We start from the raw sequence: 57671 nt of genomic DNA, 5'->3' as shown, positions 1-57671 counted from the left end.
CCCGGCCGCCGCGGTCGAGAAGGTGGTCGAGTACCGCCCGGTCCGCAAGCGCCTGCCCAAGGGCCGTCCGGGCATCACCACCTCCTTCACGGTCGGTGGCGCCGAGGGCTACATGACCGCCAACTCCTACCCGGACGACGGTCTGGGCGAGGTCTTCCTGAAGATGTCCAAGCAGGGCTCGACCCTCGCGGGCATGATGGACGCCTTCTCCATCGCCGTCTCGGTCGGCCTCCAGTACGGCGTGCCGCTGGAGACCTACGTCTCGAAGTTCACCAACATGCGCTTCGAGCCGGCCGGTCTGACCGACGACCCGGACGTGCGGATGGCGCAGTCGATCGTCGACTACATCTTCCGCCGCCTGGCGCTCGACTTCCTGCCGTTCGAGACCCGCTCGGCGCTCGGCATCCACTCCGTCGAGGAGCGCCAGCGCCACCTGGAGACGGGCTCGTACGAGCCGCTGGAGGCCGAGGAGCTCGACACCGAGTCGCTCGCCCAGTCCGCCCCGGTCGCCGCCCGGCCGGCCGTGGTTCCGGCCCCGGCCGTCGAGGCGCCCAAGGCGGCCCCGAAGCAGGCCCACAACTCCACGGAGCTGATGGAGATCCAGCTCGGCCTCAACGCCGACGCCCCGCTCTGCTTCTCCTGCGGCACCAAGATGCGCCGCGCCGGCAGCTGCTACCTCTGCGAGGGCTGCGGCTCCACCAGCGGCTGCAGCTGACCGCGCCCGACCCCGGTGGTCGCCTCCTGAGGTGACCCCCTGAAGCGGGGCGAGGACCTTTCCCGGTCCTCGCCCCGCTTTTTCGTGTGCCCGGGCGTGCCGATGTCACGTTCGGGGGTGGAGTCCGGTCCGTAGGGGGTGAAGGCATGTGACGAGAGGAGCGGGGCGATGGCCGGGACGGTGCTGGTGACCGGGGCGACGGGGACGTTGGGGCGGGAGGTGGTGCGGCTGCTGGTGGCGCGCGGGGTGGCGGTGCGGGGGTTGAGCCGACGGGCGCGGGGCGGGGGCGACGGGGTCGAGTGGGTGGTCGGGGACCTGGTGAGCGGGGCCGGGATGGCGCAGGCACTGGCCGGGGTCGAGGTGGTGGTGGACTGCGCGACCACCCAGAGGAAGGAGGACGTGACCGGGGTCCGGACGCTGGTGGCGCGGGCCAGGGAGGCCGGGGTGCGGCACCTGGTGTACGTGTCGATCGTCGGGATCGACCGGGTGCCGCTCGCGTACTACCGGACGAAGCTCGCCTGTGAGCGGGTGGTGCGGGAGTCGGGCCTGGGCTGGACGGTGCTGCGGGCGACGCAGTTCCACGACCTGGTGCTGAGGTTCTTCGACGCCTCCGTGCGGCTGCCGGTCTTCCCGGTGGTGAGCGGGGCGGCGTTCCAGCCGGTGGACGTGCGCGAGGTGGCCGAGGCGGTCGTGGACCTGGCGGGGCAGGAGCCCACCGGCTTCGCGCCCGAGGTGGGCGGCCCGCGGGTGAGGTCGTACCGGGAGCTGGCCGGGGCCTACCTGCGGGCGGCGGGCAAGCGCCGGCTGCTGCTGCCGCTGCGCCTGCCGGGAGCGGTCGGCCGCGGGCTGCGGGAGGGCGGCAACCTGACGCCGGACCGGGCGGTGGGCCGGGGGACCTTCGAGGAGGCGCTGGAGCGGCGGTTCGGCGGTCGCTGAGGCCCGTTCGCATGTCAACCGGAGTTGACGGCATGAGCGAGAACGGAGAACTCGCGGCTGCGGCGAGCGGCCGCGACCCCGCCGTGGGTGATGGCGGGAGACTGGCCGTCAACTGGCCGCTTGAGGCCTATGTCTGAATCGATATGATCGGCCGAAAGCGTGAACCGATCAGATGCCCGGAGACGTCTCGTCGCGTCGCCGGGCGGTCCGGTATCGCGCCCGACCAGCTGTCGGCGGCCGCGACCGTCGCCGACCCGCTGCCCGCGCCGCCGCCCGCCGACGTTGCCGAGGACCGCACCGATGAGAGAAGCCACCAGCCCCGACGGCCGATCGCGCCGACGGCCCGCGCCGCGCACCGTCGCCCTGACCGCGGTGGCCGTGCTGCTGGCGCTGGTCGCCGCGCCGGTCGGCGTCACCCGGGCGTTCGGCGCGCACCAGCCGCTCACCGCCCTCGCGGTGGTCGCCGTCACGGTGCTCTGGCTGATCGCCGTCGGACTCGCGGCGACCGGCGTCGAGCGCAACCGCGGGCTGACCGAGGAACTGGCCGCGCAGCACGAGGAGACCCGGGCCGCGCTGGTCGCCGCGGGCAGGGCCCGGCAGGCCGAGACGGCCGCCGCCGACCACGCCGCCGCCGCGCTCGCCGAGCGGGACGCCGCCCGCGCCGAGCAGGCCGGGGCCGAGGCGGACGTCACCGCCGCGCACGCCGAGCTCGCCCGGCTGCGGGCCGAACTCGACGCCGAGCGCGCCGGGGCGGAGGCGGAGCGGACCAGGGCCGAGGCCGAGCGCGCCGAGCTGGCCCGGATCGTCGACGGCGTACTTCCCGAGGTGGTGACGAAGCTGCGGGCCGGCGCGGCCGTGGACAGTGCGCTGGCCGTCCACCGCAAGCACCCCCAGTACGCGCTGCTGCGTGCCGTCGGCGAGGAGATCGGCCGCGGCGAGCGGCTGCGGGCCGCCGCGCTCGCGGTCTGCGCGACCGCCGCCGGGCGGGTCCAGGCGCTGGCCACGAGCATGCACGCCGAGCTGCGTGAGATGCAGCACCGGCACGACGAGGAGGTCCTCGGCGACCTGCTGAGCCTGGACCACTCGACCGCCCAGGCGGGCCGGATGGCCGACAGCATCGCGGTGCTCACCGGTGCCCGATCGGGGCGCCGCTGGGCCAAGCCGATCTCGGTGGAGTCGGTGCTGCGCGGCGCGCTCGGCCGGATCGGCGCCTACCAGCGGGTGCGGCTGCACAACGCCAGCACCGCCGCGGTCGCCGGGTACGCGGCCGAGGGCGTGATGCACGCGCTGGCCGAACTGCTGGACAACGCCACCAACTTCTCCGCCCCGCCGGCCGAGGTGCACGTCTACGTCGAGGAGGTGCCGGCCGGGCTGGCGGTCACCGTCGAGGACAGCGGGCTGGGCCTGAGCGACAGCTGGCTGCGCCGGGCCGAGCGGGCCGTCTCCGCCGAGCCGCTGGACCTCACCACGCTCTCCGCCGGGACCCGGCTGGGGCTGGCGGTGGTCGGCGTGCTGGCGCGCAAGCACGGGCTGCAGATCTCCTTCCGGCCGTCGGCGCGCGGCGGCACCGGGGTGGTGGTGCTGATCCCGCAGCAGCTGGTCACCCACCCGGCACCGACCGCCGCCCCGGCGCCCGTCCCGGCGTCCGTCCCGGCGCAGGCACCGTCCGCGGAGAACGCGCGCCCGGCGCTCACCTCGGCGCGCCCCGCCCCCTCCTCCCTGCCTCCGGCGCCCTCCGCACAGCGGACCCCCGTCGGGGCGCGAACCGCGGCGCAACCGCTGCCCGGGACGCAGACCACGCCCGCGCTGCCGGCCGCGCCCGCCCGGATGACCGACAGCGGCCTGCCGCAGCGCCGTCGCGGGCAGACGCTGGCCACCGCCGCCCCCGCGGCGGACCGCGCCGCGAAGCCCGCGGGCGCCGACGCGGCGGTTGCGGCCGCCCGGTTCGGCGCGTTCCGCCGGGCCGCCGCCCGTCCCGCGGGGGCCGAGCAGCCCCCTGCCGGGGCGCCGACCACGGACCCCGACACCATGCCCGACGCTTCCCCCGTCACCGAGAAGGACACCTGATGAGCAGTGCCAACGACCGCGACCTCGACTGGCTGTTGGAGAACCTGCTGGCGGCGACCCCCGGCACCCGGCACGCCCTGGTTCTCTCCGCCGACGGCCTCAAGCTCTGCCACACCGCAGGACTGAGCACCGACCAGGCCGACCAGTTGGCCGCCATCGCCTCCGGCCTGCAGAGCCTGGCGCACGGCGCCTCGATCGAGTTCGGCGACGGCAGCGGCGGCGTGCGGCAGTCGATGACCGAGTTCCACGGCGGCATCCTGTGCATCGTGGCGGCCGGCGAGGGCGCCCACCTGGCCGTGGTCACGGACGACGAGGCGGACGTCGGCGTGGTCGGCCACAACATGCACGGCCTGATCGAGCAGATCGGGGTCCACCTCAGCGCGCCCGCCCGGGGTACGGAAGGCGAGGCCGTGCGAGAGAGCGCGACGATATGACCGCGGGGCCGGTGCTGCCGGGGCGCGACGACGACCCCGACCGCCTCTACACCATCACCCGGGGACGCAGCCGGGCTCCGGAGAACGCCTTCGACCTGGTGACCCTGATCGTCGCCGAGCGGCAGCCGGCGCCCGGGATGCAGTCGGAGCACGCCCGGATCCTGCGGATGTGCGAGGCCCCGACCGCCGTGGTGGAGGTGGCGGCGGAGCTGGCGCTGCCCGTCTCGGTGGTGAAGATCCTGCTCGGCGACCTGCTGGAGTCCGGGGCCGTCACCGCCCGCCACCCCCGGTTCGCGCCGAACAAGGCCCGGCTGCCCGACCTCGACACGCTGAAGCAGGTGCTGCATGGCCTCCAACAGCTCTGACGGCCGGGCCGCTGATGACGGCCGGGTCGATGCCGACGGCCGGCCCGCTGCCGACGTCCGGGCCGATGCCGAGGACGGCGTGCGGCCCGCCGGCTCGCGCACCCCGCTGCGGGCGACCGCCGACAACGCGCTGAAGATCGTCGTGGTCGGCGGCTTCGGGGTGGGCAAGACCACCCTGGTCGGGTCGGTCAGCGAGATCCGTCCGCTGAACACCGAAGAGGTGATGACCAGGGCGGGCGAGGGCATCGACCCGGCCGGCACCTGGGGCAAGCGCTCCACCACGGTCGCCTTCGACTTCGGCCGGATCACCCTCTCCGAGCGCCAGGTGCTGTACCTGTTCGGGGCGCCCGGGCAGGAGCGCTTCTGGTTCCTCTGGGACCGGCTGTTCAGCGGAGCCCTGGGCGCGGTCGTCCTGGTGGACACCCGGCGGTTGGAGGAGTCCTGGTACGCGATCGACCGGCTGGAGCACCACGGCACGCCGTTCATCGTGGCCCGCAACAACTTCGGCGAGCCGAGCCACACCCTGGAGCAGGTCCGCGAGGCGCTGGACCTGCCGGCCGAGGTGCCGCTGGTGGACTGCGACGCGCGCGACCGCGAGTCCGGCAAACGGGTGCTGATCGCCCTGGTCCACCACCTGGCCGCCCTGGCCGGGGCCGACGCGGCGAGCCTGGCCGACGGGGCTTCCCCGGCCGACGGGGCCGACGGGGCGAACCCGGCCGGCTGGTCCGCCCCGGTCGCCGCCGGAGGGGAAGAGTCCGCCCCGGCAGGGTCCCGCACCGCGATCTACGAGGAGAGCACCCCGTGACCGAGCCCGCCGCCACCCCGCCCCCGGGCTGCCCGGCGCACGCCGGCGCCACGCCGCTGTACGGGCCGCGCTTCCAGACCGACCCGTCCCAGCTCTACCGCGAGCTGCGTGCCGCGCACGGCCCGGTCGCCCCGGTCGAGCTGGCCGGCGGGGTGCCCGCCTGGCTGGTGATCGGCTACCGCGAGCTCCAGCAGGTGACCGGCCAGCCGCAGCTGTTCGGCCGCGACTCCAGCCGCTGGCACGCCTGGGCGACGCTGCCCGCCGACTGGCCGCTGAAGCCGATGATGGCGCCCGTCCCCTCGATCCTCTACGCCGAGGGCGAGGAGCACGTCCGGCGCTCGCGGGCGGTCACCGACGCGCTGGCCGGGATCGACCCGTACGAGCTGCGCAAGCACGCCGAGGAGATCGCCGACCGGCTGATCGACGAGTTCGCCGGGCGCGGCGAGGCCGACCTGGTCGCCGAGTACGCGCACCGGATGCCGCTGCTGGTGCTGTGCCGGGTGCTCGGCCTGGACGAGGAGCAGGCGCCGCAGCTGATCGCGGCGCTGCTGGCCATGCTGGACGGCGGCCCGGACGCGCCGGCCGGCGCCCAGCGGCTGCTGGAGCTGATGCGCGCGCTGGTGGAGGAGAAGGCCGAGTACCCGGGTGCCGACATCGCCTCGCGGATGCTGGCGCACGAGGCCGGGCTGACCCACGACGAGGCGATGCGTGACCTGCGGGTGCTCTTGATCGCCGGCCACCAGCCGAGTTCGTACTGGATCTCCAACGCGCTGCGGCTGATGCTCACCGACGAGCGGTTCGCCGCCTCGCTGGCCGGCGGCCGGCGCAGCATCAGCCAGGCGCTGAACGAGGCGCTCTGGGAGGACACCCCGACCCAGATCTTCGCCGGCCGCTGGGCGGTCCGGGACACCCAGCTGGGCGGCCAGCGGATCGGCGAGGGGGACATGGTCCTGCTCGGCTTCGCCGGGGCCAACGCCGACCCGGCGGTCCGGCAGGCGGACGGCCGTCCGGCGGAGGGGAACCGGGCACACATGAGCTACTCGTACGGCGAGCACGGCTGTCCCTTCCCGGCCCAGGAGGCGGCCGAGGTGATCGCCACCACCGCGATCGAGGTGCTGCTCGACCGGCTGCCGGACCTGCGGCTGGCGGTGGCCGAGCACGCGCTGGTGTGGCGGCCGTCGGCCTGGGTGCGCGGGCTGGTGGCGCTGCCGGTCTCGTTCACCCCGGGCCACCCGGCCTGATCCTTCAACACCCGCCGTTCGAAAGAGAGCTGTCGATGACCGCTGCCCCGGCCCGAATCGTCCTCGACCCGCTGGCCCGCGACAACGCGGCCGAGGGCGCGCTGCTGCGGGCCGCCGGCCCGGCGGTGCCGGTCGAGCTGCCCGGAGGGGTCCGCGCCTGGGCGGTGACGCAGCACGCCGCCGCGCGCGACCTGCTGACGGACGCCCGGCTGGTGAAGGACGCCGCGCACTGGGCGGCCTACCAGCGCGGCGAGGTGCCGAAGACCTGGCCGTTGATCGGCCTGGCGGTGCCCGGCCCGAGCATGGTGACCACCGACGGCGCCGAGCACCGCCGGCTGCGGGCGCTGGTCGCCCAGGCCTTCACCCCGCGCCGGGTGGAGCTGATGCGCCCGCGCGTCGAGGAGGTCACCCACGCGCTGCTGGACGCCCTGGCGGCGGGCGAGCCGGTGGTGGACCTCAAGACGGCCTTCGCCTTCCCGCTGCCGATGACGGTGATCTGCTCGCTGCTGGGTGTGCCGGAGTCGGAGCACGGCCTGCTGCGCGACCTGTACGAGCGGTTCTTCGGCATCAAGCCGAACCCGGAGGGCATCCAGGCGACCGTCGCCGGACTGAACGCCTTCGTCAACGACCTGGTGGCGCAGCGCCGTTCGACTCCCGGCGAGGACCTGGCGAGCGTGCTGCTGGCGGCCGACACCGAGGGCGGGGCGCTGACCGACGCGGAGGCGGCGGCCACCCTGCGGGTGATCATCGCGGCCGGCCACGAGACCACGGTGAACCTGATCGGCAACGCGGTGCGGGCCCTGCTGACCCACCCGGACCAGCTGGAACTGGTCCGCTCGGGCCAAGTGTCCTGGGACGCGGTGGTGGAGGAGTCGCTCCGCTGGACGCCGCCGACCAGCAACTTCCTGTTCCGCTTCGCCGCCGAGCCCATTCCGGTCGGTGACGTGGTGATCCCGGCGGGCGAGCCGGTGCTGGTCTCGTACAACGCGATCGGCCGCGACCCGCTCCAGCACGGGGTGACGGCCGAGGTCTTCGACATCACCCGGGACCCGACCCGCCACCTGTCCTTCGGCCACGGCCCGCACGTCTGCCCCGGCTCCCCGCTGGCCCGGCTGGAGGCGGGGATCGCGCTGCCCGCGCTGTTCGAGCGCTTCCCGGGGCTGTCGCTCGCGGTGCCGGACGCCGAGCTGCGGCCGAGCCCCTCCCTGGTGGTGAACAGCCTGCTGGAGCTGCCGGTCCTGCTGGTCTGACGTCACGTCATGTCGACTGCCCCCGACCGGGTTTCCGGTCGGGGGAAGTCGTGCACCTTGGCGCGGGCCGACGGCTGCGTTAACGTCTTCGATCAGTTCGGCCGCCCGTCCCGCTGCTCCCAGCAGGCCCATCTCCGGTACAGCGCAATGTCGTTCAGTCCACCGTCGGCAGCATGCTCTGGCGAGGAGAACCGCATTGACCCTCAACCCGACCGCACCGCACGTGAGTCACCGCCGTCGCCTGATCGCCGTACCCGCTCTGGTGGCGGCGCTGGCGCTGACCGCGGCCTGCTCCAACAGCTCCGGCGGTTCGGGTGGTGGCGGAGGCGGGTCGGCCGCGTCGCTGTCCGGTGACTGCGCCAAGTACCAGCCGTACGCCGGACACTCGGGCACCACCGTGACCGTGTTCGCCTCGATCCTGAGCCCGGAGTCGGACAACCTGGAGAAGTCCTGGGCCGAGTTCGGCAAGTGCACCGGGATCAAGATCAGCTACGAGGGCTCGAACGACTTCGAGTCCCAGCTGCCGGTCCGGGTCTCCGGCGGCAACGCCCCGGACTTCGCGATCATCCCGCAGCCGGGCCTGCTGGCGCAGATGGTGAAGAGCGGCAAGGTGGTGAAGCCGCCCGCCCAGACCGTCGCCAACCAGGACAAGTGGAGCCCGATCTGGAAGACCTACGGCTCGGTCAACGGCACCTTCTACGCTGCCCCGATGAGCGCCAACATGAAGTCCCTGGTCTGGTACTCGCCGAAGGCCTTCAAGACGGCCGGCTACGAGGTGCCCAAGACCTGGGCCGACCTGATGGCGCTCAGTGGCCGGATCGCCAAGGCGGGCGGCGCCAGGCCGTGGTGCGGCGGCATCGCCTCCGGGACGGCCACCGGCTGGCCGGCCACCGACTGGCTGGAGGAGGTGGTGCTCGGCTCGTACGGCGGCGAGGTGTACGACCAGTGGGTCGGCCACCAGGTGAAGTTCTCCGACCAGAAGATCACCACCGCGATGAAGACCGTGGCCGACTGGATGCAGAACCCGGACTGGGTCAACGCGGGCTTCGGTGACGTGAAGTCGATCGCCACCACCACCTTCCAGGACGCGGGCACGCCGATCCTGAGCGGCAAGTGCCTGATGCTCCAGCAGGCCTCGTTCTACGAGGCGCAGTGGCCCAAGGGCACCAAGGTCGGCCCGGACGGGGACGTCTTCGCCTTCCACCTGCCCGCGGTGAACCCGTCGGTCGCCAACCCGGTCGAGGGCGGCGGAGAGTTCCTGGCGGCGTTCTCCGGCCGGCCCGAGGTGCAGGCGGTGCAGAACTACCTGTCCAGCTCGGACTGGGCGAGCAGCCGGGTGAAGACCGCGAGCGGCTGGGTCTCGGCCAACCAGGGCGTGGACAGGAGCCTCTACACCGACCCGATCGACAAGCTGTCGGCCGAGGCGCTGACCGACCCGTCGGCGACCTTCCGCTTCGACGGCTCCGACCTGATGCCGGCCGCCGTGGGCGCCGGGCAGGAGTGGAAGTCGCTCACCGCCTGGTTCGCGGAGGGGCAGTCGATCCAGAAGACCGCCGCCGACATCGACGCCGCCTGGCCGCAGTAGCCGACGTGCCGGGGCCGCTCCCGGCGCACCCGGGACCACCTGTCGAGGGCGGTGCGGGACCACCCACCCGCACCGCCCGCCCCCTTCCCACCACGCCCGAAGGGACGCGCAGCCATGTCCGTACCCGGATTCCCGTCACCCGGATTCCCTTCGCCCGGATTCCCTTCGCCCGGGTTCCCCACGCTCGGATTCCCCTCGCCCGGGCTCCCTTCGCCCGTCGGCGGATCGGCCGCCGGGGGGCTGGTCGTCGACAGGCTGGCGGCAGGCTCCTGGAACGACGCGGCGATCAAGTTCGGCAACACCTTCGGCGCCGTCGCGGGCTTCCTCGGCATCCTGCTGGTGGTCTTCCTGGTCGCCGGACGGGCCCGGGGCCGGCTGGCCCGGCCGCTGGCGGTCGCGGTGTTCCTCGGTCCGGCGGTGCTGCTGCTGGCCGTCGGCCTGGTGGTGCCGCTGGTCCGCACGGTCTATCTCAGCCTCCAGAACGACGACGGCACCCGGTTCGTCGGCGGCGAGAACTTCGGCTGGGCCTTCACCTCCGACTCGGTGCAGAAGGTGCTGGTCAACACGCTGCTCTGGCTGGTGGCCGTGCCGCTGGTGGCGACCGGGCTGGGGCTGGTGCTGGCGCTGCTGGTGGACCGGATGCGCGGTCAGTCGGTCTACAAGTCGCTGATCTTCATGCCGATGGCGATCTCGCTGGTCGGCGCGTCGATCATCTTCAAGTTCGTCTACGAGTCGCGCGGGCCGGGCCAGCCGCAGATCGGCCTGCTCAGTCGGCTCGCCGTCGCTGTGGGCTGGGACGATCCGCCGAACTGGCTGCTCTCGCAGCCGCTGAACACCTTCCTGCTGATGGCGGTGATGGTCTGGGTGCAGACCGGCTTCGCGATGGTGGTGCTGTCGGCGGCGATCAAGGCGATCCCGGCGGAGGTGGTGGAGGCGGCCCGGCTGGACGGCGCGAGCGGGGCGCGGCTGTTCTGGTACGTCACCGTGCCGATGATCCGCAGCACGGTGCTGGTCGTGCTGACCACCGTCCTGCTCATCACCCTGAAGGCCTTCGACATCGTCCGCACCATGACCGGCGGCAACTTCGGCACCCAGGTGCTGGCCAACGAGATGTACTCGCAGTCCTTCGTGCAGTTCAACTCCGGTCGCGGCAGCGCCCTCGCGGTGCTGCTGTTCGTCGCGGTGCTGCCGCTGGTGGCCTACAACATCGTGCAGCTGCGGAAGGAGCGTGAGGTCCGGTGACCGGGACGGACGGCCGGGAGGGGGCGGCGAGGCGGGCGAGGCGGGCGCGGCCGGTGCGGCCGGTGCGGCCGGTGGAGCGGCCGCGGGGGGTGAGGCCCGTGCAGCCGGTGCGGAAGGCCTTCAGCAGTCCGCTGGCCTCGGTGTTCGTGATCGCGATGACGGTGCTCTGGACGATCCCGACGCTGGGCCTGCTGGTGACCTCGCTGCGGCCCAAGCAGGACGTGACCGACAGCGGCTGGTGGACCGCCCTCGTCCACCCGGACCTCGGCCTCGACAACTACCACTCGGTGCTGTTCGAGGGCGGGCCCGGTGTCTCCACCGGCCTGATGCCCTTCCTGGTCAACTCGCTGGCGATCGCCGTCCCGGCGACGGTCTTCCCGCTGATGCTGGCGGCGATGGCGGCGTACGCGCTGGCCTGGGTGCGGTTCCGGGGGAGCGACGTGGTCTTCTTCACGGTGTTCGCGCTCCAGGTGGTGCCGCTGCAGATGGCGCTGATCCCGCTGCTGCGGCTGTTCTCCGGCGGCGCGCACCTGGGGCCGCTGACGCTGATCCCGGCGGTGGACCTGAAGGGCAGCTACGCGCCGGTCTGGCTGGCGCACACCATGTTCGCGCTGCCGCTGGCGGTGTTCCTGCTGCACAACTTCATCGCCCAGCTGCCGCGCGACCTGATGGAGGCCGCGGTGGTGGACGGGGCCTCGCACTTCAAGATCTTCCGTTCGATCGTGCTGCCGCTGTGCACCCCGGCGCTGGCCTCGTTCGCGATCTTCCAGTTCCTGTGGGTCTGGAACGACCTGCTGGTGGCGCTGACCTTCGCGGGCGGCACCCCGGAGGTGGCGCCGATGACGGTGCGGCTGGCGCAGCTGTCCGGTTCGCTCGGCGGGCGCTGGGAGCTGCTCACGGCCGGGGCGTTCCTGTCGATCATCGTGCCGCTGATCGTCTTCTTCAGCCTCCAGCGGTACTTCGTCCGGGGACTGTTGGCCGGGTCGGTGAAGGGGTAGCCGGGGAGTCCATGGTCGCGAGGCTGTTCTGAACGCGTTCAGAGTCAACTTTTGAACCTGTTCAGAATGGTCTACAGTCGGCAGCGGCCGGGGCGCCGAACGCGCCCGCCGGCGGACCACCCGTGGGGTGGCCTCCGCATGCCCGCCGACCACTGAGGGGGACTCATGTCCGGCCCTTCCACGCCTGTGCCGTCCGATTCGTCCGGCCCTTCCGGCGCTCTCGACTCCTCCGGGCCGCTCGGTTCGGCCGGGTCGCCCGACTCTCCTGGCTCCCCCGGGGCGCCGGGGGCGAGCGGTGCGCCGGGTGCGGCCGACCTGCCGGGAGCGACCGCGTCGCCGGGTGCGACCGCGTCGCCGGGTGCGGCCGAGGCGCCGGGATCGACCGCGTCGCACAACCCGTACGGTGCGTACGACCCGTACGACCCGTACGACCCGTACGGTCCCTACCGCGCGGCCGTCCCCGGGCCGCAGGGCAGGCCGGGCCGGGGACCGGTGCCCGGAACGCCGGCACCCTCGGTCGGCACGTGGCTGCGCGTCAGCGACCCCGAGCGCCGGTCGGGCGCCACGCCCCGGGTCGTCCTGGCCGCCCTGCTCACCGGTCTGCTGACGGCCTGGCTGCTGTTCGACGGCCTGGGCGTCAACCTGCTGGTCTGCGGCGGCGCCACCGCCGTCGGGGCCGGGTTCGCCGCCCGGGTGGCGGGCCGTCGGATCCGGCCCTGGACGGCCGTCTGGAGCCTGCTCGCCCTCGCCCTGCTCGTCGTCCCCGCGTGGTGGGACGCCGGCTGGCCCGCGCTGCTGGCGGCCGGGGGCGCGCTCGCGCTGGCCTCACTGGCCCTGCACGGCGGCCGTCGCTGGGCCGGCGTCCTGTTCGCCCTGCCCGGTCTCCTCTGGCAGCCGGTGCCCGCCGTGCGGTGGGCCTTGACCAGCGTGCGGGGGCGCCAGCTGCCGGGCCGGGGCCGGATCGTCCCGGTGCTCAAGGCGCTCGCGGTCGCCGCCGTCCTGCTGACCGTCTTCGGCCTGCTGTTCGCCAGCGCCGACGCCGCCATGGCGGACCTGCTGGGCAACCTCAGCCCGGACCTCGACCTCGGCCGGCTCCCGGGACGCGCCGTGCTGTTCGTGCTCGGGACGGCGACCGCGCTGGGCTTCGCGCACATGGCCGCCGGCCCGCGCCGCTGGGACCGCACGGTGATCCAGCCGGGCCGCGAGCGGCGCCGGCTGGAGTGGGCGCTGCCGCTGGTCGCGCTCAACCTGATGTTCGGCGTCTTCGCGGTGATCCAGGCCGTGGTGGTGCTCGGCGGCGCGGACGCCGTGCTGAGCAACACCGGGATGAGCCGCTCCGAGTACGCCCGGCAGGGGTTCTGGCAGCTGAGCGTGATCACCGTGCTGACGCTGGTCGTGGTGGCGGTCGCCAAGCGCTGGGCGCCGCGCACCACCGCCGCCGACCATCGGCTGGCGCGGATCCTGCTCGGGCTGCTCTGCCTGCTGGCGCTGGCCGTGGTCGCCTCGGCGCTCGGCCGGATGTGGTTCTACGTGGACGCCTCCGGCCTCACCCGGCTGCGGCTCTGGGTGCTGGTGGTCGAGGTCTGGCTGGGCGTGGTCTTCCTGCTGCTGATCGCCGCCGGGCTGACCCGCCGCGCCGGCTGGCTGCCGCGCGTCGTCGTCCTCAGCGGGATGCTCACCGTCGCGGTCTACGGCCTGATGGGCCCGGACGCGATCGTCGCCGAGCAGAACGTCACCCGGTACGAGCAGGCCCTGCGGACCGACCCGCACGGCGCGGCCATCGACCTGCGCAACGTCCGCCGGCTCTCGGCGGACGCGGTGCCCGCGCTGGAGCGCCTCCCCGAGCCGCAGCGGAGCTGTGCGCTGCAGCTGATCGGACAGGAGCTGGAAGGGGAGTCGAGGCCCTGGTACGCGACCAACCTCGCCGCCGCCCGGGCCCGGGGGATCCTGGCGCAGCGGCCGCCGGTGGACTCCACGGCGGTCGGCCGCACGGCCTGCGACCGGGCGGGGCTGGCGTACGAGGACCTGTAGGCCGACGGGGCGAGGGCCCGCGGACAGCGGCAGGGCCGGCCGGGAGCGTGCTGCTCCCGGCCGGCCCTGGGCGTTGTGGTTGTGGCGGCGTCGCCGCGTCGCGACGGCGCCAGTGCATGCGACGGCGCCAGTGCATGCGACGGTGTCAGTGCATCGCGACGGCGGAGGAGTCGCTCGGCAGGTCGTCGGCCTTGGCCTTGATCGCGAACACCGCGACCAGCAGGGCGACGGCGGCGAGCGCGGCACCCACGATGAAGCCGTGCGAGATGCCCTCGGTGAGCACCGTGTTCGCCGCGTCGGTGCCCTGCGGGAACTCGTGGTGCTGCTGGAGGTAGGCCAGCTGCTCCGGCTTCGCGCTCTCCATGAACTTCGGCAGCTGTACGGCGGCCTCGGCCGTGGCGTAGTGCGCGAAGACCGTGGTCAGGATCGACAGGCCGAGCGAACCGCCGATCTGCTGCATCGAGTTGAGCAGGCCGGAGGCGGCGCCGGTCTCCTCGCCCGGGACGCCCGCGACGGAGATCAGCATCACCGGGACGAAGATCAGGCCCATGCCGAAACCGAACACCACCGTGGGGCCGAGCACTCCGTCCAGGTAGCCGCTCTCCTTGCTCATCTGGGTCAGCCAGGTGAGGCCGACGGTGACCAGCAGCGCGCCGCCGGCCATGAAGGGCTTCGGGCCGTACTTGGCCTGGAGGTTGGAGGCGATCTGCGCGGCGATGATGATCGCGACGCTGATCGGGAGGAAGGAGACGCCGGCCTTCAGCGGGCTGTAGCCGAGCGGACCCTGCACGAACAGCACGACGTAGAAGAAGATGCCGAACATGGCCGCGGCCAGGCAGAGCATCATCACCAGGCTGCCGGTGCGGTTGCGGTCGGCGAACAGGTGCATCGGGGTGATCGGCTGGTCGGTGCGGCTCTCGACCACGAGGAAGGCGGCGACCAGCACCGCGCCGGCCGCGAAGGAGCCGAGCGTGATGCCGTCCGACCAACCGTCGGAGGCGGCCCGGATGAACCCGTAGACCAGGCCGACCAGGCCGAGCGTCGAGGTGAATGCGCCGGGCAGGTCGAAGCGGCCAGGGTGGCGCTCGGACTCCGCGATGTAGCGCGGCGCGGCGATCGCGATCAGGATCGCGATCGGCACGTTGACGAAGAACACCCAGCGCCAGTTCAGGTACTCGGTGAGCAGACCGCCGGCCAGCAGGCCGATCGCGGCGCCGGAACCGGCCACCGCCGAGAACACGCCGAACGCCCGGTTGCGCTCCGGCCCCTCGTCGAAGTTGGTGGCGATCAGGGCGAAGGCGGTCGGGGAACATATCGCGCCGCCGATGCCCTGGAGCGCGCGGGCGGCCAGCAGCAGGCTGCTGTCCTGGGCGAAGCCGCCGAGCAGCGAGGCCAGGCCGAACAGCAGGGTGCCGAAGATGAACACCCGGCGGCGGCCGAGGATGTCACCCGCGCGACCGCCGAGCAGCAGCAGCCCGCCGAAGGTCAGGGTGTAGGCGTTGATGACCCACGACAGGTCGGTGGTCGAGAAGCCCAGGGCGTCCCTGATGTGCGGCAGCGCGATGTTCACGATGGTCGCGTCGAGGACCACCATGAGCTGGGTGGCCGCGATGACGGTCAGGGTGATGCCCTTGCCCCGCCCCTGGGTCGTCCGCGGTGGTGCGTTCTTGCTGAGCGTGTCGGAGATAGCCATGAATGTGCCCCCTGCTGGCTATGTGCTCGGTGGTGCGGGTTCGGCGGAGTCGCCGGTCCGGGTGTGGCGCTGCGCCCTTGCGCAGGCCGGGAAGGAACGGGATCGTTCACTAATCGGGGACGATATCCCGGTCGTGATTGTGAACGCAAGCGTTCCTTAAGGATGGTGGCGGTGGCGATGGAGCGGTTGGTGCGGCGCCTGGTGGCGGACCGGTCCGGTCGGCCGCTCGGTGCTCTGCCCGACGGGGCGCCGGGCGGTGTGGTGGCTGGCGCGGTGGGCGCGGCGGCGGGTGCTGCGGCGGGTGCTGAGGCGGGTGGCGTGGCAGGGCGGGCGTCGTCGGGGCAGGCGGCGGCCGGGGCGGGCGTCGCATCCGATGCCGGGGCGGGCTCGGTGTCGGGGTCGGGAGTCACACCGGCCTTCTGTCCGGTGCGGGCCGCCCACCAGGCGCTGACGCGACCGGCCCGGCGCCGGGGGAAGGAGTTGGAGAACGCGATCTTCGAGGCCGCGCTCGACCAGCTCACCTCCGGCGGATACGCGCGGCTGACCATGGAAGGCGTCGCCGGCGCGGCGCGGACCGGGAAGGCCGCGCTCTACCGGCGCTGGGCGTCCAAGGACGAACTCGTCATCGACGCCCTGGACGCCACTCTCCCACGGCCCTACGACACCCCGGACCTCGGGTCCGCCCGTGACGAACTCCGCGAGCTCATCGCGGGGTTCACACAGGCGATGACCTCCCGGGTGGGCTCCGCGCTCAACGCGCTGATGGGCGAGATCGACCACGAGCGGGCCGAGGTCTTCAAGGCCTTCGTCAACGACCGGGTCATCGAGCCGACGGCGCGGACCATCCTGGAGATCCTGCGCCGCGGGGCCGAGCGCGGCGACGTCCGGCCCGGCGCGGCCACCCCGCTGGTGGCGGACGTCATCCCGGCGATGCTGCTCTACCAGATCAAGATCCGCGGGCTGGAGAGCATGGGGCCGGCGTTCGCCGACCGGCTGGTGGACGAGGTCCTGGAACCGATGATCCGGGCCTGAGGCGGCCGCGGTCGGGCTCGGGGAGGCGGATTCGGCGGTCGCGGGCCGGGCTTAGGCTGGAGGCTGCCCCCGCTGAACGGATCACGCCATGCCCATCGTCCCCCCGACGCACTCCGTCGAACGCTCGCTGCGCCGGGCCGGCGCCAAGATCGTCGTCGGTCTCGACGAAGTCGGGCGCGGCGCCTGGGCCGGGCCGGTCACGGTGGGCGCGGCCGTCACCGGCCTGCGCAAGGCGCCGGAGGGGCTGACCGACTCCAAGTTGCTCACCGAACTGCGCCGGCGCGCCCTCGCCCCCGTCCTCGCCGACTGGGTCACCGCGTACGCGCTCGGGCAGGCCTCCCCGCAGGAGTGCGACGAACTCGGGATGACGGCGGCGCTGCGGTTGGCGGCCGTCCGCGCGCTGGAGGCGCTGCAGGTCGAACCCGACGCGGTGATCCTGGACGGCAAGCACGACTACCTCGGCGGCCCCTGGCGGGTGCGCACAGTGATCAAGGGCGACCAGTCCTGCATCTGCGTCTCCGCGGCCTCGGTGCTCGCCAAGGTCCACCGCGACGGCCTGATGGCCGAACTGGGCGAGGGGTGCCCGGAGTACGGTTTCGCGGACAACGCCGGTTATCCGTCCCCGGTGCACCGTGCCGCACTGGAGGAGTTCGGCCCCACCGAGCACCACCGGCTCTCCTGGGCCTACTTGGACGCACTGCCGAAGTGGCGTCACCTCAAGCGCGTTCGGGAAGGTGTGGGCGACGCCCAGGAGTCCGCCGACGAACAGTTGACGCTCGGTTTCTGACGTTCCGTCTGGAATTGCCTGGGGGAGGGCCGCGGGCGACCGGTGCCCAATGGGTGGGGCGCCCGTGCGCGTCCGACCGGCATTTGATAGATATCCGGGTATGCCTGTCTTCCCCGAGGAGTCGGAGATTCACGAGAGCCTCCCGGGCCCCGGCGTTCCCTTCCCACGAGAGTCGGACGCACAAGCCCCCGCCACCGCACCCACCACCGTCGCCGCCCCGGCTCCGGTGCCCGGCCCCCGTCCGGCGCCCCCGCGCCAGGTCCCGCCGCGTGCCGCCCGTCCGGGCCCGCCGCAACTGATCCCCAAGCCCGGGCCGGCACCGCGCCACCCGGCCCCCGCCGCACCGCAGGTGGAGGTCCAGCGGATCGCCGCCACCCCGGCGCAGGCGGTGGAGCGCGCCGATGACGCGGTCGACCTGCTGCTGGAGTCCGGGCGCAACCCGGGCGACATCCTGGTGCTGACGGTCGGCGAGGCGCACCCCTGGCAGCAGCACGAACTCTCCTTCGGCGAGGAGCGCTACTGGGCGCAGCTCGCGGAGGGCGGGGACGTGTTCTACGCGGACGCCGCGCTGAGCCGCCCGGTCCGCCGCGAGGTGGTCGTCCTGGTGGTCAACGGCGGACCGTCCGCCCGTGCCGCCGAGGCGTACACCAAGGCGCTCGGCCACGCGGCCGCACTGCTGGTGGTCTGCGGCGACGCCGGCCCGGCAGCCGTGGGTGCGGCCGGAGCCGCGCCCGGCCGCCCGGTCAAGGCCTGACCGCAGCCGTCCACTTCGGGCCCGGTGCCGCCGTACGGTGCCGGGCCCGAGGTCCGTCCCGCGGCCCTCGGCGGTCCGCAGCCGGCGGTTCGATGCCGGTGCTCCGCAGCCGTTCGTTGCAGGTGGTCGGCAACCGGTGGTCGGCAACCGGTGGTCGGCAACCGGTGGTCCACGGCCGACGGTTGGGGTCGGCGAGTCCGGCAGTCGCTACGGCGTCAGCGCGTACCGGTGCGGCGGGTCGGTTCGACCGCCGCGACCCGTGCCGTGGCCCACGGGGGCTCGGACTGCGGGGAGCGTGCCGCGTCCTCGCCGCGCTTGGCCTGGTCGGCCACCGGCTGGAGGGTGCGCTGGCCGTGCGGGGCGTCCAGCACCGAACGCGGGGGCAGCTCCGTCACGGTGTGCACCGGCCCGTCGGCCCACGAGCCCGCGTGCGGCTTGCGTCCACCCCGCCCGTCCCCGAGGACCTGCCAGCCCGCAGGGGTGAGGCCGATGTACGCGCCGCAGCGCAGTCCGTGGAGCACGGACGAGTCCCGCAGCGCCCACATCCAGGCGCCGTCCTGTTCCGTCCAGCCGGGCGCGCCGTCGCGGCAGCGCAGCAGCACGGCCGTCCGGGTCGGCTCGGGCAGCCGCAGGTCGTGCGGGATGATCCGGCGCAGGTGCGTCAGCAGGGCGTTCCGGTGCTGCCAGCCGTCGGTGTCGTGCGTCCAGGGGGTGAACGAGGCCGAGGCGACGAGGCGGTGGAGCGCGTTCAGGACGGCGATCACGACGGTGCCGGGCTGTGGCAGGTGGCGCTGGTGCAGTTCCAGGACGAACTCGCGGGGGTCGCGCAGCAACGGGATCCCCGAGGCGGTCCACGCCTCCAGGTCCAGTACCCGTCTGGGTGCCGGGCTCCCGGAGAAGGGATTCTGACCTCGGTCGATACCGTTGATCACGATCCTCCTTCCTGGCCCGGGGGCAGGCGGGTGCCTGGGTACGCCGAACGGCGGGTCCAGCGGACCGGGTTTCGGGTACCTCCCAATTCTCGGGGCATCGAGGGCAGAGCGGCAACGATGAAATGATGAATGCCACCCGATAGCCCATGGTCTGTCGGATATGTTCCACAGCCGACCGAGCGCTCCGGAGATGCCGCCAGGCCTTGATCCACAGCGCCCGGAGGGCAGGGTGAACCGTCATCGGCATGTGACCGCTCCTTTCTCGGGTCGTTCGACCGGTGTGATCGAAATCGCTTCGCCTGATCCTTTCTGTTAGGCCGTTCGGGTGATGGAGGGTTCTCCGGCGGGCGGGTTCCTGCGGCGGCTTTCCGCCGCCCCGTCACCCCTGCACGGCCAGCACCAGCGGCAGCACCGCGCTCGCCCCCGCTCGGCGCAGCAGCCGGGCGGCCACGGTCACCGTCCAGCCCGAGTCGACGAGGTCGTCCACCAGCAGCACCGGCCCGCCGGCGGCCGCCACCGCCTGCTCCACCTCCGGCGGCAGGACCAGCGCGCCGGCCAGCGAGTGCAGCCGCTGGGCGCTGTTGCTGCGGGCGCCGTGCGGGGGCAGCCCGCCGGCGTACTCGATCCGGCCGAGCAGCGGCAGCCGCCCGATCTCGGCGATCCGCGCGCCCAGGCTGCCGACCAGTCGGGGTCTGGCCGAGGAGGCCATCGTCACCACGCCGACCGGCCGCTCCAACCGGGCGCCCTCCGTCGTCGCGGGCCCGGCCCAGCCGCCCGGACCGCGGGCCCAGTCGGCGAGCACCGCCACCAGGGCGTCCACCGCCTCGCCGGGCACCGGCACGTCCGGTGCCTGGTCGGCGAGCAGGGTGCGCAGCCGGTTGCCCCAGCCGATGTCGGACAGCCGGCCGAGCGCCCGGCCCGTCTCCGCCTGCTCGCCCGCCGGGATCCGGCCCTTGAGCGGCACCCCGAGCGCGTCCATCCCGGTCGGCCAGAGCCGGCGCGGCTCGAAGCTCACGCCCGGGCGGCCGAGCGCGGCCCGGGCGGCCGCCAGCGTCTCGGCGGAGACGTCCGGGGTATGCAGCGGCCCCGCGCAGTTGTCGCACCGGCCGCAGGGCGCGGCCTGCTCGTCGTCCAGCTGGCGGCGCAGGAACTCCATCCGGCAGTCGGTGCCGGCCGCATAGTCGCGCATCGCCCGCTGTTCCGCCTCCCGGGAGGCGGCGACCTTGGCGTAACGGGCGGTGTCGTAGTCCCAGCTCTGGCCGGTGGCCGTCCAGCCGCCCTTGACCCGGCGGACGGCGCCGTCCACGTCGAGCACCTTGAGCATGGTCTCCAGCCGGGCCCGGCGCAGGTCCACCCGGGGCTCCAGGGCGGCGGTGGAGAGCGGCCGGCCGGCCTCGGCGAGCGCGTCGATGGTGCGGCGCACCTGCTCCTCGGGCGGGAATGCCAGCGAGGCGAAGTAGCGCCAGATCGCCTCGTCCTCGCGCCCGGGCAGCAGCAGCACCTCGGCCCGGTCCACCCCGCGCCCGGCCCGGCCGACCTGCTGGTAGTAGGCGATCGGCGAGCTGGGCGAGCCGAGGTGCACCACGAAGCCGAGGTCGGGCTTGTCGAAGCCCATGCCGAGCGCGGAGGTGGCGACCAGCGCCTTGACCCGGTTGGCCAGCAGGTCGGCCTCGGCGGTGCGGCGCTCGGCGTCCTCGGTGCGGCCGGAGTAGGAGGCCACCGGGAAGCCGCGCTCGCGCAGGAAGGCCGTCACCTCCTCGGCGGCGGCCACCGTCAGGGTGTAGACGATGCCCGAGCCGGGGAGCCGGTCGAGGTGGTCGGCCAGCCAGGCGAGGCGGTGCGCCGGGTCGGGCAGGGAGAGCACGCCGAGGGTGAGGCTCTCCCGGTCGAGCGGCCCGCGGAGCACCAGGGCGTGCTCGTCGGTGGCGCCGGTGCCGAGCTGCTCGGCGACGTCGGCGGTGACCCGGGCGTTGGCGGTGGCGGTGGTGGCCAGCACCGGGACGCCGGCCGGCAGGTCCGCGAGCATGGTGCGCAGCCGGCGGTAGTCGGGGCGGAAGTCGTGCCCCCAGTCCGAGATGCAGTGGGCCTCGTCGACCACCAGCAGGCCGGTGGAGGCGGCGAGCTCGGGCAGCACCTGGTCGCGGAAGTCCGGGTTGTTCAGCCGTTCGGGGCTGACCAGCAGGATGTCGACCTTCCCGGTGGCGACCTCCTCCTGGATCGCGGCCCACTCGTCGGTGTTGGCCGAGTTGATGGTGCGGGCGTGGATGCCGGCCCGGCCGGCGGACTCGACCTGGTTGCGCATCAGGGCGAGCAGCGGCGAGACGATCACCGTCGGCCCGGCGCCGCGGGCCCGGAGCAGGGCGGTGGCGATGAAGTAGACCGCGGACTTCCCCCAACCGGTGCGCTGGACGACCAGGGCACGGCGACGGTCGACCACGAGGGCCTCGATGGCCGTCCACTGGTCCTCGCGCAGGGTGGCTCCGGGGCCGGCGAGCTCGCGCAGGACGGCCTCGGCCCGCGCCCGAACCTCGGCGCGGTCGGCGGTGGCGGTGGTGTGGATGTCGGGCTGCTGCATGGCGTCCATGTAACCCCGTACCGCCGACAAGCGACGAATGCGGGGGAGGAGAGTCCGGGGAAGACGGGGTGTATTTCATCCGCTGGTCGGCTGAACGGAAGTCAAAAACCACTCTCGGGAGGGCGTGTCGCCTGCTCCGAACGAGTGAAGGGAAAATCGGGGGCGGGGTTATCCACAGAAAAAAGTCGGGTCCGGCATCTTTCGCGCATTGCGTCCACTCTTGCGGCCATGAACGCGATGAACAACGAACACGTCATTCTGTCCCTCGGCCCGGCCTCCGACCACCGGCCGGTCGTCATGCGCGGCCCGGCCGACATGGCCGAGCTGCTTCCCTACTTCCTGGGCTTCTACCCCGACGACAGCATCGTCGCGGTGGGGCTCCACGGCCCCGGCCTGCACCAGGGCGGGGTGATCCGGGCGGACCTGCCGCGCTCGGCCGAGCAGTGGCCGGCCGCGGCGGAGGAGACGGCCGCCCTGCTGATCGCCCTCTCCGAGCGGCACGGGGCCAGGCCGCTCCAGGTGCTGCTGTACCTCTGCCAGGATCGCGGCACGGCCCACGCCCCGCCGGTGGTGGACGGGCTGCGGCCGCTGGCGGACGCGCTCCGGGTGGCCTTCGGACGCCGGGGCGTGGCCGTCAAGGAGTCACTGTGCGTCTCGGACGGCCGCTGGTGGTCCTTCCTCTGCCGCGGTGACGGCTGCTGTGACGCGGCGGGCAATCCGGTGCGGCGCAGCCCCGAGCCCGGTCCGGCGGCCGCCGCCGCGACGGTCGCCGGGCTGGTGCCGCGCGGCAGCCGGAAGGCGATCATCGGCGGGCTGGCCCCGATCGGCCCGCCGGAGGCCGAGGTCCAGCGGAAGGCGTTCGCCCGGGTCGAGGCCGTGGACGCCCTCGCCAGGGAGCAGCGCATCGCCCTGCTCGACCAGGCCGTCGCCGAGTTCCGGGCCGGAGCCCGGGAGCTGGACGCGGAGCGGACGGCCCAGCTGCTGCTCGCCCTGCGCGACCGCCTGGTGCGGGACCGCGGCGTCGAGTACGCCCGGCCCGCCGAGCTGGCCCCGGCGGAGCGGCTCTGGCGCTTCCTCGCCCGGCGGGCCGTGGCACCGTACGAGGGCTGTGCGGTGGCCCCGCTGACGTTGCTGGCCTGGACGTCCTGGGTCGCCGGGGACACGGCGACGGCCAGGGTCGTGCTCGGCCACGTCCTGGGGCTCGCCCCGGGGTACCTGCTGGCCGATCTGCTGTACGAGTCGCTCAACGACGGCATGACGCCCCAAGGCCTGCTGGCCGCCGTCGAGGCGCAGCGACGCCGGCGCGAGGAGCCCGGTCCGCAGGCCCCGGCCGACGGACCGAGGCCTCCGGCGGGCGGAGTTTATGGCGCCGAGGGTGCGCCATGCGGTGACGAAGCGGGCTCAGGGCCCGCTGCCCCGGGGGCGGGTGGTGTCCCCGGGGAGCGGACCGGGCGGTCCGCCGGCGGTCGGCGGCACCGGCGGGGCGGTCGCCGGAAGGGCTCGTCCACGGTGCCGGCGCCGGCCGATCCGGGCCCGGGTGCTCCGCCCGGCCCTGAAGGCCCGGAGTCGGCGGGCGGCGGAGCCGGGGCGGCGGTGGGCCTGCTGTCGGCGCCCGGACGGGCCGCGGCGCCCCGGCACGCCCGGGAGGTCGGGGAGCGGTCCACCCGGGGCCTGCGACTCGGACGGGCCGCGGCCTGCGCGCCCGCCGCGGCCCGCACCGGCCTCCACCGCTGCCGGGGCGTCCGACGGGCGGCGAGAGGAGGCCACCGTGCGCACTGAGCCGCTCCGCGCCGCGGCGCCGGCCCGTGGGCCGCTACGCCTCGCCGTGCGCCATCCTGATCAGGCGGTCCAGCACCTTGCCGCCGCTCACCCGAAGGCCGTCGTGCTCCCACTCGTTGGTGATCCAGGTCCGCAGGCCGCGCACCGCGCGGGCGGTCTCCAGCGAGTCGGCGGTGTCCACGTACATGTCGTCGTGGTACACCGCCGCCACGACCGGCACGGTGTTGGCGGCCAGCCGCGCCCGGTCGTACAGGTCGGGCCAGTCCGCGCGGGCGGCGAGCAGGTCCGCGGTCTCCTTCAGCGGGCGCAGCGCCGGGTCGGTGTCGAACATCCAGGGGTAGATCATCTCCCCGGTGAACAGCACCGGTGCGTCGGACTCCAGCGCGGCCCGGGCGTCGAACCGCGGGAACTCCTTGCGGACCCGCTCGGCCGCCCAGGCGGTGCCGCCCTGGTCCACCGACCGCTGGCCGTAGATCGACTCGTGCAGCACCGCGTACAGCGGGCCGCCCGCGAAGGAGAGCTGGGCCTGGGCGCCGGCCAGGAAGGTGTCGGAGAGCTCGGGCCCGGCGGCGCCCTCCACCCAGGCCTCCTCCAGCAGGTAGTGGAGCGTGCCGGAGCCGCTGCCGCCGCCGAGCAGCATGCCGAGCGCCTGGAACGCCTCGACGGTGAGCAGCCCGCCGTCCGGCAGGGTCGCGGGGGAGTCGGCGAGGTGGGCCGCGATCCGGCGCACCGCCTGGACGTCCTGGGGGAACCGGGCGTAGTGGTCCTCGTTCTTGCCGACCACCCGCGGGTAGGCGGCGCGGTAGACGTCGTCGGCCGAGCTGCCGAGGCCGGCGAGGCCACCGGTGATGAAGGCCTCGGTCAGCCCCTCGGGAGCGATGGAGAGGTAGGTGAGGGTGCAGAAGCCGCCGAAGCTCTGGCCGAGCACGCTCCAGCGCCGGTCGGCACCGAGCAGCCGCTCGCGGATCAGCTCGGCGTCCCGGACGATCGAGTCCGCGCGGAAGTGGGCCAGGTGGTCCGCCTGCTCCTGCGGGCCGCCGCGCCGGGCGAGGGTCTGCCGGGTCGCGGGGGTGGACCGCCCGGTGCCGCGCTGGTCCAGCAGGAGCACCCGGTAGTCGTCCAGGGCGCGGTCCAGCCAGGCGTCCCGGCCGTTCGGGCGCGTGGCCTTGCCGCCAGGCCCGCCCTGGAGGAAGACCAGCCAGGGAAGGTCGTCCCGCTCGCGGCCCGCGGCCACCACCTCACGGGCGTACACCTCGATCTGCTCGCCCTGAGGGGCGGCGTGGTCGAGCGGCAGCTGGAAGATGTGGTCGGTCGTGACAATCCCGGGCAACCGGCTGATGGTGGACATGCAACTCCTCGGTCTCTGCTGGTCACAGCGGTGGCGTCGCGGTTCACGGGTTCACCGGGTGCGGGGGCCGCGACCCCCGCACCGTATCCTGGCGGCGGTCGAGCACCGGTTCGACCGCCCCGTCCGTCAGACCGGACGGCCGACTCCGGTCGAGGCCCGGCCCGAGCAGGTCCGACGGCGGCCCGCCCGTCGGGTGCCGGCCCCGGCCCGCGGACGGTGACGCGCCTGCGGCGAGGGCCCGGTGACGTTCCGGCGGAGGCGGTACGACCGCTCGGCAGGGCCGCCCCGACCAGCGGCGCAGCAACGAGGCGTGACCTGGTGGCGGTGCGCGGCGTTGACTCCGGGGGCCTGTACCCGTTCCGAGCGGGCCGATCGCCGGGTGGTGAGGGCCCGGCCGCCCGGGCACCGGCAGCCTCGGCCGCCGCGTACGACAGCACGACGGGTCGCCGCCACGGGGCCGGACGGCCCGGCGGGTCCGGGCCGTGGGGGAAGGGCGTCACCGGCGGTCCGGAACGAAGGACCTGACGGCGTGCCGGGCACGGTGACGCGCCCCGGAACGAAGGAGCGGCTCGCCGGTACCGGCCCGGTACCGCGCACCGCATGGCACGACCCGACACCGGGTACGGCCAGACACGGCACACCGCCGGCGGGACGGCCCCGTCGGCCCGGCACCAACAGCACGCGATCGAGCACGCTAGCGGCCCACCGGCCTGACCCGGCCACCGGACCGCCGAGGGGAGGAGAGTCCGGTGACCGCCATGAGGCCACCACAGGCCATGCCGGCCGAGAGCGTGGTCGGCGCGCCGACCAGGCCGGTGAGCCGCCCCGACCAGGCCCTGGCGGCCGGGCCCGTGGGCGCACCGGCCGGTCCGGCCCGCCCCGCGGCCCCGCCGCGCCCGCAGCCGCCCGCCGTCCACCACGCGGTGATCTGCGTCAACGCCCCGGCGATGGCCGCTTCCGGGCCCGACGGCCAGCTGCGCGGCCACGGCCTGCACGGCTTCTACCGCAACGGCGTCCGGGTGCTCGCCCGGATGGAGCTGCGGCTGGGCGGCATGGAGCCGCTGCCACTCCAGGGCGCCCTGACCAGCACCGCCCAGGCGCGCTTCCTCGGTGCCGTCCGCCTCCCCGGCGACCTCGACCCGGACCCTGCGCTCACCGTCGAGCGGCTGCGGCACGCGGACGGCGTGGAGACCGTCGTCGTGCGCAACACCGGTCCGCGGCCCGCCCGGCTGCCACTGGAGATAGCCCTCGGCACCGACCTCGGCCCGGTTGCCGAGATCGCCGCCGGGCACCGCCAGCCCGACCTGCCGGGGCAGGTGCAGTCCGCCGGACTGCGCTGGACGGGCCCCGTGCACAGTGCCGTGGTCAGCGCCAAGCCCTCCCCGCACGCCGTCCTGGCCGGCGCCGGCGTGCTCCGCTGGGACCTGGAGGTCCAGCCCGGCGCCCGTTGGTCGGTCGAGCTGCACACCGCGCTGGAGAGCGCCACCGGCGGCCCGCGCCCGCCGGGCGGCCGCGGCACCGGCGTCCCGCTGCCCTGGTCCGAGCCCGAGGTCCGCAGCGATGACACCCGGGTCGCCCCACTGGTCTCCCGCTCGCTGGACGCCCTCGGCGGGCTGCTGTTCGCCGACCCGGACCGCCCGACCGACCTGTACCCGGCCTCCGGCGCGCCCTGGCGCTTCGGCCTCGCCCCGGCCGACGCGCTCTGGGCCGCGCGGCTGACCCTGCCGCTCGGCACCCGGCTGGCGGCCGGCACCCTCCGGGCGCTGGCCCGCCGCCAGCAGCTCGCCCCCGCCCCGGGCCGGCCCGAGGGCCTGCTGCCCGGCGCCCTGCGCCACGGCGGTCCCGAGCTGCCGCCCACCTGCACCGCCACCGAGGCCACCCTGCTGTTCGTCACCGTGCTGGCCGAGGTGTGGCGTTGGGGCCTGCCCCCGGCGGAGGTCGCCGAGCTGCTCCCGGCCGCCGAACGGGCCCTGGCGGCCCTGCGCGAGGGCCTGGTCGACGGCTTCGTCACCGACCTGAGCCGCCCGGCGGAGGAGCGCTCCGCCCACCCGGTCGCCGCCCGTGCCGAGGTCCAGGCGCAGGCCCACCGCGCCGCCCTGCACGGGGCCGAGCTGCTGGAGGCCTTCGACAGGCCGGGCGCCGAGGACTGGCGCGGCTGGGCCGCCGCGCTGCGCGGGCGCTTCCGCGAGCGGTTCTGGATCGACGACCTGTCCGGCGGCCGCCCCGCGGCCGGCCTGGCCCCGGGCGGTCAGCCGCTGCCCGCCGTCGTCTCCTCCCTGGTGCACCTGCTGGACACCGGGCTCGCCGTCGACGGCGGTTGGCACGACGGCCTGCTGGACCGCGAGCAGACCCGGCTGCTCGCCCAGCGCCTGGCCGCGCCGGAGCTGGACAGCGGCTGGGGCCTGCGCACCCTGAGCGCCAAGTCGCCCCGCTTCAACCCCTTGGGTCACCGCGGCGGCGCGGTGCGGGTCCACGAGACGGCGCTGGCGGTCGCCGGACTGGCCGAGGCCGGTCACGAGAACGAGGCCGGCACCCTGCTGGAGGGCCTGCTCGCCGCGAGCGCCCACTTCGAGGGTCGGCTGCCGGAGATGTACGCGGGGGAGCAGCGCGTCCTCGGCTGCCCGCCGGTGCCCCACCCGGCCGCCTGCCGCCCGGCGGCAGTCTCCGCGGCCGGCGCCGTGCACGCGGTGTTCGCCCTCGCCGGGGTCCGGCCCGACGTCCCGGGCGGCCGGGTGCTGGTCCGTCCGGCGAGCACCGCGCCGCTCGGCGAGCTGGAGCTGACCGGGCTGCGGGTGGCGGGCGAGCCCTTCTCCGTCCGGGTGAGCCGGATCGGCGTGGCGATGGTGGAGGAGGCGTCCGCGGACCTGCAACTCGTCGCCCGCTGAGCCCGTTGCCGCCCGACCGCGCCCCGGCGTCGGTGACACCCGGTCACCGACGCCGCGCCCGCCCGCTCGCGGCCCCGCGTGGCGGTGAGCGGCTCGCGCAGGGCCGCGCAGGCCAGGGCGTGGGGCACCGGCCCCCGAGTTCCACACACGGGCCTGTGCTTATCGTCAGAGAGACGACTATGATCGTCGCCATGTCGCGTTACGATCCGTCGGCCTTCCCTCCGTTCGCTGTCACGGTTGACCTGGTGGTGCTGACGGTGCGCGACCACTCGCTCTGCGCCCTCCTCGTCAGACGAGGCGAGCCGCCGTTCCAGGGGTACTGGGCGCTGCCCGGCGGCTTCGTCCGCCCGGACGAGGGCCTGGCCGAGGCCGCCTCCCGCGAGCTGGCCGAGGAGACCGGCCTGCGCGCCCACACCACCCCCGGCCATGACGCGGTCGGCCCCGGCGCGGCCGGCGCCCACCTGGAGCAGCTCGCCACCTACGGCCACCCGCAACGTGACCCCCGGATGCGCGTGGTCAGCGTCGCCTACCTGGTGCTCGCCCCCGACCTCCCGACGCCCCGGGCCGGCGGCGACGCCAGCAGCGCCCGCTGGGCCCCGGTCGGCGAACTCCTCGGCGAGAACCCGGCCGACGGCGTCCCGCTCGCCTTCGACCACGGCCTGATCCTCGCCGACGGCGTGGAGCGCGCCCGCTCCAAGATCGAGTACTCCTCCCTCGCCACCGCCTTCTGCCCGACCGAGTTCACCGTCGGCGAGCTGCGCCGGGTCTACGAGGCCGTCTGGGGCGTGGTGCTGGACCCGCGGAACTTCCACCGCAAGGTCACCGGCACCCCCGGCTTCCTGCTGCCCTCCGGCGGCACGACGACCCGTCAGGGCGGACGTCCGGCCCAGCTGTTCACCGCCGGTGGCGCCACCGTCCTCAACCCGCCCATGCTCCGCCCGGAGTCCTGAGCCCCGGCGGGCCCCGAGCCCGGCCCACCGCGGCCCCCGGGCAGCCGAATGGCCCGGCCTGGCTGCGAACCCGAGGGCGACGGCGCAGAGTGTCGGTGGACGCTCCGGCCGCCGGGCCGGAGGCCTTCTGGCCCAGGGAGCCCCGCGATGGCCATCGAGGACTGCGCCAACCAGCGGACCCTCATCGAGGGGCTGGCGACGGACTACCGGAGCCTCGACACGACCACCACCGCCACGGAACGGGAACTGGCCGCGCTGCAGGCCGAGCGCGCGGCGCCCGAGGCGATCGCCGCCGTGCAGGAGCGGCTGGCCGCCGAGCGCGAACGGCTGGGCGAGATCACGGTCGAGGGTCAGGCCGCCGTCGACGAGTTCCGCGCGGTGTGCGGCGGCGAGCAGCTCCCGCCCCCGCCCTGGCCCGACACGCTCTAGCGGCGCCCCTCGCCGGGCACGGCGTTCCGCCCGGCCTCAGGCGCCGCAGCCGTCGAAGGACCGCAGCCGTCGAAGCGCCACAGCCGCCGAAGCACCGCGGACACTGCCGCTCCGGAGCCCTCCGCAACGAACCGGCCGCCCGTGAATCGCAGGATCGGATTGTCCCCTGATCGGGTGAGGTGGGCAGTCGGTGGGCCCGTGCCGTTCCCGTAATGCCCGGAATAGCCGTCGCCGCCCCCTAATGTGCTGGCGCGGAGCCGAGTGGGTGCATGCCCGTCAGGGGCGCTCCGCGTCGAGCAGGTCGGCCGACGGCATGGGAGCAGCCAGCGATGATCCAGATCACCGGACTGACCAAGGTCTATCGCAAGGGCGCTCCGCCCGCGGTGCTCGATCTGACCTTCGACGCCCGGCCCGGCACGGTGACGGCGCTGCTCGGTGCCGAGGGAGCGGGCAAGTCCACCGCGCTGCGGCTGATGCTCGAACTCGAACGCGGCCAGGGCGTCACGCTCTTCGACGGCCGCCCCTACCGGCGGCTGCGCCACCCCGAGCGCGAGGTCGGGGTGCTGCTGCCCGGCACCGGGGACGCCGCGGTGGCCGGGCACCCGGGCCGCAGGGCGCGCAGCCACCTGCGGATGCTCGCCGCGGCCGTCGGCGTCCCGACCCGGCGGGCCGACGAACTGCTGGAACAGACCCGGCTGGCCACCGTCGCCGGGCAGCGGCTGCGCACCTTCTCGCCCGGCATGCACCGCCGCCTGGCCCTGGCCGCCGCCCTGCTCGGCGACCCCGGCGCGCTGCTGTTGGACGGGCCCACCGAGGGCCTGTCGCCACGCAACGTCGAGTGGTTCCACTCCTTCCTGCGCTCCTTCGGCGCCGCCGGCGGCACCGTCCTGGTGACCACCCGGACCCCGCAGGAGGCCTCGCAACTCGCCGACCGGGTGGTCACCCTGGACTGCGGCCGACTGGTCGCCGACCAGCCGGTCGCGGAGTTCCGGCGGACCAGGCTCAGCCCCGAAGTGGCCGTCCGGGGGCCGCAGATGGCGCGGCTGGCCGACCTGTTGGTCAGCCAGGGCGCGGACGTCCGACGGGACGGCAGCGTGGGGCTCGCGGTGGCCGGCATCGACCGCACCGAGATCGGCGAACTCGCCTACCGTCACGGGATCCTGCTGCACGAGCTGGCCGACCGGGTGGTCGAGCAGCCGGCGCCGCGGATCGTCCTGCCGGCCGGCTCGGGCCGCTCCGGCCGTCTCCGCCTCGACCCGGAACCCGAGGCCGGGCCGAGCGGCCCGGAGGGCACCGCCGAACCGGCCGCCGCGCCGGCCCCGACCGAAGCGGTGCCGCCCCCGGCCGGGCCTCCGGCCGGGCCCACGGCGACCCAGACCCCGACCCCGGTCGCACCGCCCGTCGCCACCGAAGCCGCGCCGGCCACTGCCCCCGCCGCCCCCGCCCCCGCCCCCGCGGCCGAGGGCACCACCGACCCGAACCGTGGCGCCCCCCGCCGCCCCCGGCAGGACGGCTCGCTGCCCACCCGCGCCCTGCCCGCCGTGGCCGTCGCCGCCGTCCTCCCCGCTGCCGCGCTCCCCGCCCTCGGCTCGCTCGTCCGTCGCCCTGAGCCCGGAGGCCGCCGCCCGGAGCCGACCGCGAAGACCGGGCCCGACGCCGCTGCCGAACCCGCCCCCACCGTGGCAGTCGACCGGCTCTTCCGTGACGACCCGGTCCCGGCCCTGCCCCAGGTACCCATCCGGGTCCGACCCCTGGGCCACCGCGGGAGCGTCGAGGACCTGCTCACCGACGACACCGTCCGCCTCCGCCGCCCCGCCTCGGGCTCCACCGCCGTCCGGGCCGCCACCGCCCAGCCCCGCAAGACACCCGCCGTTCCTGCCACCCCCGCCCTCCCCGCGGCCCCCGCCACCCCCGACGACCACCGGAGCGAGTGAACCGTGCATGTCCTGGCCTACGAGCTGCGCCGCCTGCGCGGCCTGCGTTCCACCTGGGTGCTGCTCGCCGCCGTGCTGCTCGGCGACGCCGTCCTGGCCGCCGTCCTGGCGAGCCGGACCCCGGACGGGCCGTTGGGGGCCGCGGCCGGGGTGCGGCTGCTGACCGCCGCCCTCCCGCTGGTCCCGCTGCCCTTCGCCGCGCTCGGCGCAGGGGTGCTGGGCGCGCTCTCGTACGGGCACGAGGTGCGCCACCCGGGGCTGCCGGCCTCCCACGTGTCGTACCCGCGCCGGGTGCGGCTGCTGCTGGCCAAGTTGCTGGTGATCGGCCCGGTGGCGGCGCTGCTGGCGCTGGCCACCCTGCTGGTCGACACGGTGGTCGTGCACGTCGCGCTGCCGGAGGGCGTCGCCGTGACGGCCTGGGCGAATCCGGCCGCGCTGTCGGGCCGGGCGGCCGAGGCGCTGACCGGCGCCGGGATGTCCGGGCTGTCCGACCTGCCAGGCGTGTTCGCCCCGCTCGGGCTGCTGGCCGGTCAGGGAGTGCCCGCCGCACTGCTGGCCTTCGTCCTGCTCACCGTGGCGGCGGGCTGGACCGGGCTGTTGACCGCCTCGCTGACCCGCAGCGCCGCGGCCGGGGCACTGCTGCTGTGCGCGCTGCCGCCGCTGCTGGAGTCCGGCGTCGCGCTGCTGCTGCGTCACACCGGAAGGCCGTGGCCGATCCGGGTGGCCGAGCTGCTGCCGTTCCAGTCCGGGATCGAGTCGGCCTACGCCTGGGTGTACGGCGGTGCGCACGGGACGGTGGTCGGGAGCGTGGCGCTGACCGATCCGGCGTTGCTCACCGCGGTCGCGGCCCCCGCGGTGCTCCTGCTGCTCGCCGCCCTGCTGGTCCAGGCCCGCCGCCGCGCCCTGTAGCGCCCCACCGCGTGGGGCCGCCCGCGCAGGGCCCGGCCGGGCCCTGCGGCCGCCGGGCGGAAGCCGTCCTGCCCGGGTCCACCAAGATCGACCAGCAGTGACCGTAATGCGCGGTTCTTCCTGATAAGAAGTCAATTATCCAGTCACGGCCGATCACCCTTTCGTGTGCTTTTCACGAGAATTCTCAAGCCACGCCTGCCGATCGCCGACAAAGGAGGCGTGAGTACCCTTGCGCACCCCACCATGACCCCCGCCCGTTCCGCCGAAGGGCCGATCCACGGCCCCGGCGACCTGGACCGCTTCTCGTACGCCGACCGGCCGGCTCCGCCGGCGCCCCGCTGGGAGGGCGCCGAGTCCGACATCGCCCGGGTCGGTCGCAAGACCACCAGCAGCCGCGGCCGCGGTCTGCACGGCCAGCTGGTCCAGCAGCTCGGCCAGATGATCGTCTCCGGCGACCTCGGCGCCGACCGCCCGCTGGTGCCCGAGGAGATCGGCCAGCGCTTCGAGGTCTCCAGGACCGTCGTCCGCGAGTCGCTGCGCGTGCTGGAGGCCAAGGGCCTGGTCAGCGCCCGGCCGAACGTCGGCACCCGGGTCCGCCCGGTCGGCGACTGGAACCTGCTGGACCCGGACATCATCGAGTGGCGCGCCTTTGGTCCGCAGCGGGACGAACAGCGCCGGGAGCTGTTCGAGCTCCGCTGGGCGATCGAGCCGCTGGCCGCCAGGCTCGCCGCCGGCCACGGCCGCGAGGACGTCCAGCAGCGCCTGGTCGAGCTGGTCGAGATCATGGGCCACGCCGCCTCCCAGGCCGACCTCTCCACCTACACCCGGGCCGACGCCGAGCTGCACGGCCTGATCCTCCAGATGGCCGGCAACCGGATGCTGGAGCACCTGTCCGGGATCGTCGCCTGCGCGCTGCAGGTCTCCGGCGGCCCGGCGATCTCCTGTGAGCGGCCCTCCGAGTCCTCGGTCGGGTTGCACGCCAGGCTGGTGGACGCGCTGGGCGCCGGCGACGGCACCGCGGGCGAGGCCGCGATGAGGGCGCTGCTCACCGTCCATCCCGAGATCGAGCCGTCCGTCCCCGCGCCCAGGGAGCACTGAACGGGCTGTTCTCCACGAGCGGAGGCGCCGGATGGCGGCGGCCCGCTCCCGCCAGGGCCCTCCGACCGCACCGCGCGGCGCAGCCGGAGGGCCTCCGCATGTCGTCGCCCGTCGCCGCTGCCGCTGCCGCTGCCCGCTGCCCGGTGCCGCTGCCCGGTGCCGGGATCGGGCCGGGATCGAGGCCGGGGGAGCCCTTCGGAGCGCGCCGCCGAACGATGGGTCCGGGAAGCCGCCGGTGAGAGGCGGGCGCATTCTCAGTCCTGTCCATGACAATAGTTCGCTCCGCGAGTGCGCGATGATGGAAGCGGCCCCCGGTCGCGGGCGCCGGATGGTGTGACCCGCGACACGAAGGCCATGCGTAACACTTGACGAGTAGCAGCGATGTGTCCTGAGCGGAAGCAGCTCCGGAATACTCCAACATGTCAGAATGCTGTGTTGGTCCGCGGCGCTGCTGCCGTCCTGCAAACCCAGTCCTCAAGCCCGAGTCGGTCGGAATCGACACCGCGCGTCCGACGCGCGATCTCCTTCCCCGCCCGCTCGGGCGGCCGGTACGGGTTCGAGTCCACTCATCGTCCGAGAGGTTGTTCGTGTCGGCCAGCACATCCCGTTCGCTTCCCCCCGAGATCGCCGAGTCCGCGGCTCTGCTGGCGCTCATCGAGCGGGGCAAGGCCCAGGGGCAGATCGCCGGTGACGACGTGCGCCAGGCGTTCGAGGCGGACCAGATCCCGGTCACCAAGTGGAAGAACGTCATGCGCAGCCTCAATCAGGTGCTGATTGAGGAGGGCGTGGACCTCATGGTCAGCGCGGCCGAACCGGCCGGCGCCAAGCGCAAGAGCGTTGCCGCCAAGAGCCCCACCAAGCGCACCGCCACCAAGGCTGTCACCACCCGGACCCCGTCGGCCCCGACCAAGCCGCCGGTGCGGATCGCCCCCGGCGCCCCCGTCGCGGCTCCGGCCGTCGCCGCCGCCGCGGCCCCGGCTCCCACCGTCTCCGCCGAGATCACCGCCGAAGCGACGACCGGCATCGTCACCGAGGTGAAGTCGGCCGCCAAGAAGGCCGCCCCGGCCAAGAAGGCCGCGGCCAAGAAGACCGCCGCGCCCGCCAAGAAGACCGCCGCCAAGAAGACGGCCGCCGGCAAGGGCGCCAAGGGCGACGAGGAGCTGCTCGGCGAGGAGGAGCTGCTCGAGGACGTCGCTCTGCCCGGCGACAAGACCGAGGCCGAGGGCACCGGTCCGGAGGAGGAGTCGGAGGGCTTCGTCCTCTCCGACGACGACGAGGACGACGCGCCGGCCCAGCAGGTCGCCGTCGCCGGCGCCACCGCCGACCCGGTCAAGGACTACCTGAAGCAGATCGGCAAGGTCCCGCTGCTCAACGCCGAGCAGGAGGTCGAGCTCGCCAAGCGCATCGAGGCCGGCCTGTTCGCCGAGGACAAGCTCTCGGCCGCCGACAAGCTCGCCCCGAAGCTCAAGCGCGAGCTGGAGATCATCGCCGAGGACGGCCGCCGGGCCAAGAACCACCTGCTGGAGGCCAACCTCCGCCTGGTGGTCTCGCTGGCCAAGCGCTACACCGGTCGCGGCATGCTCTTCCTGGACCTGATCCAGGAGGGCAACCTCGGTCTGATCCGTGCGGTCGAGAAGTTCGACTACACCAAGGGCTACAAGTTCTCGACCTACGCCACCTGGTGGATCCGCCAGGCGATCACCCGCGCCATGGCCGACCAGGCCCGCACCATCCGCATTCCGGTGCACATGGTCGAGGTCATCAACAAGCTGGCCCGCGTCCAGCGCCAGATGCTCCAGGACCTGGGCCGCGAGCCCACCCCGGAGGAGCTGGCCAAGGAACTCGACATGACCCCCGAGAAGGTCATCGAGGTCCAGAAGTACGGTCGCGAGCCGATCTCCCTGCACACCCCGCTGGGCGAGGACGGCGACAGCGAGTTCGGTGACCTGATCGAGGACTCCGAGGCGGTCGTCCCGGCCGACGCGGTCTCCTTCACCCTGCTCCAGGAGCAGCTGCACTCGGTGCTGGACACCCTGTCCGAGCGCGAGGCGGGCGTGGTCTCGATGCGCTTCGGCCTGACCGACGGCCAGCCGAAGACGCTGGACGAGATCGGCAAGGTGTACGGGGTCACCCGTGAGCGCATCCGCCAGATCGAGTCGAAGACCATGTCGAAGCTGCGCCACCCGTCGCGCTCCCAGGTGCTGCGCGACTACCTGGACTGATCGACGGCAGTCGTTCCACACCGTTCCACACGAAGGCCCGGAGCCGCACGGCTCCGGGCCTTCGTGGCTGTCCGGGCCAGGGTGCGTCAGCGTCCGGGTGGTGGTTGTCCCTCGTCCGGGTGGCGGGGCGGCGGGAAGCGGTCGCACCGTGTAGCCGGTCACCTACGCTGTGCCGGTTGCCTGCTTCCGAGCCTCCTGGAGTCACGGTGCCGACCGAGCCGGACCGCACTGACCTGCCGACGCCCACCCCGTTCCCGGCGGACCTCGCCGACCAGGCCGATCCGGCCGCGGTCCGGGCGGTCCGCCGCCGCAGGGCCGCCGTGCTGGCGCTGATCGCCGCGGTGCCCGTCCCGCTGGTCGCCGTCGGCACCGCGGCGCCGGCCGAGGCGCAGCGCCGGGTGGTCGGCGGGGCCGCGGCGAGTACCGCGGACCACCCGTGGATCGTGGCGCTGTCCAGTCGCCAGCAGTTCGGCAGCGGCCGTTCCGGCCAGTTCTGCGGGGGTGCGCTGGTCACCCCGACCAAGGTGGTGACGGCCGCGCACTGCTTCTACGACGAGTCCAGGGGTCGGGTGGAGCGGCCGGGCCTCAAGGTGATCGTCGGCCGGGACGACATGCGGAGCACGGCCGGCCGCGAGGTGGCGGTGCGGTCGGTCTGGATCCATCCCGACTACTCCTTCGCCGCCAACATGAACGACGTCGCGGTGCTCACCCTCGCCGAGTCCCAGGGCGCCCGGCCGGTGGTCGGACTGGTCGGCCAGGGCGAGACGGCACCCTACGCGGCCGGGACGACGACGCACGTGTACGGCTGGGGCGACACCACCGGGCGGGGTGACTACTCGCCCACGCTGCGTGAGGTGTCCGTGCCGATCGTGCCGGACCGCACCTGCGCGCAGGCCTATCCGGGCGGGCCGGACGGAAGGTTCGACGCCCGGGGCATGGTCTGCGCGGGCGAGGAGCGGGGCGGCAAGGACGCCTGCCAGGGCGACAGCGGCGGCCCTATGGTCGTCGACGGCCGGCTGGTCGGCCTGGTGTCCTGGGGGACGGGCTGTGCCGAGGCGGCCCACCCCGGCGTCTACACCAGGGTGTCCTCGGTCACGGACGCGGTGCGCTCGGTCCTGTGACCGCCAGCGGACGCGGTCTCGCGTCCGGCGCCATGGCCCTCGCGGTGGGTGAGCGGCCGATCACCTGCCGGCGCCGGAATCTGACGACGCGTCGGCTTCACCGCCCGCGCGAGCCGGGCCGCCGACGGGCCCGGAAGGCGTGCCGGGTACAGCAGAGCCGGGGGGGCGGCCCCCCCCGGGGGGGGGCCCCCCGCCCCCCACCCCGCGCCTCACTCCCCGCGCCTCACTCCCCGCGTCTCACTCCTCGCCGGAGCGGAGCGCCAACCACAGCTCCATCCGCACGTCCGTGTCGTCCAGCGACCGGCCCAGCAGCTCCTCGACCCGGCGCATCCGGTAGCGCAGCGTGTGCCGGTGCACCCCCAGGTCCGCCGCCGCCGCGTCCCACTGGCCGTGCCGGGACAACCACGCCCGCAGCGAGGCCACCAGGTCCCCGCGCGCCGTCCGGTCGTGCTCCCGCAACGGCCGCAACAGCCCCTCCGCGAAAGCCGTCACCGCGTCCTCGCCGAGCAGCGGCAACAGCGACCCCGCACCGACCTCCTCGTGGTCCACCGACCGGCGGCCGCCGCGCAGCGCCACCGCCAGCGCCCGCTCGGCCTGCGCGTGCGCCGTCCCGGCCTCCTCCAGCGCGGCCGGCGCCGAAACGCCCAGCGACAGGCCCTCGTGCTCCTCCACCGTCCCCAGACACGCCCGGTGCACCGCGCCGTTGTCCAACGCCAGCACCATCAGCCGCGGCCCGTGCGCACCGTCCTCCCGCGCCACCAGCAGCTTCTCGCCCACCCGGGCACCCGCCTGCTCGGCCCGGTCGCCCAGCTCCCCCAGCGCCTCCGCGGCATCCGTGCCCGCCGGCCCCGCCCCGGCCACCAGAACCCGTATCGTCCCCTCCGGCAGCCCCCCGAACAGCCCCACCGCCACCTGGCGGGCCGTCGCCACCTCACCGGCCAGCACCATCCGCAGCAGCGCCGCGCCCATCCGCTCCTCCGCCTGCCGCAGCTCCCGCGAGCGCTCCAGGGTGAGGGTCAGCAGCGCCACCGCCGCGTTCAGCACGTACCGCTCGGTCGGCGTGATCCGGTCCTCGGTCCCCACCGCCAGGAAACCCCGGGCCCGCCGGTCCGCCCCCAGCGACTGGACCACCACGTAGTCCTCGTCCGCCGTGTCTATCCCCGGCGCCCGCCCCTGCAAGGCCGCACTCGACGGCGCCGGCCGCCGACGCAGCCGGTCCACCTCCGCCGCCAGCCGCCCCGCCCGGCGCGCCGCCCAGTCCGGAGCCACCACCGACAGCGCGCCCGACCCGTCGTACAGCGCCGCCCAGCCCCCCAGCCGGGCCGCCAGCCGGCGCACCACCGCCGTCGTGCCGTCCTTGCCGAGCGCCGCCCTCGTCAGCTCCTCCTGCGCCTCGAAGCTGGTCGTCACCGCCTCGTACTGCTCCGCGGCCAGCGCCGCCGACACCACCTTGCTGATCGCGATGAACGGCGTCGGCTCCGGCACCCGCAGCAACGGCAGCCCACGCTGCGCCGCCGCGTCCACCAGCGGCTGCGGCACCTCCGTGTGCGACAACCCCACCCCGAGCCCCAGCCCGACCACCCCCGCGTCGGCCAACCGGTGCACGTACGCCTGCAGCTGCGCCGCCGTACGGCCCAGCTTGATACCGGTGGTGAGCAGCAGCTCGCCACCCTCAAGGAACGGCGTCGGGTCATCCAGCTCACTGGTGTGCACCCAGCGGACCGGCCGCTCCAGGTGATCCGCACCGGCGAGGACCGTCAGATGGAGCGACGTGTTACGGACGACGGAGGCGAGTGTGGGGGGCATGGCACCTTCGGGGGATCGACCTGACCGCGCCGTTGCGGCCGGGCGAGGAGAGGGACGTGGGACTGGTGAGGGTCTCTCCCCTTCATTATGGACGCCCCGGACAACCCGCACTGCCGAATCCACCTCGAAGGCGACTTCCCCGCCGGCCCGCCATCAGCCCCTGAGGTCCACCAACAACGGCGGCACCTGCTCCCCCGACACCGCCGTCAACGACACCACCGCATGCCCCGCCGGCAACGCGTGCGCCAGATCCGACGGCGACCACCGCAGCCGCTCCACGTCCCGCGTCGTCACCGACTCCGTCTGCGCCGTCGTCCCCGACAACGCCTTCCGCCCGATCCGACCGGCGCGCCTTATCACGCCTCCGGAGGTGTCGGGGGTGTGGGTGACTTCCGTCTCGTGGACGACGTGTGTACCCCACGCCTCCGAGAAGAACTTCCCGTCCCACGGGGCGATACCGGGGAAGACCATCCGACAGCCCACCGCCCCAAACAACGGAGTCCTCAGCGATTCCGGCAGGTCCATCAGGGTGCGGAGCAGCAGCACCGCACCTGCGTTGGCGCCCCGCATCCGCTGGAGGCCCCGAACAGTATTCGCGTCCAGGGCGGCGGACGCATCGTCAACCACCAGTCCGGCGAACAGCGAACGATCCTCGCGGGCAGCTGCCGCCACGACGAACTGTCCCACCACGAGACGGGAGAGGATCCGTGCGGCCTCCGGATGGCTTCGTTCGGGCAGCTTCACCCGTACCCGGAGCGGATGGTCGAGCGCGCGCATGGCAAAGGGCAGACGGCCCGTGCCGTCCGTTGCGAAGGCCCCCTCGAAAGCCGGGCGGTCGAGCAGTGCCAAGCGGTCCGCAAGAAGGATCCCCGGATCGTCGGCGCGCTCCTGCTGTCGCTGCCGGTACTCCAGATCCCGCTCGTACACCGACAACCGGCCTGTTGCTCGAAGGGCTTTGACGAGCGGTTCCATCACGTCCGGTTCCCCGGAGAGCAGGGCCCGCAGCTCACGGACTCCCGGGTAGCGCCCATAGGCGGTGTTGAACGGTCCGACCACCTGTTGAAGCGTCGTTCGGGCGCTCTCCGCGCGCGCTATCAACTCGTCCGGCAGCAACGCGTCCGAGAGTCTGGCGGCTGCCTCATCGGGATCCTGCGACGCGCCGTAAAGGTCCAGTCCGTAGACCGAACCCGGCTCGCCCGGTGCGATCACCACGTCGTACCAGTCGTCCGGGCCGAGGTCAGCGTCAGCTGCACCGACTACCACGACGCACGCCGTCCCGGCCAGCGTCTGAAGACACAGAGCCTCCGTGACGGGGCGGGCAAGTCGAGTCGTCTTGCCGGTTCCGGCAGGGCCGACAGCCAACAGCGACGTCCCCAGCACCGCCGGGTCCAGCGCGAATCCGGTCGATCGGTGGCCGTGCGGGTTCTTCACCACGTCCTGCGTCATGCCGAGCCGCACTTGCTGCAGCAACAGGTCGTGCCTTGCCCTCCTGGTCGCCAGGTCCCGGGCCTCCGAGGGGTGCGAAAAGGCCGCAGCGCCCCGTGCGAGCACCTGGTTGACAAAGGCCGGGAGGAAGGTCGCGTCGGCTTGGGCGGACTCCCACGCTCTCTGGATCCGAACGTAGTCGACGTCCCCAGCCTTCGCGCGGTCGAGTTTCTCTGCCGCTGCCAACGCTCCACTCGACCGCTGGGCAAACCACGGGTCGGCAACGGGCGACGGCTCGAGGCTGCCGACCGCCCTGACCGGGGCGGTCTCTTCATGGGTGATGGCCCGAGCAAGGACTGGAGCAATGTTCTTCCGCCACCCGGAACGCGTGAGGAACCGGCGACCAACCTCGCGCCACCGACCCGTTCGCCAGAACACCGCCGCCGCGCAACTGATGGTGATCAAGTTGATGAGGATCTGGACAGTGTTGAACTGCTCCGGCGACGTCCCAGCGAACCATCCGAGGAGGCCCACCAGCCAGACGAGCACGAACGTGCCGACGTAGTAGGTCGCGACGCTTGCGACAAGGTTCAGAGCGGCACGCCACAGCAACTGCCCGGTAGGGACCTTCGCTTCCTCCGCCTCGGTGGGATCAGTCCACTTGTAGCCCTGGCGAAAGATCCCGGGAGCCGCCTCCGGCCGGGGAATCGCCACCCACGCCGGGAGGTCGAAGGCCCCGTCCGGGCCTGTGCCCGGGCGTTGGTGGGGCAGGGGGGTCGGGGGTCTGGTGGTGGTGTGCTCGCCGTGGTGGTGTGCCCCGTCCTGTGCCATGTACGGCCCCGCTCCCTCGCCCGCCCCGGCCCGACCGCCGTCGGTGCCGCCATACCCATGCCGCCGTACCGGCGACACGCCCGCGCTCAGGGTAGTGGAGCGTGGCCTGCGGGTAGTCGCGCCACCCGCGCTGGCCGTGCCGGACAAGTCGGACGGCGCACTGCTACCGAGTGGCGCGTGCCGGGGCAGGGAGGGCGGCCGTAGCCTGCGAAGCACCGAGCCGAGAAGTCTGGAGAAACCCCATGAGCGCCGCAACGCCGCTCCCGCAGGAGCGCCGCCTGGTCACCGCGATCCCCGGTCCGAAGTCGCAGGAGCTGCACGCCCGCAAGCTGGGTGCGGTGGCGGCCGGTGTCGGCACCACCCTGCCGGTGTACGTGTCCCGTGCCAACGGCGGCGTGCTGGAGGACGTGGACGGCAACTCGCTGATCGACTTCGGTTCCGGCATCGCCGTGACGAACGTCGGCAACAGCGCCGAGGCCGTGGTGGCGAAGACGACCGAGCAGCTGGCCGCCTTCACCCACACCTGCTTCATGGTGACCCCGTACGAGGGTTACGTGGCCGTCGCCGAGCAGCTGAACGAGCTGACCCCGGGTGACCACGAGAAGCGCACCGCGCTGTTCAACTCGGGTTCCGAGGCCGTCGAGAACGCGGTGAAGATCGCCCGCGCCTACACCAAGCGCCAGGCCATCGTGGTGTTCGACCACGGTTACCACGGCCGCACCAACCTGACCCTGGCGCTGACGGCGAAGAACATGCCGTACAAGCAGGGCTTCGGCCCGTTCGCCCCCGAGGTCTACCGGGTGCCGGTCGCCTACCCGTACCGCTGGCTGACCGGTGCGGAGAACGCCGCCACCGAGGCCGCCGCCCAGGCGATCGACACCATCAACAAGCAGATCGGCGCCGAGAACGTCGCCGCGATCATCATCGAGCCGATCCAGGGTGAGGGCGGCTTCATCGAGCCGGCCAAGGGCTTCCTGCCGGCGATCGTGGAGTTCGCGAAGGCGAACGGCATCGTGTTCGTCGCGGACGAGATCCAGACCGGCTTCTGCCGCACCGGCCAGTGGTTCGCGTGTGAGGACGAGGGCATCGTCCCGGACCTGATCACCACCGCCAAGGGCATCGCGGGCGGTCTGCCGCTGTCGGCGCTGACCGGCCGCGCCGAGATCATGGACGCCGCGCAGACCGGTGGCCTGGGTGGCACCTACGGTGGCAACCCGGTGGCCTGTGCCGCCGCGCTGGGCGCCATCGAGACGATGAAGGAGCAGGACCTCAACGGCAAGGCGCAGCGGATCGGCGAGATCATGCTGGGCCGCCTGCGGGCCATGCAGGAGAAGTACGAGATCATCGGTGAGGTCCGCGGCCGCGGCGCGATGATCGCCGTCGAGCTGGTGAAGCCGGGCGGCAAGGAGCCGAACGCGGAGGTCACCGCGGCCATCGCCAAGGCCTGCCACGCCGAGGGCCTGGTCGTGCTGACCGCCGGCACCTACGGCAACGTGCTGCGCTTCCTGCCGCCGCTGGTCATGCCGGAGCACCTGCTGAACGAGGGTCTGGACATCCTGGAGGGCGCGTTCGCCGCCCTCTGAGCGGTGTCGCCCGTCAGGTCGTGAACCCCCTTCCGGAGGGTTGTCCGGACAGCGCTGAACGGCCCGTGGGGACCTCTGGTCCGCACGGGCCGTTCGGTTTCCGTGTGCACGCCGCGCACAGTGCGCTCGGTGCACACGGCCGCACGGTGCGCTCGGTGCGCACGGCCGCACGGTGCGCGCACCGCGGGCGGTCCGGGGATGATCGACGGAGGGCCCCGGGGGCTGCCCGGCGCAGGGTGAAGATGATGTGCGGAATCGCTGTAGGCGCTCGGCGCGGAAGGGCTGTTGACGTAGTGTCATCGCAGATGGACAGCGAGCCTCAGCCGTCGGCGCGGCCGTCCGCGGGGCCTCTTCGGGGGCTGGTTCCGCGGGTGCCGCACGAGGACGACCAGGCCGGCCCGGGAGGGTCGGCGCCCACTGAAGGCCGATCGACCGACCGTCCGACCCACACCCCCCGGGGCGCGCGGAACGGCGATCATCAGAGCCGCCCCGGAGCTTCCCCCCCTGCTCCGGGGCGGCTGTCCGCTGTTACGGGCCGGGCGGCGCGGTCGGTGGCCGTGCCGGTGGTGGCCGCGGTGCTGCTGGTGGTGGTGTCCTGGCAGGTCGCGGCGGGCGGGCCGCTGCTCGGCGTGGACCGGTCGGTCCGCCGGGCCGTCCGGACGGCCCACTCGGACGTCCCGAACGCGCTGGTCGACCGGCTCGGCCACGTGCTGTCGGACCTGGGCAGTGGCGTCCCGGCGATTCCGGTGCTGCTGCTGGCCGGCGCGCTGGCGGCCTGGTGGGGGCGCCGGGCCGGGGCCGGGCGCTGGTGGCTGCCACTGCCGGTGGCGGCGCTGACGGCGGGGCTGATCCCGCTGCTGGTGGTCCCGGCGAAGGCGGTGTTCGCCCGGCCGGGTCCGCTGGGGGATCCGCTGACGGCGGGCCAGTGGGGCTGGTACCCCTCCGGGCACACCGCGACCGCGACGATCTCGTACGGGGTGGCGGCGCTGCTGCTGGCCCGGGTAGCGGGGCCGCGCGCCGCCCGGTGGTCGGCGGTGGGTGCGGCGCTGTTGTCGCTCGGGGTGGGTGCGGGGCTGGTGTGGAGCGACTTCCACTGGCTGCTGGACGTGGTGGCGAGTTGGTGCCTGGCCGTCCTGGTGCTGTGGTCGCTCGCCCGGTGGCTGCCGCGGCCGGGTGCCGGGGGGCGTCAGGCCTCGGGGTCCTCGTTGCGGTGAACCAGGCCGGGTTCGCCGTTGTCGCGGTGCCACTCGATGACGAGTTCGTCGCGGGCGCCGAAGCGGACCAGGTGGCGGCCGACGACGTCCTCCAGGCCGGGCAGGTTCTCGCGCTCGCCCTCGACGGTGAGCAGCAGCGCGTCAGCCTGCGCCTCCAGGGTGGCGGTGCCGGCGCCGAAGACCATCGTGCCGCGGCCGGTCTCCTCGGAGTAGGCGGCTTCGATCTTGCGCCCCATGTGGGCGGTGAGCTGCTTGGCGTAACGGCCCGGGCGGTCGGTGGCGACGCGGGCTTCGGAGCGGGGCATGGGCCCTCCAGGATCGGGGAGGGGAACTTAGGGTCCCCTCACTTGGGACTACGCTAACCCAGATACTGAGCTAGGCTCAACATATTTCCGCGATCGCCCTCCGCCGCCGGCCGCGGGCTCCGCACCGACGGCTACCCTGGGGCGGACGCCAGCCGAGGAGACCGCCGATGACCACCACGCCGACCGACGAACCGGCGGAACCCTCCCCCGGCCCCCAGCCCGGCACACCGGGCGCGGCAGCCGAGCTGGCCGACGCGATGACCAGGGCGATCAAGCGGATCCGCCGTCAGACCGGCTGGCGACTGGAGCCGTACGGCATCACCCCCGGCCAGGCCCGGGCGCTGCGCACGCTCGCCCACGTGCCCGGCTGCGAGTCGCCGGACCGCGCGATGCGGCTGAGCGACCTCGCCGACAAGCTGCACATCGCCCCGCGTTCGGCGACCACCGTGGTCGACGCGCTGGAGGAGGCCGGCCTGGTCGAGCGCAGCCCCGACCCGGCCGACCGGCGGGCGGTGCGGATCCTGCTGACCGAGGCGGGCCGGGCGGCGGTGGAGCGGATCGGGCAGGTCCGGGACGAGGTGGCCCAGGAGTACTTCGGCGAGGTCAGCCCCGCCGACGAGGAGGTGCTGCTGCGGGTGCTGCGCTCCGCCGAGGCCCGCTTCCTGGAGGCCGGGCCGCCCCGGCGGTAGCTACGGCACGTCCTGCCGGTCGTTCCCGGATCCCGGTCCGAGCCGATCGACGCGACGGGCCCTGGGCCCCGGCCGCAGCGCGGTGATCCCGATCCCGGCGATGACCAGCAGCGCGGCCACGGCGGCCGTCGGGCTGATCCGCTCGCCGAGCAGCAGCCAGGCCGAGGACATCCCGAACACCGGCACCAGCAGCGAGTAGGGCGCGACGGCGGTCGCGTCGTAGCTGCGCAGCAGGAAGCTCCAGGCGACGAAGCCGAGCAGGGTGGAGACCAGCCCGACGTAGGCGATCGCCCCCAGCCCGGCCGGGGTGATGTCGCGCAGGGCGCGCAGGTCCGCCTCCGGGCCCTCGACCAGCAGGGACAGGGCCAACAGCGGCAGCGGCGGAACGGCGCTGACCCAGACCATCCAGCGCAGCGCGTCCGGCGGCGCGGCCTTGCGGGTCAGCACGTTGGCCAGGCCCCAGGCGACGGCGGCCAGGACGACCAGGACGAAGGCTACGAGCGGGCCGCCGGCGCCCTGGTCCCAGGCGCTCAGGGCGATGCCGGCGAAGGCGACCGCCAGACCCGCCAGCCGCTGTCGGCCGGGGCGTTCGCGCAGCAGCACGGCGGCGAACAGCGCGGTGAAGCCGGCCTGACCCTGGAGCACCAGGGAGGAGAGCCCGGCCGGCATCCCGGCGTGCATGCCGAGGAAGAGCAGCCCGAACTTGACCACGCCGAGGACCGCGCCGACCGCCACGACCCAGCGCCAGGCCACCCTGGGCGGGCCGACGAAGAAGACCGCAGGCACCGCGACGACGGCGAACCGCAGGGCGCAGAAGAGCAGCGGCGGGAAGCTGTCCAGGCCGACGTGGATCAGGACGAAGTTGAGGCCCCAGACGGCGGCCACCAGGACGGCCAGGGCGATGTGGCGCGGGCTCATGCCGCCCCGGCTGCCGTTGCCTCCCGTGCCGCCCGTACGTCCCGTGCTGCCTGTGCTGCCCGTAGTGCCTGTGCTGGGCCGGCCGCTCGGGGCGGCGGCGGTTGTCGCGGTCATGGGTCGAGCATGGTGGCGCCGGACCGTGTAGCACCAGCGATGAATACTGAAGAAGACACTTTAGGATCACTGCATGATGGACCTGGGGCGCCTGCGGGCGCTGCACGCGGTGGCGGTGCACGGCTCGGTCGGCGGGGCGGCCGCCGCACTCGGCTTCACGCCCTCCGCCGTCTCGCAGCAGATCGCCAAGCTGGAGCGGGAGACCCGGACGGTGCTGCTTGAGCGGCAGGGCCGGGGCGTGGTGCTGACCGACGCGGCGCGCGAGCTGGCCGTCACCGCGCAGACCGTGCTGGGCCTGGTGGAGCAGGCCGAGGTGCGGCTGGAGGAGCAGCGCGGCCAGGCCGTCGGGCGGCTGCTGGTGGCCGCGTTCGCGTCCGGTGCCCGCGGCCTGATGCCCGGGGCGCTGGCCGATCTGCGCCGGCGCTGCCCGGAGCTGGACGTCCGGCTGCTGGAGCGCGACCCGTACCCGGCGGCCGAGCTGGTGGCCCGCGGCGAGGTGGACCTGGCGCTGGTGCAGGACTGGCCGACCGTGCCGCTGCCGGTGCAGGACGGGGTGTCCCGGATGGACCTCGGCACGGACCCGGTGGACCTGCTGCTGCCCGCCGGCGACGCGCTGGCCGCGCTCGACCCGGTGCCGGTGGAGCGCCTGTGCGGGCAGCGCTGGATCAGCGTGCCGCCGGGCAACATCTGCCACGACTGGCTGGTCCGCACCCTGCGCGAGGCCGGTGAGGAGCCGGACGTGCGCTACCAGGTCGGGGAGTTCGAGACTCAGATCGCGCTGGTCGCGGCCGGGCTGGGGATGGGTCTGGTGCCGCGGCTCGGACGGGGCCCGCTGCCGCCGGGGGTGACGGCCCGCCGGGTGACGCCGGAGCCGAGCCGCCGGGTGTTCGCGCTCTGGCGCTCCCGGGCCTCCCGGCGGCCGGCCATCACCGAGGCGTTGGCGTCGATGCGGGAGTGCTGGGGGCGGCTTCCGGTCTGAGGGCCGCCGTGTCCGGGTACGCGGCGAACGGTCCGGGCCCGAGCCTCGGATCCGGATGCGTGTCCGGACGCGTGTCCGGACACGTACCGGGCTTCTGACGGGCCTCGTACGGGCGTCGCACGGGTTCAGCCGGCGAGGCCGATCACCAGCCACATGAAGCCGACCCCGGCCACGGTGCAGAGCAGGGTGCTGCGCGAGGGGTGCGGGCTGTGCGCCTCGGGGAGGATGTCGGAGGTCGCCAGGTAGAGCAGGAAGCCGGAGAAGAAGCCCAGGTAGAGGCCGAGCAGGTGCCCCGGGATGGTGAACGCCAGGGTGATCGCCGCGCCGGACACCGGGGCCAGCGCGTCCGCGGCGAGCAGGGTCAGCGCCCGCCGTCGGTTGTTCCCGTACAGCCGGGTGATCGTGTACGTGTTGAAGCCGTCGGCGAAGTCGTGCGCGACCACCGCGATGGCCACCACGGTGCCGACCGTGGTGCCGGCCTGGAAGGCGGCGCCGATCGCGAAGCCGTCCATCACGCTGTGTCCGACCAGGGCCAGCGCGGCGGTCAGCCCGATGCCCTGGCGCCCGGCGGAGTGGGCGTGCCCGTGGTGGCCGTGGGAGTGCGCGGCGTACTCGCCCTCGTGGCCGCGGTGGATGGCGACCGCGCGCTCGACCACGTGGATGGTGAGGAAGCCGGCCGCGAACATCAGCAGCGCCTGCGGCACGCCGTGCACCTCGCCCGGCGCCTGGTGGAGCGCCTCGGGCAGCAGGTCGAAGGCGACCACGCCAAGCATCAGTCCGGCGGCGAAGCCGAGCACCAGGTGGCGGCGGTCGCGGGTCCGCTGGGCGACGAAACCGCCGATCAGGGTCATCAGGAACGCCGCGGCGGCGACGAGTACCGCGGTCATCGGGCCGGCTCCGCCGCCGGTCCGGCCTGGCGGCCGGGGCCTTCACCGGGTGGTCCGCCGAGTGCTCTGCCCATTCCTCTCCCCCTGGGATCCGCCCGTGGCCGGGCCGATCGCCGACCGTACCGGACGCCCGTTCGACGGTGATCACCCGGGGTGCCGGGGCGCGGTCGGAAGCCGTCCCCCCAGCGTCGGCCCGGGCCTGCCGGGACGCCTGCCGGACCCGCCACCGGGCGGGCCGTCGGAGTGAGTCCGCTTGCCGGGGCGAGGGGCCGGTCAGGTACCGATGGCGAGCGGCAGACCGAGGTGGGTGTGGGCGAGTTCGCGGACGCCTTCGCCGTCGATCAGGTGGATGTGCCGGTGGCCCTCCTCGGCGGTGAGGTCCAGCACCTCCTCGGTGAACCGGCCGGTGGTCAGCCGCAGGCCGCGCTCGGCGGACTCCTCGCCGACCGCCTCGGCCAGGGTCTCGATCTGCTCGGCGCCGACCGACGCGGTGTCCCGGGAGGCCCAGACCACCCAGCGGCCGGGCAGCGCGGTGCCGGGCGCGCCCTCGCCGGTGGCGACCAGCCCCGCCGGACCGCGCAGCCGGACGCTCCACTGGGCCATCCCGCCGCGGGTCAGCAGGTCCCGCACCAGCTGGGCGAACTCGTTGGCGGACAGGTCGGCGGCGGCCGGCACGGCGGCCCCGGCCTGGGCGGCCGGCCGGACACCGGCCCGGTCGTACGGGTCCGGGGTGACGGCGGCGCCGAGCTGACGCAGCCGCACCAGGGCCTCGTCCTGCTCGGCGTCGGCGTAGACGCCCTCGTCGTCGCGCTCCTCGTACGGGGTGCCCGGCGGCAGCAGCCGGGTGCGGGCCAACGCGTCCCGGTCGGCGTCCACGCTGACCAGGCAGATCGGCTCCGCCGTGGCGGGATCGCGCAGCCAGCCGTTGAGGACGACGCCGGCGAGTATCTCGTCGGTGTCGACGGCGTCGGCCGCCTGCAGGGCGCGCAGGGCCAGCCGGGCGACCAGCCGCAGGTAGTCGGTGGCCCGGTCCGCGGTCGGGCGCGGCACCGGGAGGATGTCGCCGTCCGGGGCGGGCCGGTAGCCGGTGAGCGAGGGCACCAGGTCGAGCGCCGGCAGGTCGAGGTCCAGCACGGCGGTGCGGGTGAGCGGGCGGAAGACCGCCCGGCAGGGGGTGGGCAGGTCCTGGGTGGCGGTCTCGGCGGCGGCCAGCGCCCGTTCCAGCAGCGACTCCACGGCGGCCGGCTCGGCCAGCCGGTAGGCCCTCCGACACTCCTCCAGGCTCTCGTTGTACTCGCGGACGGCGCGGGCCCGGGCCTGCTCGGCCGCCTCGTGGGCGCGCCGGGACTCGTCGGCTGCCGGGCTGCCGGCCTCGGCCCGGCGGGTGCGCCACTCGCGCAGGGCGCGCTGGTGGGTGAGCCGCGCCTGGGCCAGTTCACGCTGGTAGCCGGAGTCGAGCAGCCGGCGGGACGGGCCGCTCTCCGGGTCGGCCGCGGGCGGCTCGGCGGGCGCGAAGTCCTCCCAGCGGGGCTCGGCCCCGTCGTCGGAGCCGGGGCCGTCGGCCGGGTAGGGGCGGGGCTGGTAGTGGCGCAGCTGGCTCTCGAAGTCCATGGCCGAGACGGGCAGCGCGGCCCGCCGCAGGAGGTCGGCCAGCCGGTCGTGGTCGGCCTGGACGGCGCGCGTGCGGTGGTGGGCCAGGGCGGCGGCCCGGGCTTGGGCCGCCACGGCCTCGTCCGGGTCAACCTCACCGGAGGCGGACCCTGAGCCGGGACCCGCGCCGGGACCGGGGCCGGGACCGGGGCCTGGGTGGCCGGGGCTCCGGTCGGTTCCCTGGCCGGCGGACCCGGGGCCGGCGGGGGCCGGCTCGGACGGGTGCTCACCGGACGGGTGCTCACCGGACGGGCCGTCACCGGCCGCGCCGCCGTCGGGGCGGCCGGTGACGGCGCCGTCCGGTGCCGGACCCTCCGCGGCGCCGAGGTCACGGAAGACCGAGGCGAGGAAGCCCGGTCGGGGGAACTGGACGGTGGCGGTTCCGTCGGACTGGCCGTCTGCTGAGTACTGCATCGGTCGTCGTTCCCCCATGCTCGTCCGGCTCCTGCCCGGGGCGGTCGGCGAGCCTGTGGACCCGCTCCTGCCGGACATTGTCCCCCGAACGGGCGCAGCGGTCAGCCAAGCCGCTCAGTTGGTCCGGGTGTTGGTCAGGTGCAGACCGATGTAGCCGACGTAGATCCGGCCGCTGCCGGAGCAGTCGTCCAGGTAGTGCAGCCGCGGCGCGGTGCGGCCACCGCCGATCCGCAGGTGCGCGCCCATGAACGCGCGCCGGGAGGAGTCGACGCATTCCGGCACCGGCAGCATCCGCTCGCGCTTCCACTTGGTGTGGCTGAACACCGTCCTGGACTCCCCGCGGACCGCCTTGCGGGGCGGGAAACGGCGACAGCCCTCAGGGGTCCGCTCGCACCACTGCTTGAAGTCCCCGCCGGCCGCACCGCGCACGGCCGCCTCGGCGTACTCCTGGAGGGCGGTCAGCCCGTCCCAGGCGAGCCGGGCCCAGCCCGCGCCCGCGCACTGGAGCCCGTCCAGGGCGAGCGCGCTCTTCTGGTCACCGGTGAAGGTCACCAGCGGGAACTCTCCCAGTCTGGCCATGAGTTCGGTGAAGGTATCGGGCACGCCGCCGAGGTCGGGAGGCTGGGCGGTGGGGTGCGGCGCCCCGGCGGCCGGCCCGCCGCCCGGTGCGACGCAGTGGCGCCCGGTCAGGGCGCGGGCTCCGGAGCGGAGGCGGCCCTCCCGGATGTCCCGCCCGTCGCGGCCCTCCCGGCCCTGGCCGTGCTCGCGGTGGTCGCGGCGCTCCAGGCGCGGGGTGTGCCGGACCGGCTCCGACTCGTCGGCCCTGGCCTGCCGTCCGACGCGGTCCCGCTGCTCCTCGCGGACGAGCACGGCCGGTTCGGAGCCCCAGGACGGGACGGCCCCGCCCACGGTCCGTACGGTGACCTGCCCTGCGGCGCGCTCGGCCGCCGGCTCGGTCACCGGCTCGACGGCCGGGTCGACGGCCTGCTCCGCCGGCCGGCGGAGCTGCGGCGGCGGGACGCGCAGCACCGGGACGGCCGCCAGTGGCGGTGGCAGTGGCCGCTCGGCGGCCAGGCGGCGCGGCTCGCGGGCGAGCAGCCCGGCGGCGCGGCGCAGATCCTCCTCTATTCGGCTCCGGGCGAGTACCGGATGTCGGGCGCTGTCCTGCCGGGAGGCCGGGTCGACCTCGGGCAGGTAGGTGCGCACCGCGCCGCCGTAGACGGTGTGGTACTCCAGCGCGACGTTGAATCCGGTGCGGGCGCCGGGGTCCAGCACGTAGGCGGTGGCGAGGCCGGGCAGTTGCTGGCAGAGCGGGGCCACCACGTCCTGCACCCAGCGGTCGAGCGGGAGGTTCACCGGGACGCTGGCCACCACCGTCGGCAGCCTGCGTTCGGGATCGCACAGCTCGTCGATCAGGGCGTCCACCTCGTCGGCCGTGATCAGCCGGGGTGCGGAGTGGACGGCGGCCGGGCCGTCGGTGGCGTCGAGCAGCGGGAGGAGCGAGCGGGCGAGTTCGGGCACCGGCACCCGGCACGGGGTGCGCACGCCGCTGCCGGTGTTGTGGGTCTCGGCCTCCAGCCGCACCCAGGTGGGGCCGTCGGGAGCGGTGGCCACGGTGAGGGTGAGCTGCTGGGTGCCGTGCGGGGCCGGGGTGCGCAGACGGCGGCGGTCGTAACGGCCGGTGCCAGGACCGCCGCTCAGGGGCCCCTGGTCGCGGTCGAGCAGGACGCGCTCGCCCAGGCGGAGGCGCTCGGTGCCGGAAGCCGGTTCGGCGCTCCGCCCGACGGGGGCGTGGTGGACCGGTGGGGGCTCCTCGAAGCCCTCCTGCTTCAGCCAGTCCGCCAGTTGTTCGTCGGCCAGGGCGACGGCATCGGCGTGCGTGAGGGCCGTGGTGACCGTCATCCGGTAGGGCGTCGCCGGACCACGGGGGCCGGGCAGGTCCGCGGCGGTGTGCGAGCGGACGCGGTTCGGGGCGGGGCGGTTGGCGATCGGATGGTTCGAGGTCGGATGGGTCGACGCCGGGTGGGTCGAGGTCGGATGGTTCAAAGTCGGGCGGCCGGGGGCCGGGCGGTCGGAGGTCGGAGTCGTCGCGAACGGGGGATTCGAGGTCGAACGGTCTGAGGTCATGCGCATACCTCCGTGGTGCGGGGTGGGGTCCTGTGTCCTCCATCGATGGTTTCGTCCGGTTCTGCCGGAACCTTGCCCAGGAAACGCCACGGCCCGGAGCGGAAGTTCCAACTCCGGGCTACGACACTACGTTCGGGTGAATCTGCTCAAGCGGTCTTCCGCGTGGCGCGGGGCCGGGGCTACAAGAGACGGCCGGTCAGGGGCAGGCCCTGGCCGCCCGACGGCTCCTGAGACCCGCCGGCCCCACGAGGTGCCGCCCGCCCCGTCGGTCAGACCGGCACCTCGACGTAGGTGCGGCCGGCCGGGACCGCCGCCGTGGTGCCACCGGTCGCCTCGGCCAGCCAGGTGTGGAAGTCCGCCACGTCCGGCTCCGGCACGCCCACCTCGATCCGCACCCCGGTGGCCTCGTAGGCCAGGTCGCTCACCGTGTACCCGGCCGCCCGCAGGTCGTTCTCCACCCGCCCGGCCCGGACGTGGTCCACCGTCACCGCGAGCAGCGCGACCGGCCGGCGCTCCAACAGGCCGATCTCGTCCACCGCCTCCGACACCGAGTTCCCGTACGCCCGCACCAGGCCGCCCGCGCCGAGCTTGATCCCGCCGAAGTACCGGGTGACCACGGCGACGGTGTCGGTCAGCCCGCGCCGGCGCAGCACCTCCAGCATCGGCACCCCGGCCGTGCCGCCGGGTTCGCCGTCGTCGCTGGAGCGCTCGCGGCGCTGCTCGTCGCCGACCACGAAGGCGGTGCAGTTGTGCCGGGCGTCCCAGTACTGCTTGCGGATGCCGGCGATGAAGGCCTGCGCCTCCTCCTCGTCGGCGACCCGGGCGAGGTGGCAGATGAACCGGGACTTCTTGATCTCGGTCTCGTGGCTGCCGGCCCGCCGGATGGTGAGGTACGGCCTGGCGGTGGGCTCCGGCGTGGCGGACATGGTGTGGGGGTCCTCCCGAGGACGGCGAAGGCTGACGGCGCGCGCTCCGGCGCACCGGGGCGGCACCGCCAGCCTAGTGGCGTCCGACGGGAGGGACCGGCGGCCGACTGCCGACGCTTCAGCGGCCGGCCAGCGCGTTCAGCCGCTCGCGGTCCAGGCCGGTCAGCGCGGTGACCTCGGCGAGGTCGACGGCCCCGCAGTCCAGGCCGCGCACCAGGTAGCCGCTCAGCGCCCGGGCGGTGGCCGGCTCGTCCATCACGGCGCCGCCCGTCTTCGCGATGTACGCGGCCAGCCGGGCCGCCGCAGCCGCCAGGCCCTCGCGGTAGAAGGAGTAGACGGCGACGTAGCGGGTGGGCAGGTGCGCCGGGTGCATGTCCCAGCCCTGGTAGTAGGCGCGGGCCAGCGAGCGGCGGACCAGGTCGTGGTGGAGCCTCCAGGCGGCGTGCACCTGCTCGGTGGAGCCGGTCGGGACGACGTTGGTCGAGCCGTCGGAGAGCCGGACCCCGGTGCCGGCGGCCGCCACCTGCATGACCGCCTTGGCGTGGTCGGCCACGGGATGGTCCATGCTCTGGTGGGCCGCGCTGACGCCGCAGGCGGCGCTGTAGTCGAAGGTCCCGTAGTGCAGGCCGGTGGCCCGCCCCCCGGCGGCCGCGATCATCCGGGCGACGGTGGCCCGGCCGTCCGGGCCGAGGATCGCCTGGGTGGTCTCGATCTGGATCTCGAAGCCGATCCGGCCGGCGGGCAGCCCGGCCCTGCCCTCGAAGTCCTCCAGCAGCCGGACCAGCGCGGTGACCTGCTCGGCGTAGGTCACCTTGGGCAGGGTGAGCATCAGGCCGTCCGGCAGCCCGCCGGCGGCCGACAGGGTGGCCAGGAACAGTTCCAGGGTGCGGATGCCGCGGGCCCGGACGGCGGCCTCCATGCACTTGATCCGGATGCCGAGGTACGGCGGGGCGCCGCCCTCGGCCACCGTCGCGGCGACCAGCTCGGCGGCACGGACGGCGGCCTCGTCCTCCTCCGCGTCGGGGCGGGGGCCGTAGCCGTCCTCGAAGTCGATCCGCAGGTCCTCGATCGGCTCGCGCTCCAGCTTGGCGCGGACCCGGGCGTACACCTCGGCGAGCAGTTCGTCGTCCGCGACGCCGAGGGCGCGGGCAAGCTCGGCGGGGGTGGCGGCGTGGCGGTCCAGAGCCTCCAGGGCCCGGTGGCCCCACTCCCGCACGGTGTCGGCGCGGAAGGCGTCGGCCGGGACGTAGACGGTGTGCACCGGCTGCCTGGTCCCGGGCTCGCCCGGGTAACGGCGCGCCAGGTCGGCGTCGACCGGGGCGAGCAGTGCCTCCACGGCGGCGCGGGCCGCGGTGGAGAAGGAGGCCCCGTCCGTCGGCCCGGTTGCGTCGGCTCCGACCCCTGTCATCCGCGCTCCTCCATGCCGAACCTTCGCTTCAACACTTTGTTGAAGCAAAGGTAGCTCGGGCGGGATCGGGCGTCAATGACCGGCACCCGTGGCCGACCGGGCCCCGGACGGTGCCGGCTACGGTCAGTCCCTCCCGGCGGCGGCGTAGCGCTCGTTCAGCTCCGGGTACAGGTCGGCGACCTCCTTGGGGTGCACCGAACCGTCCGGGCCCTTCCCGGTGACGCCGAACTCCCTGGTCAGCCAGTCGGCGAGGCGCTGGGGGTCGGGCTGGTGACCGTAGCTGTCCATGTACGAGACGAGCGCCTCGTAAGCAAGGTCCGGGTCGAGGCGCGCGGGCACCGGAGGAACCTCGCGCTGCTCGGCGTGGACCGGCTGCTCGACGTGGGCGCGCTCGTCGGCCGAGGCCGGCTGCTCGGGCTCGGCGAGCTGCTCGGGCCGCTGCTGCGGGCCGACCGGGTGCTGCGCCTGCGGACCGGGCGCGGGCTCAGGCACGGGACCGGGGCCAGGGGCGGGGGCGGCGACGGGGGCGGAGTCGGGCTCCTCGGCGACCGGGCGCGGCGGCTTGAACCAGGGCGAGGCCTGGCCGGGCACCCGCCCGCCCGGGGCGGCGTCGGTCGGGTGGCCGGTGGTGCGGACCGGCCGGGCGGTCCAGACGTTCAGCTCCTCGCCACGCGGCTGCTGGACGGCGTCCGCCGCCTCCTCCGGCTCCTGCGCGGCTCGCAGCCGGACGGCGGCCAGCTTCGCCAGCATCGGTGCGGCGACCTCGGCGGACAACGGCGCGACGGTCGCGGGCTGCTGCGGCTGTTCGGGCTGGACCTGCTGGACCTGCTGAACCTGCGAGGCGGCCTGCTGGACGTCCTGCGGCGCCTGCTGCTGGTGCTGGGGCTGCTGGGCCTGGGCCTCGGCGGCCGGGGCGATGGCCGCGGTGGCGCGGTGCTCCTGAGGGGCCGTTCCCTGCGACTCCGGCTCCGCCGGCAGTTCGATGGCCTCGCGCTCGCGTCCCTCGTCGTCCAACCGGTCGAGCAGGGCCGGGTCCAGCGGCACGCCGAACTTGGCGAGCTTGAGCGGCAGCAGCGCCTGGATCGGCGCCGAGCGGCGCCAGCCACGGCCGTACCGGAAACGCAGTTGCGCCCGGTAGACCAGGCGGTTCTGTTCGAGTCGGATGACCTCGTCGTAGGAGCGGAGCTCCCAGAGCTTCATCCGCCGCCAGAGCCGGAAGGTCGGTACCGGGGAGAGGATCCAGCGCATCACCCGGACCGACTCCATGTGGCGGTCCGCCGTGATCGCCGCGATCCGGCCGACCGCGTGCCGCGAGGCCTCGACCACGACGACGAAGAGCACCGGGATGACGGCGTGCATCCCCATGCCGAGCGGGTCTCCCCAGGAGGCGGCCGCGTTGAAGGCGATGGTGGCGACGGTCAGCAGCCACGCGGTCTGCCGCAGCATCGGGAAGGGTATTCGCAGCCAGGTCAGCACCAGGTCGAGCGCGAGGAGCACGACGATGCCGGCGTCCACACCGATCGGGAAGGCGTAGGAGAAGGCGCCGAAGCCCTTCTCCACGGCCAGTTCGCGCACCGCGTTGTACGACCCCGCGAAACCGATGCCCGAGATGATGACGGCACCGGCCGCGACCAGGCCGAGCAGGCCCCGATGGGCCTTGGTGAGCGTTGGGCGTGCCATTACGTCTATCAACCCCTGGATGTCGGCTGCTGCCGTACGCTGCCTCGGCTGCCGAGTCCCGTTGCTCGGGCCCCCGGACGGCTGAGCAATCTCCGGGCTCGGCCCACCGGAGTTTACTCGTACACGTGTTTAAGCGTTCCCACAGCCTGGGGTGTCACAGCGGGGCGGACCGACGCCGGTCTCCGGCACCGCGCGGAGCTGCGGTGGAGGCTGGTCGGACCGTCATTGGGGATGCCCCGCCATGCCGTTGAGGTAGGCGAGCACGGCCAGCACCCGGCGGTTGGCGTCCTCGTCGGGGGCGAGTTCGAGCTTGCTGAAGATGTTGGCGATGTGCTTGGCCACCGCGCCGTCGCTCACCGACAGCCGGGCGGCGATCGCCGAGTTCGAACAGCCCTCGGCCATCAGCTCCAGCACCTCGCGCTCGCGCGGGGAGAGCCGCTGCAGCGGACCTGGCCGGCGCGAGGTGGTCTGCATCAGCTTGGCGATCACGTCCGGGTCCATGGCGGTGCCGCCGGAGGCCACCCGGCGGACCGCGTCGATGAACTGCCCGGCGTTGAACACCCGGTCCTTCAGCAGGTAGCCGATCCCTCCGGTGCCGTCGGCCAGCAACTCCCGCGCGTAGAGCTGCTGGACGTGCTGCGACAGCACCAGCACCGGCAGGCCCTCGATCTCCCGCCGGGCCTTGAGCGCCGCCTGCAGGCCCTCGTCGGTGAGCGTCGGGGGCAGCCGGACGTCGACCACGGCCACGTCCGGGCGGTGGGTCAGCAGGGCCTCCAACAGCTCGGGACCGGTCTCCACCGCCGCGGCGATGGTGAAGCCGTGCGCTTCCAGCAGCCGGATCAGGCCTTCGCGAAGGAGGTAGAGGTCCTCGGCGAGGACAACTCGCACGGCAACTCCAAGGTGATGGTGGTGGGTCCGCCCGACGTGCTGTCGATGGAGAGGACACCGTCGAAGGTACCCAATCGCTTCTCGATCCCGCGCAGCCCCGTCCCGCGCGAAGGGTCCGCCACCCCCACGCCGTCGTCCGTCACCGTGACCCGCAGGAAGCCGGCCCGGTAGAGGATGTCCACCCACACCTGCTCCGCCCCTGAGTGCTTGGCCGCGTTGGCCAGCAGCTCGCAGACGCTGAAGTACACGGCGGCCTCCACCGCGGCCGGCAGCCGGTCCGGCAGGCTCACGCACACCTCGGTGGGCAGCGCGCTGTCCAGCGCCAACAACTGGACGGCGTCGCCCAGCCCGCGCTCGGCGAGCACCGGCGGGTGAATGCCCCGCACCAGGTCCCGCAGCTCCTGGAGGGCCCGGGCGGACGACTGGCGGGCCTCGGCGAGGAGCTCCCGCGCGGCCCCCTGGTCGGTGTCCATCAGGTGCTCGATGGTGCCCAGCGTCATCCCGATCGCGACCAGCCGCGCCTGGGCGCCGTCGTGCAGATCCCGCTCGATCCGCCGCAGCTCGGCCGCCTGGTTGCCCACCGCGTCCGCCCGCGTCTCCGTCAACTCGGCCACCCGCCTGGTCAGCTGGGCATGCGACGCCCGGCCGTCCTGGTCCAGCACCCGCCGGGCCGCCTCCGCGTACATCCGCACCGCGAACGGTGCCACGAGTATCCCGACCACGATCATGGCCGTCCCGAGCACGGTGCTCAGCAGGATGGACGCCATCCGGCCGCTCAGCGGGCCGAAGTCGTTCACCGTCACCGGCCCCGACAGGATGTAGACGACGCCCAGCCCGAGCAGGACGGCCACCGGGCCGACCACGGCCGCCACGAGGAGCGGGTTCACCAGCATCCAGAGCAGCTCGGCACGGGTGGTCCGGTCCCGCAGGCCCCAGTGGACCAGCTGCGCGTACTTCGCCACCGTCCGCGAGCGGTGGTAGGTGTACCCCGTCCACCAGTGCCCCCGCCCGTCCAACTCCAGCTCCGGACGTGGAGCGTAGGTGGCCGGCAGCCGTATGCCGAACCAGCGCGCCAGCTGGCCCCGGGCGCGGTCGGCGACGCTGCGGACCAGGAAGGCCGCCACCGCCGAGCCGGCGATCGCCGCCACCAGCAGCGCCGCGAGGATCGCCGGGGAGTAGTTCTGGAGGAGCTGGGCCGTGGTCACCCCGGAGAGAACGGCTGCCGCCACCGGCAGCACCACCCCCGGCACCGCGGTCAGCAGCACCACGACCAGCCGGGTCAGAGCCTCGCCGCCGGTCTCGAAGGCTGCCCGGGCCTGCGCACGTACGGACGTGCCGCCTGTACGACTCACTGTTGTCACGGGAAGCTCCTGATGCCGGTACCGATCGTCCTCCGTCAGTCTTCACGAACCGTCCATCACCCACACTGGCCATGGCACCCCAATTCCGGGGTGGACCTAGGACCACCTACCGGTGGACAGAGTGACACCAACGAGTGAGATGGTCCGGAAATGCGAAAAGCCCCTGATCCGAATGGATCAGGGGCTTCTGTAGAAGAATTGTTCGGCGGCGTCCTACTCTCCCACAGGGTCCCCCCTGCAGTACCATCGGCGCGGTGAGGCTTAGCTTCCGGGTTCGGAATGTAACCGGGCGTTTCCCTCACGCTATGACCACCGAAACACTATGAAACTGTCAACCAGACACCCTCTA

At 74.2% G+C, this 57671-nt stretch carries 44 protein-coding genes and 1 rRNA gene (1 of these 45 running past the window's edge); 28 read left to right on the top strand and 17 right to left on the bottom strand.

All coding sequences use genetic code 11. From position 1 onward, the window contains the following. The 12 genes from ACIQ87_RS27835 to ACIQ87_RS27780 form a co-directional block, all read left to right on the top strand. A protein-coding gene (locus ACIQ87_RS27835; RefSeq protein ID WP_402411491.1) for a vitamin B12-dependent ribonucleotide reductase crosses the window boundary here: on the top strand, positions 1-715 show its 3' end. It extends 2177 nt beyond the left edge of the window; the window shows 715 of its 2892 coding nt (coding positions 2178-2892); its start codon lies off the left edge, out of view; it ends in the stop codon at positions 713-715. Positions 716-883: 168 nt separating this feature from the next. Then, a complete protein-coding gene (locus ACIQ87_RS27830) occupies positions 884-1651 on the top strand; it encodes an SDR family oxidoreductase (protein ID WP_402411488.1) in 768 nt (255 codons plus the stop codon). Between the two features lie 300 nt (positions 1652-1951). Continuing rightward, positions 1952-3718, top strand: a complete 1767-nt coding sequence (locus tag ACIQ87_RS27825; RefSeq protein WP_402411487.1) for an ATP-binding protein — start codon at positions 1952-1954, stop codon at positions 3716-3718. Next, positions 3718-4152 (top strand): roadblock/LC7 domain-containing protein, encoded by a 435-nt coding sequence (locus ACIQ87_RS27820; protein WP_392883663.1) that lies wholly within the window; start codon positions 3718-3720, stop codon positions 4150-4152. The genes ACIQ87_RS27825 and ACIQ87_RS27820 overlap by 1 nt, the downstream gene beginning before the upstream one ends. Beyond that, positions 4149-4517, top strand: coding sequence for a DUF742 domain-containing protein (locus ACIQ87_RS27815; RefSeq protein ID WP_392883665.1), 369 nt, complete (start codon positions 4149-4151; stop codon positions 4515-4517). Before ACIQ87_RS27820 ends, ACIQ87_RS27815 begins: the two co-directional genes overlap by 4 nt. After that, positions 4498-5322: a GTP-binding protein gene (locus tag ACIQ87_RS27810; protein WP_402411483.1), complete on the top strand. Its 825-nt coding sequence runs from the start codon at positions 4498-4500 to the stop codon at positions 5320-5322. The genes ACIQ87_RS27815 and ACIQ87_RS27810 overlap by 20 nt, the downstream gene beginning before the upstream one ends. Beyond that, positions 5319-6563, top strand: a complete 1245-nt coding sequence (locus ACIQ87_RS27805; protein WP_402411481.1) for a cytochrome P450 — start codon at positions 5319-5321, stop codon at positions 6561-6563. Before ACIQ87_RS27810 ends, ACIQ87_RS27805 begins: the two co-directional genes overlap by 4 nt. Before the next feature lie 35 nt (positions 6564-6598). Next, positions 6599-7813 (top strand): cytochrome P450, encoded by a 1215-nt coding sequence (locus ACIQ87_RS27800; protein WP_402411478.1) that lies wholly within the window; start codon positions 6599-6601, stop codon positions 7811-7813. Positions 7814-8009: 196 nt separating this feature from the next. Then, on the top strand, positions 8010-9398 hold the full coding sequence (locus ACIQ87_RS27795) for an ABC transporter substrate-binding protein (protein WP_402411475.1): 1389 nt from the start codon (positions 8010-8012) through the stop codon (positions 9396-9398). Positions 9399-9512: 114 nt separating this feature from the next. Next, positions 9513-10640, top strand: a complete 1128-nt coding sequence (locus ACIQ87_RS27790; RefSeq protein ID WP_402411472.1) for a carbohydrate ABC transporter permease — start codon at positions 9513-9515, stop codon at positions 10638-10640. Between the two features lie 98 nt (positions 10641-10738). Then, positions 10739-11638: a carbohydrate ABC transporter permease gene (locus tag ACIQ87_RS27785; RefSeq protein WP_402411468.1), complete on the top strand. Its 900-nt coding sequence runs from the start codon at positions 10739-10741 to the stop codon at positions 11636-11638. A 492-nt stretch (positions 11639-12130) separates the two neighbouring features. Further along, a complete protein-coding gene (locus ACIQ87_RS27780) occupies positions 12131-13669 on the top strand; it encodes a DUF4153 domain-containing protein (protein ID WP_402411466.1) in 1539 nt (512 codons plus the stop codon). A gap of 145 nt (positions 13670-13814) precedes the next feature. Here the strand turns inward: ACIQ87_RS27780 and ACIQ87_RS27775 are convergent, their stop codons facing one another. Next, positions 13815-15362 carry an MFS transporter gene (locus ACIQ87_RS27775; RefSeq protein ID WP_402411463.1) on the bottom strand — a complete coding sequence of 516 codons (1548 nt, stop codon included), beginning with the start codon at positions 15360-15362 and terminating at the stop codon, positions 13815-13817. A gap of 480 nt (positions 15363-15842) precedes the next feature. Between ACIQ87_RS27775 and ACIQ87_RS27770 the strand changes: the two genes are divergently transcribed. From ACIQ87_RS27770 to ACIQ87_RS27760, 3 genes are all read left to right on the top strand, one after another. Then, positions 15843-16394 carry a TetR/AcrR family transcriptional regulator gene (locus tag ACIQ87_RS27770; protein WP_402411461.1) on the top strand — a complete coding sequence of 184 codons (552 nt, stop codon included), beginning with the start codon at positions 15843-15845 and terminating at the stop codon, positions 16392-16394. Between the two features lie 88 nt (positions 16395-16482). Continuing rightward, a complete protein-coding gene (locus tag ACIQ87_RS27765) occupies positions 16483-17181 on the top strand; it encodes a ribonuclease HII (RefSeq protein ID WP_402411458.1) in 699 nt (232 codons plus the stop codon). A gap of 100 nt (positions 17182-17281) precedes the next feature. Beyond that, positions 17282-17935, top strand: a complete 654-nt coding sequence (locus ACIQ87_RS27760; RefSeq protein ID WP_402411455.1) for a hypothetical protein — start codon at positions 17282-17284, stop codon at positions 17933-17935. Between the two features lie 215 nt (positions 17936-18150). Here the strand turns inward: ACIQ87_RS27760 and ACIQ87_RS27755 are convergent, their stop codons facing one another. Both ACIQ87_RS27755 and ACIQ87_RS27750 read right to left on the bottom strand, forming a co-directional pair. Continuing rightward, entirely contained in the window at positions 18151-18804 is a 654-nt protein-coding gene (locus ACIQ87_RS27755) for a hypothetical protein (RefSeq protein WP_402411602.1), read from the bottom strand. Between the two features lie 442 nt (positions 18805-19246). Beyond that, a complete protein-coding gene (locus tag ACIQ87_RS27750; protein ID WP_402411452.1) occupies positions 19247-21442 on the bottom strand; it encodes a RecQ family ATP-dependent DNA helicase in 2196 nt (731 codons plus the stop codon). 228 nt (positions 21443-21670) lie between these two features. Between ACIQ87_RS27750 and ACIQ87_RS27745 the strand changes: the two genes are divergently transcribed. Beyond that, complete coding sequence (locus tag ACIQ87_RS27745) at positions 21671-23221, top strand: DUF4192 domain-containing protein (RefSeq protein WP_402411449.1); 1551 nt, start codon at positions 21671-21673, stop codon at positions 23219-23221. 34 nt (positions 23222-23255) lie between these two features. Here ACIQ87_RS27745 and ACIQ87_RS27740 read toward each other — a convergent pair whose 3' ends face one another. Then, complete coding sequence (locus ACIQ87_RS27740) at positions 23256-24569, bottom strand: alpha/beta fold hydrolase (RefSeq protein ID WP_402411446.1); 1314 nt, start codon at positions 24567-24569, stop codon at positions 23256-23258. 758 nt (positions 24570-25327) lie between these two features. On the opposite strand from ACIQ87_RS27740, the gene ACIQ87_RS27735 reads away from it, so the two are divergent. The 8 genes from ACIQ87_RS27735 to ACIQ87_RS27700 all read left to right on the top strand — a co-directional run bounded on the left by ACIQ87_RS27735 (position 25328) and on the right by ACIQ87_RS27700 (position 36117). Further along, positions 25328-27454 (top strand): glycogen debranching N-terminal domain-containing protein, encoded by a 2127-nt coding sequence (locus tag ACIQ87_RS27735; protein ID WP_402411599.1) that lies wholly within the window; start codon positions 25328-25330, stop codon positions 27452-27454. A 191-nt stretch (positions 27455-27645) separates the two neighbouring features. Beyond that, positions 27646-28404 carry an NUDIX domain-containing protein gene (locus ACIQ87_RS27730; protein ID WP_402411445.1) on the top strand — a complete coding sequence of 253 codons (759 nt, stop codon included), beginning with the start codon at positions 27646-27648 and terminating at the stop codon, positions 28402-28404. 147 nt (positions 28405-28551) lie between these two features. Then, complete coding sequence (locus tag ACIQ87_RS27725) at positions 28552-28833, top strand: hypothetical protein (protein ID WP_402411442.1); 282 nt, start codon at positions 28552-28554, stop codon at positions 28831-28833. Between the two features lie 329 nt (positions 28834-29162). Further along, on the top strand, positions 29163-30767 hold the full coding sequence (locus ACIQ87_RS27720) for an ATP-binding cassette domain-containing protein (RefSeq protein ID WP_402411439.1): 1605 nt from the start codon (positions 29163-29165) through the stop codon (positions 30765-30767). Between the two features lie 3 nt (positions 30768-30770). Beyond that, positions 30771-31676 carry a hypothetical protein gene (locus ACIQ87_RS27715; RefSeq protein ID WP_402411437.1) on the top strand — a complete coding sequence of 302 codons (906 nt, stop codon included), beginning with the start codon at positions 30771-30773 and terminating at the stop codon, positions 31674-31676. Positions 31677-31841: 165 nt separating this feature from the next. Next, positions 31842-32774, top strand: a complete 933-nt coding sequence (locus ACIQ87_RS27710; RefSeq protein ID WP_402411435.1) for a FadR/GntR family transcriptional regulator — start codon at positions 31842-31844, stop codon at positions 32772-32774. 581 nt (positions 32775-33355) lie between these two features. Next, on the top strand, positions 33356-34996 hold the full coding sequence (locus tag ACIQ87_RS27705) for an RNA polymerase sigma factor (protein ID WP_402411433.1): 1641 nt from the start codon (positions 33356-33358) through the stop codon (positions 34994-34996). A 320-nt stretch (positions 34997-35316) separates the two neighbouring features. Beyond that, positions 35317-36117 (top strand): S1 family peptidase, encoded by an 801-nt coding sequence (locus ACIQ87_RS27700; RefSeq protein ID WP_402411596.1) that lies wholly within the window; start codon positions 35317-35319, stop codon positions 36115-36117. Between the two features lie 237 nt (positions 36118-36354). On the opposite strand, the gene ACIQ87_RS27695 is transcribed toward ACIQ87_RS27700, so the two are convergent. Together ACIQ87_RS27695 and ACIQ87_RS27690 are read right to left on the bottom strand one after the other, a co-directional pair. After that, positions 36355-37923: a PucR family transcriptional regulator gene (locus ACIQ87_RS27695; protein ID WP_402411430.1), complete on the bottom strand. Its 1569-nt coding sequence runs from the start codon at positions 37921-37923 to the stop codon at positions 36355-36357. A gap of 153 nt (positions 37924-38076) precedes the next feature. After that, positions 38077-40179, bottom strand: coding sequence for an ATP-binding protein (locus ACIQ87_RS27690; protein WP_402411429.1), 2103 nt, complete (start codon positions 40177-40179; stop codon positions 38077-38079). Between the two features lie 242 nt (positions 40180-40421). Here ACIQ87_RS27690 and gabT point away from each other — a divergent pair, with 242 nt between their 5' ends. Further along, a complete protein-coding gene (gene gabT, locus ACIQ87_RS27685; RefSeq protein WP_392884205.1) occupies positions 40422-41762 on the top strand; it encodes a 4-aminobutyrate--2-oxoglutarate transaminase in 1341 nt (446 codons plus the stop codon). A 551-nt stretch (positions 41763-42313) separates the two neighbouring features. Then, positions 42314-42976, top strand: coding sequence for a phosphatase PAP2 family protein (locus ACIQ87_RS27680; protein ID WP_402411426.1), 663 nt, complete (start codon positions 42314-42316; stop codon positions 42974-42976). On the opposite strand, the gene ACIQ87_RS27675 is transcribed toward ACIQ87_RS27680, so the two are convergent. Further along, the gene (locus ACIQ87_RS27675) at positions 42949-43281 is read right to left on the bottom strand and encodes a DUF2218 domain-containing protein (protein WP_402411423.1); all 333 of its coding nucleotides are present in this window, start codon (positions 43279-43281) and stop codon (positions 42949-42951) included. The two genes, ACIQ87_RS27680 and ACIQ87_RS27675, sit on opposite strands and share 28 nt — an antisense overlap. Before the next feature lie 167 nt (positions 43282-43448). Here ACIQ87_RS27675 and ACIQ87_RS27670 point away from each other — a divergent pair, with 167 nt between their 5' ends. After that, positions 43449-43970: a MarR family winged helix-turn-helix transcriptional regulator gene (locus tag ACIQ87_RS27670; protein WP_402411421.1), complete on the top strand. Its 522-nt coding sequence runs from the start codon at positions 43449-43451 to the stop codon at positions 43968-43970. On the opposite strand, the gene ACIQ87_RS27665 is transcribed toward ACIQ87_RS27670, so the two are convergent. Then, complete coding sequence (locus ACIQ87_RS27665) at positions 43971-44888, bottom strand: EamA family transporter (protein ID WP_402411419.1); 918 nt, start codon at positions 44886-44888, stop codon at positions 43971-43973. Between the two features lie 187 nt (positions 44889-45075). On the opposite strand from ACIQ87_RS27665, the gene ACIQ87_RS27660 reads away from it, so the two are divergent. Then, the gene (locus tag ACIQ87_RS27660; RefSeq protein WP_402411416.1) at positions 45076-45981 is read left to right on the top strand and encodes a LysR family transcriptional regulator; all 906 of its coding nucleotides are present in this window, start codon (positions 45076-45078) and stop codon (positions 45979-45981) included. A 125-nt stretch (positions 45982-46106) separates the two neighbouring features. Here ACIQ87_RS27660 and ACIQ87_RS27655 read toward each other — a convergent pair whose 3' ends face one another. The 9 genes from ACIQ87_RS27655 to rrf form a co-directional block, all read right to left on the bottom strand. Beyond that, positions 46107-46868, bottom strand: coding sequence for a ZIP family metal transporter (locus ACIQ87_RS27655; RefSeq protein WP_402411413.1), 762 nt, complete (start codon positions 46866-46868; stop codon positions 46107-46109). A gap of 273 nt (positions 46869-47141) precedes the next feature. Further along, positions 47142-48932, bottom strand: a complete 1791-nt coding sequence (locus ACIQ87_RS27650; protein ID WP_402411411.1) for a restriction endonuclease — start codon at positions 48930-48932, stop codon at positions 47142-47144. Positions 48933-49046: 114 nt separating this feature from the next. After that, positions 49047-50834: a hypothetical protein gene (locus ACIQ87_RS27645; protein ID WP_402411409.1), complete on the bottom strand. Its 1788-nt coding sequence runs from the start codon at positions 50832-50834 to the stop codon at positions 49047-49049. Positions 50835-51328: 494 nt separating this feature from the next. Further along, positions 51329-51985 carry a YigZ family protein gene (locus tag ACIQ87_RS27640; protein ID WP_402411406.1) on the bottom strand — a complete coding sequence of 219 codons (657 nt, stop codon included), beginning with the start codon at positions 51983-51985 and terminating at the stop codon, positions 51329-51331. A 118-nt stretch (positions 51986-52103) separates the two neighbouring features. Beyond that, positions 52104-53393 carry a DUF6986 family protein gene (locus ACIQ87_RS27635; RefSeq protein ID WP_402411403.1) on the bottom strand — a complete coding sequence of 430 codons (1290 nt, stop codon included), beginning with the start codon at positions 53391-53393 and terminating at the stop codon, positions 52104-52106. 123 nt (positions 53394-53516) lie between these two features. Then, positions 53517-55073: a DUF2637 domain-containing protein gene (locus ACIQ87_RS27630; RefSeq protein WP_402411401.1), complete on the bottom strand. Its 1557-nt coding sequence runs from the start codon at positions 55071-55073 to the stop codon at positions 53517-53519. 222 nt (positions 55074-55295) lie between these two features. Continuing rightward, positions 55296-55961, bottom strand: a complete 666-nt coding sequence (locus tag ACIQ87_RS27625; protein ID WP_402411399.1) for a LuxR C-terminal-related transcriptional regulator — start codon at positions 55959-55961, stop codon at positions 55296-55298. Further along, complete coding sequence (locus ACIQ87_RS27620) at positions 55913-57322, bottom strand: sensor histidine kinase (RefSeq protein ID WP_402411396.1); 1410 nt, start codon at positions 57320-57322, stop codon at positions 55913-55915. Before ACIQ87_RS27620 ends, ACIQ87_RS27625 begins: the two co-directional genes overlap by 49 nt. 200 nt (positions 57323-57522) lie before the next feature. Beyond that, a 5S ribosomal RNA gene (gene rrf / locus ACIQ87_RS27615) occupies positions 57523-57639 on the bottom strand. Between the last annotated feature and the right edge of the window lie 32 nt (positions 57640-57671).

Source organism: Kitasatospora sp. NPDC096204 (assembly GCF_044763205.1).
GTDB lineage: Bacteria > Actinomycetota > Actinomycetes > Streptomycetales > Streptomycetaceae > Kitasatospora.
The sequence above is the reverse complement of the archived record's forward strand: the minus strand, read 5'-3'. Positions and strand labels throughout refer to the sequence as shown.

Excerpts from the sequence above, each read along its gene's own strand:
- ACIQ87_RS27830 (WP_402411488.1), top strand. The coding sequence starts at position 884 with ATGGCCGGGACGGTGCTGGTGACCGGGGCGACGGGGACGTTGGGGCGG.
- ACIQ87_RS27825 (WP_402411487.1), top strand. The coding sequence starts at position 1,952 with ATGAGAGAAGCCACCAGCCCCGACGGCCGATCGCGCCGACGGCCCGCG.
- ACIQ87_RS27820 (WP_392883663.1), top strand. The coding sequence starts at position 3,718 with ATGAGCAGTGCCAACGACCGCGACCTCGACTGGCTGTTGGAGAACCTG.
- ACIQ87_RS27815 (WP_392883665.1), top strand. The coding sequence starts at position 4,149 with ATGACCGCGGGGCCGGTGCTGCCGGGGCGCGACGACGACCCCGACCGC.
- ACIQ87_RS27810 (WP_402411483.1), top strand. The coding sequence starts at position 4,498 with ATGGCCTCCAACAGCTCTGACGGCCGGGCCGCTGATGACGGCCGGGTC.
- ACIQ87_RS27800 (WP_402411478.1), top strand. The coding sequence starts at position 6,599 with ATGACCGCTGCCCCGGCCCGAATCGTCCTCGACCCGCTGGCCCGCGAC.
- ACIQ87_RS27790 (WP_402411472.1), top strand. The coding sequence starts at position 9,513 with ATGTCCGTACCCGGATTCCCGTCACCCGGATTCCCTTCGCCCGGATTC.
- ACIQ87_RS27775 (WP_402411463.1), bottom strand. The coding sequence starts at position 15,362 with ATGGCTATCTCCGACACGCTCAGCAAGAACGCACCACCGCGGACGACC.
- ACIQ87_RS27765 (WP_402411458.1), top strand. The coding sequence starts at position 16,483 with ATGCCCATCGTCCCCCCGACGCACTCCGTCGAACGCTCGCTGCGCCGG.
- ACIQ87_RS27760 (WP_402411455.1), top strand. The coding sequence starts at position 17,282 with ATGCCTGTCTTCCCCGAGGAGTCGGAGATTCACGAGAGCCTCCCGGGC.
- ACIQ87_RS27750 (WP_402411452.1), bottom strand. The coding sequence starts at position 21,442 with ATGCAGCAGCCCGACATCCACACCACCGCCACCGCCGACCGCGCCGAG.
- ACIQ87_RS27745 (WP_402411449.1), top strand. The coding sequence starts at position 21,671 with ATGAACGCGATGAACAACGAACACGTCATTCTGTCCCTCGGCCCGGCC.
- ACIQ87_RS27740 (WP_402411446.1), bottom strand. The coding sequence starts at position 24,569 with ATGTCCACCATCAGCCGGTTGCCCGGGATTGTCACGACCGACCACATC.
- ACIQ87_RS27735 (WP_402411599.1), top strand. The coding sequence starts at position 25,328 with ATGAGGCCACCACAGGCCATGCCGGCCGAGAGCGTGGTCGGCGCGCCG.
- ACIQ87_RS27730 (WP_402411445.1), top strand. The coding sequence starts at position 27,646 with ATGTCGCGTTACGATCCGTCGGCCTTCCCTCCGTTCGCTGTCACGGTT.
- ACIQ87_RS27725 (WP_402411442.1), top strand. The coding sequence starts at position 28,552 with ATGGCCATCGAGGACTGCGCCAACCAGCGGACCCTCATCGAGGGGCTG.
- ACIQ87_RS27720 (WP_402411439.1), top strand. The coding sequence starts at position 29,163 with ATGATCCAGATCACCGGACTGACCAAGGTCTATCGCAAGGGCGCTCCG.
- ACIQ87_RS27695 (WP_402411430.1), bottom strand. The coding sequence starts at position 37,923 with ATGCCCCCCACACTCGCCTCCGTCGTCCGTAACACGTCGCTCCATCTG.
- ACIQ87_RS27690 (WP_402411429.1), bottom strand. The coding sequence starts at position 40,179 with ATGGCACAGGACGGGGCACACCACCACGGCGAGCACACCACCACCAGA.
- gabT (WP_392884205.1), top strand. The coding sequence starts at position 40,422 with ATGAGCGCCGCAACGCCGCTCCCGCAGGAGCGCCGCCTGGTCACCGCG.
- ACIQ87_RS27675 (WP_402411423.1), bottom strand. The coding sequence starts at position 43,281 with ATGCCCCGCTCCGAAGCCCGCGTCGCCACCGACCGCCCGGGCCGTTAC.
- ACIQ87_RS27670 (WP_402411421.1), top strand. The coding sequence starts at position 43,449 with ATGACCACCACGCCGACCGACGAACCGGCGGAACCCTCCCCCGGCCCC.
- ACIQ87_RS27665 (WP_402411419.1), bottom strand. The coding sequence starts at position 44,888 with ATGAGCCCGCGCCACATCGCCCTGGCCGTCCTGGTGGCCGCCGTCTGG.
- ACIQ87_RS27660 (WP_402411416.1), top strand. The coding sequence starts at position 45,076 with ATGATGGACCTGGGGCGCCTGCGGGCGCTGCACGCGGTGGCGGTGCAC.
- ACIQ87_RS27655 (WP_402411413.1), bottom strand. The coding sequence starts at position 46,868 with ATGACCGCGGTACTCGTCGCCGCCGCGGCGTTCCTGATGACCCTGATC.
- ACIQ87_RS27650 (WP_402411411.1), bottom strand. The coding sequence starts at position 48,932 with ATGCAGTACTCAGCAGACGGCCAGTCCGACGGAACCGCCACCGTCCAG.
- ACIQ87_RS27645 (WP_402411409.1), bottom strand. The coding sequence starts at position 50,834 with ATGACGGTCACCACGGCCCTCACGCACGCCGATGCCGTCGCCCTGGCC.
- ACIQ87_RS27640 (WP_402411406.1), bottom strand. The coding sequence starts at position 51,985 with ATGTCCGCCACGCCGGAGCCCACCGCCAGGCCGTACCTCACCATCCGG.
- ACIQ87_RS27635 (WP_402411403.1), bottom strand. The coding sequence starts at position 53,393 with ATGACAGGGGTCGGAGCCGACGCAACCGGGCCGACGGACGGGGCCTCC.
- ACIQ87_RS27630 (WP_402411401.1), bottom strand. The coding sequence starts at position 55,073 with ATGGCACGCCCAACGCTCACCAAGGCCCATCGGGGCCTGCTCGGCCTG.